This window comes from Phytoactinopolyspora limicola (genome assembly GCF_011320225.1).
In the GTDB taxonomy this organism is placed as follows: Bacteria; Actinomycetota; Actinomycetes; order Jiangellales; family Jiangellaceae; genus Phytoactinopolyspora; species Phytoactinopolyspora limicola.
This window is the reverse complement of sequence record NZ_JAAOEN010000027.1, coordinates 1-50,031: the sequence shown is the minus strand read 5'-3', so window position 1 is coordinate 50,031 and position 50,031 is coordinate 1. Positions and strand designations below refer to the sequence as shown.

Below are 50,031 nucleotides of genomic sequence, written 5' to 3'. Positions count from 1 at the left end.
CGGGATCCGGTCCCTATAGCGACCGGATCCCGACGACGATCACCGGGGATGGGGGCAGAAAACCGACAACGATCACGGAGGTGTGTGGTGCCTAGAGCCTGCCGGCTGCCTTGAGGTCGAGATAGGCGTCGGCGACGGCCGGTGGCAGATCGGCCGGCGGTGCGTCCACGACGTGGGCACCGGACCGGCGGAGCAGTTCGGCCACCTCGTGTCGGCCCTGCTGATCGAACTCAGCCGCGGCAGCGGCGTATACCGCGACCGCATCGCCCCGCGCGGAGGCCATCTCGGCCAGCCGAGGGTCGGCGACGGAAGCGATCAACACGGTGTGCCGGCCGGTCAACGAGCCGACGACGGGCAGGAGGCCATGTTCCACGGTGCCGGAGTCGATACCGGTGACGAGCACGACGAGCGCGTGCCGTCCGGCGCGCGCCCGGATCTCCGCCGCCAGACCGCGGTGGTCGGTCTCGAGTAACTCCGGCTCAACCCCGGCCAGCGCGTTCACCATCCTGGGCAAGACCTCCGTCGCCGCCGGGCGTTCGACCGTGGCCCGGACCCGACGGTCGTAGGCCAGCAACTCGACTCGATCGCCGGCCCGCGCGGCCAGCGTGCCAAGCAGTAGCGCCGCGTCGATCGCGGCGTCGAGCCGGGGTGCGTCGCCCACTCGGCCGGCCGAGGTCCTTCCGGTATCCAGAACGATCAGTACGTGGCGATCCCGCTCCGGCCGCCACGTCCGGACGACGACGTCGCCACGACGGGCCGTGGCACGCCAGTCGATGGAACGGGTGTCGTCACCGATGACGTACTCGCGCAACGAGTCGAACTCGGTACCGGCACCCCGGATCTGCACGGCGGACCGGCCGTCGAACTCGCGTAGTCTCGCCAGCCTGGCCGGTAGATGGCGACGCGCATGAAAGGGCGGCAGGACCCGTACCGTCCATGGGACAACGTGCGAACCCATCCGTCCGGCGAGCCCCAGTGGTCCCATGCTGCGTACGCTCACCCGGTGGGCCGGCCGGTCACCTCGCCGGGAGGGCCGCAACTCCACCTCGATGGAGCGGCGCTCACCTGGCGATACGTCGAGCGCGAACCGATCACGGGTGACACCGGCCGATGGTGGCCACGCATCCCGTAACCGCCCGCGAACTCGTCGCCGGCCACGATTCTGCACGGTCAGCGTCACCGTGACGGTCTCACCGAGCCGGGTGGTGGTGGCGCCGGCCCGGGTGAATCGCAGCGTGCGGATCGATCCGGCGAGCAACGCATCCACGACGGCCAAGGCCAGCACCACACCAGTCGCGACGAGGACACCCGCGGCCGTTGGTGCGACCACACCCACCGCCACGGCTGCGAGTGCCGCCAACAGCGCGACCGTGCCGGAGAGAACCATCAGCGCGGCACCGCGACCGTGGCCAGGATGGACTCGAGGGCGGAGTCGGCGGTAACACCTTCCATCTCCGCTTCGGGGCGCAACGCCAGCCGGTGCCGCAACGTGGGCCCAGCCAGCGCCTTGACGTCGTCGGGGGTGACGAAGTCTCGGCCGGAGAGCCACGCCCAGGCCCGCGACGTGCGCAGCAGTGCGGTCGCACCCCGCGGGGAGACGCCTAGCTGGACGGATGGTGACATGCGGGTGGCTTGGGCGATATCCACGATGTAACCGAGTACATCGGACGACACTCGAACGGTAGCGATCGCGGCCCGGCCAGCCGCGAGGTCCGCCGCAGAGGCTACCGCTCGCATCCCTGCCTCGCTCAGGTCTCGTGGGTCGAACCCGTCGGCGTGGCGGCGCAGGATGGTGATCTCGTCGTCGCGCCCTGGCACCGGCACGGTCAACTTGAGCAGGAAGCGGTCGAGTTGGGCCTCGGGTAGCGGATAGGTTCCTTCGTATTCGACCGGGTTCTGAGTGGCGGCGACGATGAAGGGGTCGGGCAGTGGCCGTGGTGTGCCGTCGACGGACACCTGCCGTTCCTCCATGGCCTCCAGCAGGGCCGATTGTGTCTTCGGTGGTGTCCGGTTGATCTCGTCGGCGAGCAACAGATTGGTGAAGACCGGACCGGCGGAGAAGGAGAACTGGGCCGAACGAGCGTCGTAGACGAGCGAGCCGGTCACGTCGCCGGGCATGAGGTCGGGGGTGAACTGTACCCGTTTGGTCTCCACCTCCAATCCGGCGGCCAGCGCCCGCACGAGCAGCGTTTTGGCCACCCCGGGCACCCCTTCCAGCAGGACATGCCCACGGCACAGCAGAGCGATGACGAGACCGCTGACGACGGAGTCCTGTCCGACGACAGCCTTCGCCACCTCTTCCCGCAGCGCGCTGAGCGCGGACCGCGCTCGTTCTGTGTCCGCCGCGGGCGGCGGGGAAGCTGCCTCGGGCGCATCGGTCACGATGTGTGTACCTCCTGTTCGAGTTCGTCGAGTGTGTCCGCGAGCCGGACGAGATCGGGGTCGTCGACTGGTGGGGCGCCGGCGAGGACATCGGCGACGGTGTCTGGCGTCCGTCCGGTGTGGGCCACGACGGCATCGATGACGGCGTCGAGCGGCACGCCGGTTGGTAGGCCGAGGCGGCCGCGCAGCCGCCGGACCGCCGCCTCGCGGAGGATGGCCGCGGCATGATCGCGAGAGCGGCTCCGTCGGTAGAGCCGGGCGCGCCCCTCGGTGGTCTCGGACGCCCGGACGGCCACCGGTAGCGGCTCGACCACAACCGGACCCAAGCGCCGAGCTCGCCACCAGGCGGCTAGCAACGCCGCGACGATGAGTTGGGCACCCACCGGTATCACCCAATCCGGTGCCAGATCCGCCGCGCTGCGTTCGGCTCCGGGTGGTGGCTGAAAACTCGGCCGATACCAGGCCAACCGCTCATGTTGGCCGAGTAGCCCCAGTGCGAGGGCGGCATTGCCGTCCTGGTCCAGGTGGCGGTTGACCACCGGTGCGTGGGAGCCGAGCAGGACCAGTTGACCGCCACCTGGGGCCGTGCCCACCACCAACGACCCGCCATAACACGATGCGCGCACATCCGGTCCGGCATAGTACGAACCGCCCACGCGCGCGTCCCCAGCTCGCTCAGCGGTGGGGAGGGTACAACCTGGGGCCAGGACCTCGTCGACGGACTCGCCAACCCTGGTGTATCCGGGGGCGAGCTCGTCGACCCGACTGGGTGCGACGAGGATCAGATCGGCGCCCGACTGTGCCAGTTCATCGAACTGTTCCCTGGCCAGTCGATCCGGCTCGGTGATCAATATCGTGCCGGTGGAAGCCGTGGCCAGCGCGTCGGTCGTGGTGCGGACGTCGTCGACGTGAACTCCTTGATCCTCGAGTAGCCGGACGACCGCTCGGGCACCGCTGGCGTTGACGCCATCCGGATCGAGAAAACCACGTCCCGAGCCTTGCAGCGCGGTGATGATGATGGAAAACAGCACCAACCCAGCTACCACGAGCATCGGGAAACGCCACCGGTACCAGCGCTGGCTGAGGGTGGGATCGGCGGAGTATGCCTCGCCGGATGCTGGCGGCGCGGCCGCCGCACGTTCACCCGCCGGGTGTGGTGTGGTGGATGGTCCTGGGGCTGGCTGGGTCATCGGGGCACTGCCGGCGTCAGGGGACGGTCGGTGTCGACGTGTGGACGGGCGGCGGCGACGGTCGCGTCCAGTTCCCGCATCGTGGCATCGTCGTTCGCGGTGCCGGGCCGCCCACCGTAGAGCACTTCGTCGAACAGGGTGGCACCGCGAGTCATCTCGGCGGTGACCGCGGGCAGCCGTTCGCCGGCGGTGCGTGCGACCTCGCCAGCCGTGCGTCCGGAACGGTCCTCGATGATCGTGCGTTCTTCCAGGGCGGCGACAACGGCACGGAAACGTTCCAGAACAGCCGTGGTCCAATCGGCTGCCGAGGCCGCCTCGTCCGCGGCGGCTCTGTGTTCGGCCGCTGTCTGGCGGTGTGCGGCGAAGATAGGATCGCGATGGGCGCGGCGGCGGGCGAGTGGCCCGGTGCGCAGAATGACAACGACGGCTATGGCCACCACCGCCATCATGATCAAAACTGCGGCCAAGCCACCGGGGATATGTTCGGCGGCGCCGCTGATCAGCCGGTTGAACTGTTCCAGCAGCCACTCCAGGACCCGCGTCGGCCATGCGGTCTCGCGCTGATAACCCGGCTGCATCAGTTCGTGCCGGGCAAGCTCGCGAGCTTCCTCCCGGTCGAGGTCGATCGGGATGCTCGCCCCAGGAAGGCGCTGACCGATCATTGTGGACCCGGCGGTATCCCTCCAGGGCCATAACCCTCCGGGCGTTCGGGGAGTTGGACGTTGGCCGCCCGGGCCAACTCGATGTCCAACGCCTCGGCGCGGATGCGCCGGTCGACGTACAGCAGAGCCGTAGCCCCCGCGCTGAACGGCGCGGTGATGGTGGCGCTGACGACACTACCGAGGGTGCTGATGACCAGTGCACCGAAGGACATACCCGTCATGGTGAACAGGTCGCCGTCGCCGAGTGTGGCCGGCAGGCTGAACGGCACGTTGATGACCTGGGCGACGATGAAGACGATGACGAGGACCAAGAGCAGGATTCCGAAGACCCGCCACCACGAGTTCCGCACCAGGTGGTTGGATCGGCGCAGGGCCTCGACGATGCCGATGGGTTGTGGCCGCTCCCTGCCCGCCGTCGTGGTCTCCAGCATCAGCGCCGGGGTGGCCAGAGCAAACCGCACATAGAGCCAGATGCCCAGAAGGCCAGCGGCCAGCATGCCGAAGACGAGCAGCGAAATAGCGCCGCCGGAGTTGCCGCCCGCGGCGAGGACGAAGGTGCCGATCATCACCGCCCAGATGGCGCCGCTCCAGACCAACGTGTAGACGATGGTCAATCCGAACAGGCGTGGCAGCCTGGGTTTGGCGTGTTGCCATGTTTCGGAGAGGTTGAGGTCTTGGCCGATGACGGCGCGGCCCACGACCACGGTGAGCATGCCCGTGAGGAAAACCGTCCCCACCCAGGTGACGAACAACAGGATCCCGATGCCGCCAAGGGTGGTGCCGAGGAAATCGAGCGCTTCGTCGGCGGTGAGCTCCCGATTGAGCTCGTCGAGAGTGGCGGCCTCACCGAGCACCACCCAGATGACGGCCATACCGACCAACTGGGTCACGATGGCCACGGCAGCGGACAGGCCGAGCATCACCCGGGGATTGCGCCGGATGGTGGTGACCGCCCCGTCGAGAATCTCGCCGACACCCAGCGGGCGCAGCGGGACCACACCTGGTTTGACATCAGGCGGACGCCAGGACCAACCCGGTGCGGATCCCCAACCGCTCGCGGAGGGATCGGAAGGCTGATCGGGGTAGCTCGATGCACCGGGGGGCGGCTGCGGGCTCGGGGGTGGCTGTGCGCCGGGAGGAGGTTGTGCGCCGGGGCGTTCCCAGCCGCTGTCACCGCCAGGCGGCCCCCAGCCGTGGGGACGGTCGGTTCCCGACATGGTTCCCTTCTTTCGAGCTTTCCGGCCGTTGATACGTGTCGAATGTGGTGTGTGTTACGGGCCATCATTGCACTTCGCGAGGCATGCACTCGCAGTCGGGCGCTGGGAGTGTCACCATATGGACTATGAAGGGACGTGTGCTCATCGTCGACGACGACACCGCGTTGGCGGAAATGCTTGGAATCGTGTTGCGCGGGGAGGGGTATGAGCACGCCATAGTCACTAGTGGCGACAACGCCATGCCGACGTTCTGGGACTTCAAGCCGGACCTCGTCCTGCTCGACGTGATGCTCCCAGGCCGGGATGGTATCGAGATCTGCAAGGAGATTCGGGCCGAGTCCGGGGTTCCGATCGTCATGCTGACGGCTAAAAGCGACACCGTGGACGTGGTGGTTGGTCTGGAGTCAGGCGCCGACGATTACGTCGTCAAGCCGTTCAAGCCGAAGGAGCTGGTGGCGAGGGTGCGGGCCCGGCTGCGCCGGACGGACGACCCCAAGCCGGAGACTCTCCAGGTAGGCGACGTCACCATCGACGTCGCCGGGCACTCGGTCAAACGCAACGGCGACCCAGTGTCCTTGACCCCGCTGGAGTTCGACCTCCTGGCCTGCCTGGCCCGTCGGCCGTGGCAGGTGTTCACTCGAGAGGAACTCCTCGAGAAGGTCTGGGGTTACCGGCATGCCACCGACACCAGGCTGGTCAATGTCCATGTTCAGCGTCTTCGGTCGAAGATCGAGAAGGATCCTGAACGGCCGGAGATCGTGGTAACTGTCCGCGGCGTCGGCTACAAGGCTGGAACAGGGTAGGGAGATGGCCAAGGCGCTCGCGCGTCCATGGCAGGCGGTGCGTCGAGCATGGCAGCGGTCCATCCAACTCCGGGTCATCACGGCGACGCTGGCTCTGTCGCTCGTCGTCGTGAGCCTGCTCGGAGTCACCCTGATGCGCCAGATCAGCGACGGCCTGTTGAACGCGAAGGCCGATTCGGCGGTGGCGGATGTGTCAGCGGGAATCGACTTCGCCCAGGGGGTCCTGGACGGCGCCGCCGACAACACCACGGGGTCCTGGAGTCCGCTGCTACGCGACATCGGTGACCGCCTCGCCAACCGCGGGGGCCAACCCGGCTCCGACGAGGCCTTGTACGAGGTCCTGTTGCTCGGCTCCGAGGACAACGCGGTGTCGCTCGCGTCGGACGGCCTCGACGTGCAGTTAGCCCGCGACGTAGTGCCACAAGAGCTGCGTGAGGCCGTCCAGAGTGCGCCCCGGATCTTCCGGACCTATGCGGCGCTGCCGCAGCCCAACGGCGCCGTCGAGGAAGACGCTGGGGTGCCAGTGTTGGTTGCCGGCGGGCAGCTAGGCACCGCCACTGGGGAAGACTACGAGCTGTATTACCTGTTCCCCCTGACCGAGCAGCAGGACGCGCTCGATCTCGTCCGTAATGCCCTGGTCACCGCTGGTTTGTTGTTGTTGCTGCTGCTTGGTGCGCTCGCCTGGCTGGTGACGAGGCAAGTGGTGACGCCGGTGCGACTCGCGGCAAGGATCGCCGAACGGTTCTCGGCCGGGCGGCTCACCGAGCGGATGGCGGTGCGCGGACGCGACGACCTTGCCCGGCTGGCCACCAGCTTCAACCACATGGCGGTGAGCCTTCAACAGCAGATCGGGCAGTTGGAGGAACTGTCACGGATGCAGCAGCAGTTCGTCTCCGATGTGTCGCACGAGCTGCGCACGCCGCTCACCACGGTCCGCATGGCGGCCGACGTGCTCCACGAGTCCCGCGACGACTTCGACCCGGTGGTGCGCCGGTCCGCGGAGCTGCTGCAAACCCAGCTCGACCGGTTCGAGATGCTGCTCAACGACCTGCTGGAGATCAGCCGGTTCGACGCCGGTGCCGCCGTGCTCAGCGCCGAACAACATGACGTGCGCGACCTCGTCCACGGCGTCGCCGACGCGGCCCAACCGCTGGCCGAACGTAAGGAGAGCCGTATCGTCCTGGACATGCCGCCCTATCCGTGTGTGGCGGAGATCGACGCCCGCCGCATCCAGCGGGTACTGCGCAACCTGGTGGTCAACGCGGTGGAGCACGGTGAGGGACGAGACGTGACAGTCCGGGTGGCTGCCGACGACGACGCGGTGGCGGTGGCGGTGCGAGACCACGGCGTCGGGCTCAAACCAGGGGAGTCGTCGTTGGTATTCCACCGTTTCTGGCGGGCCGACCGGGCGCGGGCGCGATCCACCGGCGGAACCGGCCTGGGCCTGTCTATCTCGCTCGAGGACGCCCGCCTCCATGGCGGATGGTTGCAGGCGTGGGGCGAACCCGGGGAGGGATCGCGCTTCCGGTTGACTCTTCCGCGGCGGGCGGGCACCGAGCTGACGTCGTCGCCGCTGACCCTGGTCCCGGAGGACGTCGGTAGCGCCGTGCGGACACCAGGGGTGGGCGGGCCTTACCGGCAGCTGGGCCATGATGCCGCCGCCGCCGACGACGACGCGACGCCGGCGCTGCCAGCCGGACGGACGCGCTCCGCCCCGGCCGCTGGTGCTGACGCCGCTGACGCCGACGCCGACGCTGGGTCGGCTACCCACGTCGACCCGGGCCACAACGCCGGAGCAGTGAGGTGAGCGGGGATGGGTAAGCGGGCGAACATCGCCCTTGCGCTGGGTGTGGCTGGGTTGATGGCCGGCTGCTCCGGGGTGCCCACGTCCGGACCAGTGGTGGCCGGCAACCCCGTGCGGGCGCAGGAACAGCCCGCGTTCGCCGCGTACAACCCCGGAGGACCACCCCCCGGCGCGGATCCGGCGGTGATCGTTAATGGCTTCGTGGATGCCATGAGTGCCTATCTGCCGGGGTACGAGGTCGCCAAAGAGTTCCTCACCCCTGACGCCGCGTCGTCATGGGATCCTAGTGTCGGCGTCACCGTTCACCGGGGAGTGCGGCCAACCATCGAGGTCATGGACAACGGCCAGTTGCGAATGACCATGACCGTATCTGGTGAGGTCGGCGTCGATGGCTCCTACACGGTGCAGGACGCCGGCACCACTCGTGAACTCGACCTGCCGGTGCGCAGGGTCGACGGAGAATGGCGCATCTCCGGTCCGCCGGACGGCATCATCATCTCCGAGGCCAACTTCGAGCGGGAGTTCGAGTCACACAACGTGTGTTACTTCGATCCCTCGTTCGAGGTTCTGGTCCGGGATCCGGTGTATCTGCCCAAACATGGTCAGGTGGCCACACTGCTCACCCAGACCCTGCTCGAAGGCCCGTCCGAGTGGTTGAGCCCGGCGGTACGTAGCGCCTTCCCTCAAACAGTCGCGTTGAGTGTGCCCAGTGTCCCGATCGAATCCGGCATCGCCACGGTTGACCTGACGGAGGCCGCACACGAGACCGTGGAGATGGAGCGCCAACACATGGCCGCGCAGCTCGCTTGCACGTTGGCTGGGCTGTCCGAGATCACCAAGGTGGTGATGAACGCCGACGGAGTTCCGTTGCTCGGCCAGGACGAGGCAGTCGACCCGACGGTGGACAATGAGCTCTACGAACCGGACCAGGCAAGCATCGGTGGAGCGTTGCACGCGGTGCTGGACGGCAACGTGGTGTGGCGTCCCGACGGCGTGGACCGTTTCGAACCGGTGGCCGGCCCACTGGGCGTCGCTGGTGACGTCACCGAGGTCGCGGTGAAGGCTGGCGGTGAGCGGGCGGTAGCGGTCGGAGCCGACGGCACGGAGCTGTACGCGGCGGAATTCGACCAAGACGCCCCCCGCACCACAGTCTTCAACGGCACCGGACTGACCTCGCCCGCGTGGGACCGGCATGACGTGATCTGGGCGGTGAACCAGGCCGGCGCCGGCGGTGAAGTGATCGCCGCACGGCCGGACGGTTCCCCGGTAGCGGTTCGCGGGCCGGAGCTTGACCTCCATGACGTTTCGTCGGTAGCGATTTCCACCGACGGCACCCGGATGGCGCTGATCGTCGACGGTATGGCTTACCTGGCGGTGGTGGTTCGGGACGGCGACGACCCCGCGCATTTGTCGTTGGAAGAGCCACGTCGTATCGGGCCCGAAGGAACTGCCCTCGACGTGGCGTGGGCGAGCGCCGAGCGGCTCGTCCTGCTCGTCGAACCCGACGACCAAGAACGGGAAGTCTACGCGCTGGATGTCTTCGGTGAGGTGCGGTCGGCTCGCGGTTCCATCCCCGGGGCGGTGTCGGTGGCCGCCGGCCCGATGCAGCGCATCGTGGCCGCAACTGACGAAGGCACTCTCATGGAGAACGATTCGCCTACCAGTTGGGCCGAGATCGGCAACGGGCAGGCACCGGTCTACCCGTGACCGTTGCTGTCGTGTGCCGTATGGGAGGCGTATTTGTGGAGGCAACCGCTGGTAAGGAGGTGACCACCTAGATGCCGACGGGTCAGTGGTGGAATGCGCTGATCGCCGCTGCGTCGGACCTCGCATTCGGCCGCACCTGCGCTGGGTGTGGCACCGCGCCGGGCGCGACGTTGTGTGATATCTGCCGGGCTGACCTGCTCGGGCCGGCATCGCCTCCGCGTGAGGTGCCGGGCACGACGGGTCTTCGGGTGGTCGCCGCTGCCGCGTACGCCGGAGCCGCCGGGACGATCGTCGTGCAACACAAAGAACGTGGCCGCCTGGGGTTGAGCCGGCCGCTAGGTGAAGCTCTGGCGGTCGCGGTGACGGCGCTGGCGGCGGGTGATTCCTGCCCGAACCACAAGCATCAGGCAGTGGTCATGGTCCCGGTGCCATCCCGTCCGTCGTCCACACGTGCCCGTGGACACGACCCGGTACTACGTATGACCCGCCGGGCCGCGTCCGTGCTCCGGCGATCTGGCGCCGAGGCCACGGTCGTGACCGGCCTTCGACATGTTCGTGGGGTTGCCGATCAGGCCGGGCTAGGTCGGGTGCGGCGAGAGACGAACCTGCACGGCGCGATGGCCGTCCGCGGGCTGGCGCGGCGGCTCCTGGCGGGGCACTGTGTAGTGCTCGTGGACGATGTGATGACCACTGGAGCGACCCTGCGTGAGGCCGCTCGGGCGTTGGCTGTGGCCGATTCCGCTCCGTGTGGGGCGGCTGTTGTGGCGCTCGCCGCATGACTACCAACGATGTGCACCGCCGAGGGAGGTGAGGTAACGAACATCAGAGATCGACGTGTACAACCGGTGTCGAGCGGCTAACGTTTGTGCATGGCACCCGCGGTCCATCCCTCAACTCAGCAGGAAGTCCGGGTCGCTGCCCGGTATGCGGGTGTCCTCTCGACCGCTTGACCCACATTCTGGGAGGTTCCGAGTGGATATTGTCGTCAAGGGCCGTCGTGTCGATGTGCCTGATCGTTTCCGTGATCATGTATCCGACAAGCTCTCCAAGCTGTCCAAATTCGATCACAAGGTCATCCGGGTCGACGTCGAGGTTTCGAAGGAGCGCAACCCCCGGCAGGCCGACCACTCCGACCGCGTCGAGCTGACCGTCTACTCGAAAGGACCAGTGATCCGGGCCGAAGCCGCCTCCGCGGACAAGTTCGCCGCGCTCGATCTCGCACTCGACAAACTCACCGCCCGTATGCGCAAGGCAGCTGATCGTCGCCGGGTACACCGGGGCAATCGCGCACCGATCTCCGTCGCTGCGGCCACAGCGCCGCTCAGCCCACCCGCCGACCTGGGCACACCGCCGTCCGCGGTCCCAGCGCAGTCCACCGCGGAGCGCGGTCCAGCGGAGCAGGACACGCCGGATACCGATCCGCGGCCGTTAGATGAACCCCGCCCGGCCGCCATGACCGCGGACGACGACGTATACATCGAGCGCAACGGGCCGATGGTGGTCAGGGAGAAGACCCACAAGGGTGTTCCGATGACACGCGATCAAGCCCTCTACGAGATGGAGCTGGTCGGACACGACTTCTATCTGTTCGTCGACTCCGACTCCAAGATGCCGAGTGTTGTGTACCGGCGGCACGGATATGACTACGGCGTGATCCATCTCGACGTGTAGCAGTCCCCGAATGTGCGGCTGGGCCGTGCCGCCGACGGACGTTGTTGGTGGCGGCGGACGTTGTCGGTGGAGATTGGTAACGTCCGCCGCATGGTTCAACGTGACAAGCTGACCCAGGCGGCGGCCAGGCGGATCGCGCTGGCCGCGCAGGGGTTCGCGGATCCGCGGCCGGCCCGGCCGGATCGGCGTATCCTGCGCCGAGTGCTCAACCGGGTGGGCCTGTTCCAGATCGACTCGGTTAATGTGCTGTCGCGCTCGCATTACCTGCCGTTGTTCTCTCGCGTCGGGCCGTATCCGCGGACGCTGCTGGACGATGCTGCCAGCCGGTCCCCCCGCATGTTGTTCGAATATTGGGCCCATGAGGCATCGCTGATCCCGGTGCAGTACCAACCGTTGCTCCGGCATCGAATGGCGCAAGCCAGCGAGGGGGCGTGGGGTCATATGCGGCGCCTGGCCCAGGAGCAGCCCGAGTTCGTGGCGTGGGTGCTTGACGAGGTGAAACGGTTGGGCCCGGTCACGGCCACGCAGGTGGAGGACGATGCCCCGCGCCGGCGTGACCATTGGGGGTGGAACTGGTCGGACACCAAAACCGCGTTGGAGTACCTGTTCTGGGCTGGCGACATCACCGCGGCGGGCCGCAACGGCTCGTTCGCGCGACTCTACGACCTCCCAGAACGTGTCTTGCCGCCTGAAGTGATCGGTGCACCTACCCCGGCGGAGCCAGATGCGTACCGTGAGCTGATCCGGATCGCCGCCCGTGCTCACGGCGTCGGCAGCGAGCAGTGTTTACGAGACTATTTCCGCCTTCCCGTAGCACCGAGCCGGGCCGCCATAGCGGAGCTGGTAGAGGACGGCGAGCTCCTGCCGGTCGAAGTCGACGGCTGGAGCCGGCCGGCATACCTGTTCCGTGAGGCCCGTACTCCTCGGCGAGTGCGCGCACGTGCCCTGCTGAGCCCGTTCGATTCCCTGATCTGGGAGCGTGCGCGCACTGAAGCTCTGTTCGGGTTTCGGTACCGGCTCGAGATCTACGTCCCCAAGGCCAAACGGGTGCACGGCTACTATGTGCTGCCCTTCCTGCTCGGTGACCGCCTGGTCGCTCGGGTCGATCTCAAAGCAGACCGGCAGGCCGGCGTGCTCCGAGTGCAAGCAGCCTGGGCAGAGCTAGCCGCCCCGGACGAAACCGCCGAAGAACTCGCTGCTGAACTCGTCGTGATGAGCGAATGGATGGGCCTCGGCGACGTCGAGGTGGTCGGTGTCGGAGACCTCGCCCCCGAGTTGGACGTCGCACTTCGGAGACAGAGCTGACGCGCCCCGGGCTCCTTCTGCACCTGATCTCCGTTTTGGCGCCTGATCGTTTCTACCGAGGTGATCAGATGTGCGAACGACGTGTTGACGGCGCGCGACGGCGCAGTTGGTGCATCTGATCGCATCTCAAGGTCTGGATGCTTGGCGATCAGATGCACTACTGAACGATTTCTGTCGAGTTGTGCATCTGATCGGGTGACGGGCATGGTGGCTCGCGCCCGCGACGGCAACAGACGTTCCGGCGTCTGCCCCACCTCGAGCCGGCGCCCCCGGTCGGGATCGGCGTACCGTACGGATATCTGGCGATCAGATGCGCTAACGAACGTCAACGGCTCGATCGTGCATCTGATCGTTTTGTGCCCGTATCGTGAGATGGTCCCAGACGATGTTGCGACACGTTGACCAGCGACGTCGCCATCACATCCGCATCTGATCGTCGCCACAAAAACGATCAGGCGCCAAAACGGAGATCAGGTGCACAACGGGGTTAGGGGAGGTCGTCGGGGAGTAGGTCGTAGCGATGGCCGTCGACGGTGGTGCCACCGGACAACCGTTGCTCTCCGCGCTCGACGCCTATGTACCGGAAACCGGCCCGTTCGATCACCTTGCGTGAACCCTCGTTGCCTTCGGCGTGCTGGATCATCAGTCGTCGCAGCCCAAGGCCGCCGTCCTCGACCGGGATGAACGCGTGCCGCACCACCATCTGGAGGCCTTCGGTCGCGATGCCCAGGCGGCGTGCCTTCGGGTGCACGAGATAACCAATGGTCGCCTGATCGTTGTGTGGCCCCAGTAGCCGCAGCGCGAACGTGGCGACACTTGGTCCTCCGGCCGGAAGAGTGGTGGCCCAGTGCACCGCGCTGCCGGTGGCGGCGTCTTCTCGGGTCCGGTGGATGAACCGCGAAGCGTCGTCTGAGGTATAGGGGTTGGGTAGGTTGCTGGCCCAGTACTGGGTTGTCGGATCGCTGCATGCCTCGGTGACGTTGTCTACGTCGGTGTCCTCGAACGGGCGTAGCGACAACCGTTCACCGTGGATCGTCGGGACGTCGAGCCACGGGCTGGCCGGCGCCATCGGTTCACCGGGGCGGAGGGTCGCCACCCACGCGTCGCGTCGCTGGCCTCGCTGCGGCTCGCCGCCGCGCACCATACCCTCGTAGCGAAACCCGGTAGCCCACGCGACGCGGCGTGACGGCCAGTTGCCCACGTAGGCCCACCACATCATGTGGGTGACGCCGAGGTCGGCGCGGGAGAACACATGCTCGGCCACCAGCCGCACCGCGTGTGCCATCATGCCCTGTCCACGGGCTGCCGGATCGAGCCAGAATCCGATCTCGGCCTTGCCGTCACCGGAGAGGTCAACACCGATCATGCCATCGACGCGGCCGGTGCTCGGCTCGCGGATGGCCCAGGTCAGCGCGGTGCCGCGGGACCAGCCGTCAGCGATGAACACTGTGACGAAGGTGAGTGCGTCGGCCAGCGTGTACGGGACTGGAACAGTGGTCCATTCCTGGATGAGGGGATCTTGGCACAGCTGTGCGATGCGCTCGACGTCGTCCGGCCCCGGAGGGGAGAGAAGGACGCGATCGCTGGTGAGCGTGGACGGTTCCATGACGGTATCGTGCCCAGGTGTTGTACCCAGTCGGCAACCGGATATCGTGGGCGGTCCGGAGCCGGGACGGACGGTGCGGGCCAGGAAACCTAGGGTGCTGCTGAGTCGTTATCTTTGGTGGGAATTGCCGCGTACCATGGGGACGTCGGGGCCGCTCACCCGCCGGCCTTGACCGCCTCGCAGAACTGTGCCTAGGAGTTGACCCTCGTGCCCATTCTTCTCGACAAGATTCTTCGTGCCGGGGAAGGCAAGGTCCTTAAGCGTCTCGAGGCGATCGTCAAGCAGGTCAACAGCATCGAGTCCGACTTCGTCGACCTGAGCGACGACGAACTACGCGGCATGACCGACGAGTTCCGTAAGCGGCTCGAGGACGGCGAGACCCTGGACGACCTCCTGCCGGAGGCGTTCGCCACGGTGCGTGAGGCCGCCAAACGCACGTTGGGGCAGCGGCACTACGACGTCCAGATCATGGGCGGCGCGGCCATGCACATGGGCAACATCGCCGAGATGAAGACCGGTGAGGGTAAGACGCTGGTCGCCACGCTGCCGTGTTACCTCAACGCACTCGCCGGCAAGGGTGTCCATGTCGTCACCGTCAACGACTACCTGGTCCGCCGCGACGCGGAATGGATGGGCCGCGTTCACCGGTTCCTCGGCCTCGACGTTGGCATCATCGTTAATGGATTGAACTCGACCCAGCGCCGCGCCGCCTACGCCGCTGACATCACCTACGGCACGAACAACGAGGTCGGCTTCGATTACCTGCGCGACAACATGGCGCAGCGCCAAGAAGACATGGTCCAGCGCGGGCATTTCTTCGCGATCGTCGACGAGGTGGACTCGATTCTCATCGACGAAGCCCGAACCCCCCTCATCATCTCCGGTCCGGCCGACCAGCCCACCAAGTGGTACGGCGAGTTCTCCAAGCTGGTCCAGCGGCTGAACCGCGACACCGACTATGAGGTCGACGAGAAGAAACGCACGATCGGCGTCCTCGAACCCGGCATCGAGAAGGTCGAGGACTGGCTCGGTATCGAGAACCTCTACGAGAGCGCCAACACCCCGCTCATTCAGTTCCTGAACAACTCCATCAAGGCCAAGGAGTTGTACCGGCGGGACAAAGAGTATGTCGTGGTCGATGGGCAGGTGCTGATCGTCGACGAGCACACCGGCCGGGTTCTGTCCGGGCGCCGGTACAACGAAGGTATGCACCAGGCCATCGAGGCCAAAGAAGGCGTAGAGATCAAGCAGGAGTATCAGACGCTGGCGTCGGTGACGCTGCAGAACTACTTCCGCCTTTACGACAAGCTCGCCGGCATGACCGGTACTGCCATGACGGAGGCCAGCGAGTTCGACAAGATCTACAAACTCGGCGTCGTGCCGATTCCGCCGAACCGCCCGTTGGCGCGCCTGGACAACGACGATCAGATCTATCGGACCGAGGACGCGAAGTTCAACGCGGTGGTCGAAGACATCGCCGAGCGCCACAAGAAGGGTCAACCGGTGCTGGTGGGCACCACCAGCGTCGAGAAGTCTGAACGGCTGGCCCAGATGTTGCGCAAGCGTGGGGTGCCCCATGAAATCCTCAACGCGAAGCAGCACGACCGTGAGGCCGCCATCGTCGCCCAGGCGGGCCGGCGGGGGGCGGTGACCGTCGCCACCAACATGGCGGGTCGTGGTACCGACATCATGCTCGGCGGAAACCACGAGTTCATGGCCGCCGCCGAACTGCGGCAACGCGGCCTCGACCCGGTTGAGAATCCAGAGGAGTACAGCGCTGCCGAGCCGGCGGTGCTGGAGAAGTACGAGGCACAGGTAGCCGCTGAGCGGGACGAGGTCCGCGCGTCGGGAGGCCTGTACGTGCTGGGCACCGAGCGGCATGAGTCCCGGCGTATCGACAACCAGTTGCGCGGTCGGTCCGGCCGTCAGGGCGACCCTGGAGAGTCGCGGTTCTACCTGTCGCTTCAGGACGACCTCATGCGGCTGTTCAAGGCCGACTGGGTCGAGATGATCATGCGCACGCTCAACCAGCCCGACGACGAACCCATCGAGCACAAGCGGGTCAGCAGTGCGGTTAAGAGTGCCCAGTCGCAGCGTGAGGCACAGAGCTTCGAGATGCGCAAGGACGTGCTGAAGTACGACGATGTCCTCAACCGCCAGCGGCAGGTCATCTACGAAGAACGACGTCGCGTGCTCGAGGGTGAAGACCTGCACGACCAGGTGCTCGGCATGATCGATGACGCGGTGGGTGGCTACGTGCGTGGCGCCACGAGTGAGGGTTTCCCGGAGACGTGGGACCTCGACCAGCTGTGGACCGCTCTGAAGACCTTGTATCCGGTGTCGGTCGAACCCGAGCAGATCGTCGAGGATGCCGGTGGCCGGGAACGGCTTTCTCCGGATGTCATCGGCGAACGTCTTGTCGGCGACGCCAGGGCCGCCTATGCCACCCGCGAAGAGACACTGGGCTCCGAGGTGATGCGTGAACTCGAACGCCGGGTTCTGCTCACGGTCATCGACCGCAAGTGGCGTGAGCACCTCTACGAGATGGATTACCTGCGTGAGGGCATCGGCCTGCGCGCCTTCGCTCAGAAGCAGCCGCTGGTCGAATACCAGCGGGAAGGTTTCGACCTGTTCGCGGCGATGATGGACGGCATCAAGGAGGAATCGGTCGGGCTGCTGTTCAACCTGGAGGTCCAGGTCAAGCCGAAGGATGGCGATCAGCCATCCGACGAGGCCGGCGCTCCCGTCGTCGAGGCCGCGGGGCTCACCCCGGTGCGCCGTCCGGCGCAGTTGCAGTACACGGCGCCCACTGTCGACGGCGACGCCGACGTGCAGCGGCGGGTGGAACGCTCGGGCTCGGCAGGCTCCGCGGTGGCGTCTGGCCCCGGCGGTGCGCGGGGCGCTCACGCTTCGGCGTCGGACAACGGGGGCGGCGAGTACGACACCGTCTCGCGGAACGCGCCATGCCCGTGCGGGTCTGGGAAGAAGTTCAAACGCTGCCACGGTGACCCCAAGACGCGGGCGGCGATGAACTGATGCCGCTGCGGGGCTGCGTTCCACGGCGAGCCCGACACTAGCGTCGGGCACCCGGAAATCCGGGTGTCTGACTGGGTGCCTGGGCCGATCACCTTACGGATCTGAACGATCAGCGGAATGTGGCTCCTCGGCAAACCGGTTCCGAGGAGTCGCAAGTCCGTTTATGGTCGTGTCATGGCGCCTGTGCGATGTCGAGGTAGCAAGCGTCCCCGCCGTGGCGCGTTGCCCAGGTTAGCCGGGACGCTTATGGCCACCTTCCTGGCGGCAGTCTTGCTGGTGCCCGCGGGGTCGGCCGAGGCTGTCTCCCCCAAGCCGGGTGAAGGTGTGGAGAAGACGCTCGTCCGGCTGTTCCGGAACGATCACTCGGTGTATTCGGTGCCCACCGGCGTCATCGCACTCGGCGATTCGTATTCGTCTGGGCTCGGCGCCGGCGACTACGACGACGATTGCGACCGGACGTCGCGGGCGTGGGCCATGAGCATCTTCGCCGACACGGTTCCACCCGCGAACCGCGCGGTGCTGGCCTGCTCGGGTGCCGACATCGACGACGTCTACCGCCAGCTCGACCAGTTGGTTGACCTCGGCGGCGGCAACGGCCGGTTGATCACTTTGACGGTTGGTGGCAACGACATCGGTTTCGCCAACGAGCTGTCCAGGTGTTTCATCCCGCTCGTTGGCTGTGCTGATCGGGAATCGGTGCTGATGGACCGGATCGATGCGCTGGTTGACCCGTTGACGGAGCTGTACCGGGACGTGCAGGCACTCGCACCGACGGACATGCTCATCGTCGGCGGTTATCCGCTCCTGGTGCCCGACCCCGACGTCCGTAGCCAGTGCCGGGCGTTGACTCCGCTGCTGAGCACCGCGGAGCGGCAGATGATCCGGCGCCTTGGCCTTGCGCTGAACGATGCTATAGGCGAAGCGGCGAGCGCTGCTGGGGTGCGTTCGGCCGGTTCCCACCTCGTCTCCGTCTTCGATGGCCATGAAGCGTGCGACAACGCACCGGACGACTGGATCTACGGGTTGAGGCTCAGCCGCGGCGCCGAGCAGGCGGCGGACGACGATCCCGAGGTCCGGTGGGATCTGTTCGTCTCGTTCGTTCGTGAGTCTTTCCATCCCACTCTCGCCGGCCAGGGTGGCTACGCCGAGGCATTCACCCGGGCCTGGGGCGAACCCTCCTCCCCATGATCGTTGGCTTTTGACGACCGGATCCGGGAGTCAAAAGCCCAGGATCATGGGGAGGGGGGGGGGGGGCGGGCGCCCAACCCCCCCCCCCCTTTTTCTTTTTTTTTTCACTCCTTTTTCGGTTATAAAAACCCCAACGATCATGGGGAGGAGGAGGGGGAGCGGGCGCTAGACCAGCTCGAGGGCCGTGCACACCCATTGATCACCGGCCGCATCGAGCCGCAGCGCCAGAGCCCGGACCCGACTGCCGACCTGGAGCACGACGCTGGCCTCTACGACTTGTGGATTCACCGTGCATACGCGGATGGTGCGGACCGACGGTGCCGGCCCCGGTACGGTTCGTCGTTGCGCCGCGACCCGTCGTGTCAGGGCGAACTGGACGTCGTCGCTCACCCACTGGCTCAGCTGGTGGAGTGGTCGTCGACCGTAGAGGACTTCCGCGAGGGCCTGTGCGATGCGGGAGCACCAGCGGCGCGGTTCGGCCAGGCCCGTGCCGCGCCGCGACGGTGTGGGGCCGGGCACGAGCGACGGTGTGGTGCGGCTGGCCGGTGCCGCGCGGGTCAGTGATTGGCGGGGCCGCACCGACAGGGGAAGCGACTCTTGGGCGGTCCGTATCGTTCCGACGGGACGGAGCCGGGGGTGGGTGGCGGGGACGGTGCCGGCTTCATCGTCGTACGGAGGCTCGGTGGACGGCGGCTGGAGCCGGCGCGGGGCGCTACCGGCTGTGCGGGTGAGCAAGGTGAGGGCTCCCTCGTGACTTCGGGCGGTAGGTGCAGGTGGCAGGCCGGCTACAGCGGCGGAGGTGGGCGCAGCAGCTGACCGGGATGGATCAGGTCGGGATCCGGTCCGATGGTGGTGGTGTTGGCGGCGAACCAGCGGGGCCACTCGACCGCGATCTCAGCGTCGCTGGCGTCCGGTCCCAGATGTTCGGCCGCGATACTCCACAGTGATCCGCCAGGTTCGACGGTCACGTCGGGGATGGCCGGCTTGGCCTGTTCTTCGACCGGGGGAGGCGCGGTCGGTGTGGGGATCGGCGTGCCGTCGGACGGGCCCTCGGGAACACCGACGTCGGGTACAACGACGTCGGGCCGACCGACGTCGGGCAAAGAACCTGAGATGCAGTGCGACGTGACATCGATGCCGGTGCTCGCGGCGAGCGCGGTCGGGCTCGTGGCGAATGGCACCGCTATGACGGTGAGACCGAGCATGCCCCGGGCCATCCGAGAAGCGGCTGCTGGCACGATCCGTCCGAGGACCACCCGTCCCGGAATATCCGATCGGGATCGAGCGCCACCGCCCACGGCGACGACGGCGACGAGCAGGAGCCAGCCCATCAAGGCCCAGGCGAAGAGAGTAGCCACGGCGGCCACGAGATGGTCGAACGTGGCAGTGCCGGCCAGCACTGCCGCCGTCGACGTGCCGGTTGCCCACCACAACCCACCGAGCGCCAGCATGTACGCGGTGAGGGTGCCGATAGCGCGGGTGAGTCGGATGGGAAGCCGCCGAGACCGGTGGACTGGTTGGGGTTTGGAGGGCTGTACACCATGAATCATGCCTGTTAAGCCTCGTCTAACCTTCGTTTGCTTAGTTTTGCTTCTGTTTTCTTATGGAAACCTGTTCTCGACTCTTCGTCAAGGGAAACCTTGACAATCGCCACGTGGGTACGTCCCGTGCGGCTACGGTCTGTGCGTGCGTTGGAAACGGCTCTTCTGCGATGTGGAAGCTCAACTCGCCGAAGTTGATCGGCTCGAACTCGAGGACGAGGTTGCGGAGCGTGTCCGCGACGAGCGGAGGAACGTTCATCTGGTCGACCGGCTCCGGTCGTGCGAGGGGGCACTTCTCGACGTCCGGACCGTTGGTGCTGGGCAGATACGCGGACAGCTGAGGCAGGTGGGCGCCGACTGGATGTTGCTGGGCGAGGAGGCAGGCGCCGAGCTGCTGATTCCTATGGCCGCGACCCTGTCGGTCTGTGGTGTCGGGTCGCGGGTGGTGGTGCCGACCGGAGGTGCGGGCGTGTTGTGGCGTGCAAGCGTGCGGTACGCACTCTCGGTCATCTCCCGGGACCGTTCCGCCGTGCGCGTGACGTTGACCGACGGCAGTATGGTGAACGGAACGATCGACGCCGTGGCGGCCGACCACGTGGACATGGCCCCAGCCGTGGATGGCGAGGCGCGGTGGGGACGAGGTCGAACTGTGTCGGTGAGTGTTCCATTGGGCGGTTTGGCTGTTGTCCGTCGGACGTCTTAGCTGGTCGTTCAGCCTCCCCGCCAGCTCGGTGCGGGCGGGCCGACCATGGGTGGGTGCCGTCAACGACGGCGGGGTGTGGCACCGGTTGATGAGATCTCGGCGAGTTGATCGAAGTTCCTGCGCCCGGCCGGCCCCGCGATTACGCTGGCCGGCGTGATGATCGACACCGCTACTCCGGCGAGCCGCCAGACCGGCCCGGAGATGTCCGCACCGCAGGCTGCTCGGCTGCGTCGAGCTCGCTGGCGCAGCCCCCAATTGATCGTCGGTGCGCTGCTTGTGCTTCTTCCCGTCGTGATCGGAACTCGGGTCGTCGCCGGGGCGAACGCCACGGTGCCCGTGCTTGCCGCAGCGGCCGACCTGAGCGCTGGTCAGCAGCTAACTCCGGAGTTGGTCGAGGTTCGGCAGGTAGCCGTCGACTCGGTGCCCGACCTCTATGTGGGGCCCGAGCTCAGTGAGGGGCACGTGGTGATGCGTGACGTCGGTGCAGGTGAGCTCCTGCCCGTCGGTGCGGTGGCCGACGCCGAGGAACTCGCTGACGCGGATGTGTTGCGTTACGTGACGCTTGCGGTGCCCACGACGGAGGCGCCGGCCGGGCTGCGCGCCGGTGACGTCGTCGACGTGTGGGTCGCGCTCAGTGATCGCGACGAGGCCGACCGGCTGGTCTCTGGCCTGACGGTCACAGATGTGGATTCGGGTGGAGCGCTGGGAGTCAGTGGCACCGACACCACGATCACTCTCGCCGTCCTGGCTGCTGACCGGGCCGAGCTGGACGAGCTGGTTGGCGAGCTGATCCCGGCCGGCCGGGACGGACGGGTGTATCTGTCCAGACTGCCGGGTGTGGCCTGAGATGGCGTGGTGGTGACTCGATGAGTCAGTTGCAGGTGCTGGTCGCGGCCAGCGGCACCGGTTGGGATGCCCAGCTGGTCCAGCGTCTCGAGACCGCCCCGAGCCGGATCGCCGTGGCCCGTCGCTGCGTCGATCTGGCTGACCTTCTGGCCGCCGCGGGGGCTGGGCTCGGACAGGCGGTGCTGGTACCGGCTGATCTGCGCCGGTTGGATCGAGAAGCACTCGCCGTGTTGCAACGCGGCCGGGTGGGTGTGGTCGGCGTTCTACCAGGGGCGGAAGCGGCGGCGGACCGGCTGCGCCTGACCCAGCTGGGCGTCCGGCACGTGGTGTCGGTCGACGCCGCCACCGACACCCTCACCGCGGCGATTCTGGCGGCGGTGGCCGACGCCGAAGTAGCCGAGAAGTCGCCCGGCTCAACCACCAGAGGCGCAACGGACCCGGCCACAACGGGTATCGAGGACGCCATCCGGGCCGGTGGTGGCTCCCGTGCTGGGGATGCCGACGCCAGTGCGATCGACTTCATCGAACGCGGTGGTGAACGAGGTCGGCTGATCGCGGTCTGGGGTCCCTGCGGTGCGCCCGGCCGGACCACCCTGGCTGTCAACATCGCCATGGAGTCCGCGCTCATCGGCCAATCAACCATGCTGATCGACGCCGATACATACGGAGCGTCGGTAGCGCAGGCGCTGGGACTACTTGACGAGGCGCCGGGCCTGGCCGGTGCTGCGCGGTTGGCCAATAGTGGCCAGTTGGACGTGATCTCGCTGGCTCGTTACGCCCGTCGGATCACCCCTCAGCTCCATGTGCTCACGGGTATCGTGCGGCCGTCGCGATGGACGGAGCTGCGCGCGTCAGCCCTGGACGCCGTGTGGGAGCAGACCCGTCTGGTGTCGGCCGTCACGGTGGTCGACTGTGGCTTCTGCCTGGAGGAAGACGAATCGATCAGCTTCGACTCGGCGGCGCCGCGCCGCAACGCAGCAACGTTGAGCACGCTGCGGGCGGCCGACGCCATCGTTGTTGTCGCCGCGGGGGATCCCATTGGCCTCGGCCGCTTGGTCCGGGGTCTGGATGAACTGGCAGAGGTGGCCCCCGATACAGCGGCGCACGTGGTCGTCAACCGGGTGCGATCTTCGGTGGCCGGCGCTGATGCCGAACAACAGATCGCAGCCGCGTTGAATCGTTATGCCGGACGGACGCCGTACGGGTTCGTGCCGTACGACCCTCAGGCTCTGGACGCGGCGTTGCTGTCCGGCCTGACCTTGGCGGAGACGACTCCCCGGTCGCCGGCACGGCAGGCGATCCGGGAACTGGCGGGCCGGATGCTCGGCGCAGCGGCGGCGCCATCACGACGGCTGGCTCGGCTACGCCGCTGACGACATGAGTGCACCGGTGCCCGACATCGGTGTCGTGTACCGGGTGCTCGCGATCCTGGGCGAGCTCGCTCGGGACGTGGCGGCGGCTGCCGGGCAACCCACGATCGAGCCAGGGTGCGATGGCGGGTTCTGTTCAGCTGGGCAGGCGAGGGATACTGGCTTCAGTGGCATCAACCGCTCGAAGATGAACGGAGCCTTGCACCATGTCTTCCACCTTCGCTGCCCCCGGCGGGATCACCGCGGTGACGAGTGTCCCGCCGCCGGTCAACGAGCCCAACCTCGCGTATGCACCAGGATCGCCGGAGCGCGCCGAGGTCGACACCGCGATCGCTGAGCTTCTGTCCACGAGTAAAGACCTGACGTGCACGATTGGTGGAGACCAGAAATACGGTGGTGGCGCGGAGATCCCCGTTGTCCAACCGCATGCTCGTCATCACGTACTCGGCACCATGCGTAACGCCACCCAGGATGACACCCGAGCGGCCATCGCAGCAGCCCGGGAGGCGGCTCCGGGCTGGCGCTCGTTGTCTTTCGACGATCGCGCGGCGGTGTTCCTGAAGGCTGCTGAGTTGGCGGCCGGCCCGTACCGGCGGTGGCTGAACGCCAGCACCATGCTCGGTCAGTCGAAGACGATCGTGCAGGCCGAGGTCGATGCCGCGTGTGAGCTGATCGACTTCTGGCGCTTCAATGTCGCCTTCGGCCGCCAGATTCTGGAGGAACAGCCCGTCCGGCATGCCCCTGGCGTGTGGAACCGGGTCGATCACCGGCCGTTGGAGGGGTTCGTCTACGCGATCACGCCGTTCAACTTCACGGCCATCGCGGGTAACCTGCCCACCGCTCCGGCGTTGATGGGTAACACCGTCATCTGGAAGCCCAGTCCCACTCAGCAGCTGTCCGCTCATATCACCATGCGGATGCTGGAGGAGGCAGGGCTGCCACCTGGCGTGATCAATATGCTGACCGGTGACGGCCTCGACGTGTCCGACGTGGCACTGAGCGATCCGGACCTCGCGGGTATCCATTTCACCGGTTCCACCCGTACGTTCCAGACGTTGTGGCGCACGATCGGCGAAAACATCTCCGGTTACCGCAGCTACCCGCGGATCGTGGGCGAGACCGGCGGTAAGGACTTCGTGTTGGCGCACCCCAGCGCCGATCCAGACATATTGCGGACAGCTTTGGTTCGGGGCGCCTTCGAGTACCAGGGTCAGAAGTGCTCAGCGGCCTCGCGCGCCTACGTCGCTCGCTCCGTGTGGGACCGGATGCGCGACGATTTCCTGTCGCTCACCGAGTCGCTTCCCATGGGGCCGGTCACCGATTACTCCAACTTCCTCGGCGCGGTGATCGACGATCGCGCCTTCGCCAAGCACACCGCCGCGGTCGAGCGGGCGAAAGCCGATCCTTCCGTTGAGATCGTCGCCGGTGGACAGCTGGATGATTCGGAGGGCTGGTTCGTTCGGCCGACGGTGCTGGAAAGTTCCGACCCGGAGAACGAGATCTTCACCACCGAGTACTTCGGCCCGATCCTCGGTGTTCATGTCTACGACGACGGCGATTATCACCGCGTGCTTCAGCAACTGGAGGGTGTGGCGTCGTACGCGTTGACCGGAGCGGTCATCGCCCAGGACCGGTCGGTGATCTCGGCCGCCACCGATGCCTTGCGCTTCGCCGCCGGTAACTTCTACGTCAACGACAAACCCACCGGTTCCATCGTCGGACAACAGCCGTTCGGTGGAGGCCGGGCTAGCGGAACGAATGATAAAGCCGGTTCCGTGCAGAATCTCCTGCGATGGACCAGTGCACGTGCTATTAAAGAGACGTTCGTTCCACCACGGCGGCACGAATACCCGCACATGGGTTGACGGGAACCGAGCCCAGTGTCGAGTGTCACGGATCCGTCGCCGGATCCGACGTTCAGGCGGATGCCTCGCACAATAGAGGAGGTCGATGCGGAGTCATCGAACGACGATGAAGCGGCGAGGCTTCGCCTGGGTGGCAGAGACGGTGACAAGGTCGCTCTGACACATCACACTAGGAACCTACTGACGAACACGAGGTGTCACAGCAATGGACGATCGGCTGCCTACCCGGCCTTACGTCGCACGGGCCGTGCGACTTCTCTCCCAACCCCGGCGCAGTCCGGCTGACAGCGCGCTGGTCACCGCGGTAGCGCTACGGCTGGCCGCACTCGACAGCGACAGCGAGACGGCGGAAAAGCTGGTCGCCGCCGCGGACCGGGTCATCGCCGGAGTCGCGGGTCTGGTTGGTGAGCAGGTTTCGGCGGCCGACTGGAGCGACACCGCCGACGCCCTAGCACAGTTGATCGCCGGACGGCCGTTGCAGCGTGGCCACCTCACGGCGGCCCGAGCCGCGTTGGGCTCGGCCGACAAAGTCATCGACCTCTCGGACAGGCTGCGGCGCACGGCCGATGAGCCCCTCGACCGCGACGACCTGGGCCGAGCGTTGGCCATGAGCGTCACCGGCCCGGCCGACCTCGCGCAGGCGCTGATGGAGCGGGACACCACGGAGTCGACTCCGACCACCCGGACGGTGGATACACCGGCGGCCACCCCGCGTCAGGCGGGGCGGCGTAATGGCGCGGCTGAGCGTAGTGTCCCGTTGCGTGCGGTCGACGGCGGTCTTCCTGGGCGCTAGCGGCACTCCAGCTCGCACCGGGGTTGAGCACAGACTCAACGCTCACCGGCGAGCCAAGCCTGCCCGACCTGTTCCTCGATCTTGCCGGCTTCGGTCAGGCCTTGGTGGACCGCTTCCTCGATCTTGTTGCCGAACAGAGGGATACCGGCCTTGATCGACCCTGTGATGGTCAGCACGGTGGCCGCACCATTGGCCGCGAGGGTCATGGTTCCCGCGCAGGTGACTGGCATACCGACCATTTCCAACGTGATCCGGCCAGTGCGTGAGCCGTCGGGAGCGGCCGGTTCCCAGACGTCGACCTGCTTGATGTCGATCGTTTCGCCGACGAAGCGCCGGACGAAGTCTGGGACGTCTGGTGGCATGATCCTGACCAGCTCGATGGTGACTCTGTCACCGTCTCGGTCGACCGAGATCTGATGCCGCAACGCCTTGGCCGCGAGAGTTTTCTTGGCTATGTAGGCCTCGTCGGTCAGCATGCCGAAAACGGCGTACGGGTCCGCGTCGAAGCGAAGCTCACTGTGCAGGTCCATGTTTCCCATCTTGACGCATTGGGTGGTCCTAACGGCGGGAAACCCCTCGGGAGTGAGCCTCCTAGCGTAGAGGCACGAGGAAGGGCACAGGATCGGTACCACCCCTGCCAGACGCCTAGGGTCGGGCACTAGGGTTGTTGGTGGACTGTCTACAACGAGGTGGACGGTGTGCTCCCCGGGGGTGGTAGGTCATGCGTAACCGGCTGGAAGAGGCCAAATCGGATCTGCTCGCCAAGGCGGCAGCGGTTGCTGAACGCGGTGGAGTCAGCCGCCAGCTGCCTGCCGGTGTCACCAACGGATCCGGTCCGCCGGCTGCGGAGAGCTTCTTGCGTCGCTACTACCGACACGTAGCCCCGGAAGACTTGGTCGATCGAGATCCACTGGACATTTTCAGCGCCGCCGCATCGCATCGTCGCACCGCCGAGCAGCGCCCGCAGGGATCGTCGATCGTACACGTATTCACACCGACGGTTGACGAGCATGGATGGTCCGCCGGGCACACCGTCGTCGAGGTTGTAACCGACGACATGCCGTTTCTCGTCGATTCGGTGACGATGGCGTTGCACTCGGATGACAACACCATCCACCTGATCGTGCACCCGCAGATCACGGTCCGGCGTGACGTGACGGGCAAGCTGCTGGAGATCATCGACATCGACGACAACGACGCGCGGCTCGCTGGCATGCCCGACGCCGTGGTCGAGTCATGGATGTACGTGGAGATCGACCGCTGCGACGACCCGGCGGAACAACGGCACATCGAGGACAGCCTGCGTCGGGCATTACGCGACGTACGTGACGCGGTAGAGGACTGGCCCCGGATGCGGCAGCGCTGCGAGGAGATCGCCGACGCCCTGGATACCGCGACACTGCCGGTGCCGGAGGAGGAGGTGGAGGAGGCCAGGGAGTTGTTGCGCTGGCTGGCTGACGAGCATTTCACGTTTCTCGGCTACCGGGAGTACCTGCTCGAAGAGATCGACGGCGATGACGTCCTGCGCGCCGTCACCGGCACCGGGCTCGGCATCTTGCGTGCCGATCAGGACGTGTCGGGCTCGTTCGCCAAGCTGCCGGCCGAGGTCCGAGCCAAGGCACGCGAGGCGCGATTGCTGGTGCTGACCAAGGCCAACTCCAAGGCAACGGTGCACCGCTCGGCGTACCTGGACTATATCGGCGTCAAGATGTTCGACGATGCCGGCCAGGTGGTCGGCGAGCGGCGCTTTCTGGGGCTGTTCACATCGGCGGCTTACATCGAGAGCGTCCTGCGCATTCCCGTGCTGCGCCGCCGGGTACAAGAGGTGGTCCAGCGCAGTGGATTCGCGCCGGCCAGCCATTCCGGCAAGGATCTGTTGCAGGTGCTGGAGACGTATCCGCGGGATGAGCTGTTCCAGACCTCCACGGACGAGCTGCTGCCGATTGCCCTGGCCGTCGTCAATCTGCAAGATCGCCGCCAGCTACGGATGTTCGTCCGGCGCGACGATTACGGGCGGTATCTGTCGTTCCTCGTGTACCTTCCCCGCGATCGCTACAACACCGAGGTCAGAGAACGGATTCAGCGGCTCTTGTTGTCCGCCACGGGAGGCGAATCCATCGACTTCACCGCGCGGGTCGGCGAGTCGATGCTGGCCCGGCTGCATTTCGTCGTACGTCGCCGACCGGAGCAAGAACTGCCGGAGCTCGATGCTTCGGCGCTGGAGAAACAACTCGTCGCCGCCACTCGCGCGTGGACGGACGACTTCTCCGACGCACTGGCCGAGCAGATGGGTGAGGAGTCAGCCGCACAGCTGTTGCGCCGATACAAGGACGGCTTCCCGGAGGGTTACAAAGAAGACTTCCCGGCCCGCACGGCTGCCACGGACGTTCGTCGGCTCGAAGGGCTGCCGGACATCGACGGACTGGGCCTCAACCTCTATCGCCCGGTTGGTGCGCCGGTCACGGACCGCCGGCTGAAGATCTACCGGACTGGTTCACCGATCTCGTTGACCCATGTGCTGCCGTTGCTCTCACGTATGGGCGTCGAGGTGGTCGACGAGCGGCCGTACGAGATCACCCGGCGCGAGGCGGAGACGGCAGCGTACATTTACGACTTCGGCCTGCGTTTCCAGGCGCTGCGGGACGGCGATGGCGACCAGCTCAAGGATCTCTTCCAGGATGCGTTCGCGGCGGTGTGGCGCGGAGAGGCCGAGAGCGACGGGTTCAACGCGTTGGTGCCGCTGGCGGGGTTGTCCTGGCGGGAGGCGTCGGTCCTGCGAGCCTACGCGAAGTACCTGCGGCAGGCTGGCTCGACGTTTAGCCAGAGTTACCTGGAGGAGTGCCTGGCGGCACACGTGGACATCGCTCGGATGCTCGTCGAGCTGTTCGAGATGCGCTTCGACCCGGATGCCGCCAGCGACCTCGACGAGCGTACCGCCGCGACCCAACAGGTCGCGGAGCGGATCGAAACCGCGTTGGACGAGGTCGCTAGTCTGGACCAAGATCGGATCCTGCGTTCTTTCCTGCACTTGATCCAGGCGACTCTGCGCACCAGTTTCTTCCGCACCGACCGGCCGGGGGCCCAGCGTCAACCGGCGGTGAGCTTCAAGCTCGACCCGGGTGCTATTCCCGAGCTGCCGGAGCCACGGCCGAAGTTCGAGATCTGGGTCTACTCTCCCCGGGTGGAAGGGGTACACCTTCGCTACGGCGCGGTGGCCCGGGGCGGGCTGCGTTGGTCGGACCGTCGTGAAGACTTCCGCACGGAGATCCTGGGCTTGGTCAAGGCTCAGGCGGTGAAGAACTCCGTCATCGTGCCCGTAGGCGCCAAAGGTGGGTTCGTCGGCAAACGGCTGCCGGATCCGAGTACCGACCGGGAGGCGTGGCAGGCCGAGGGGGTCGAGTGCTACCGGATGTTCATCCAGGGTCTCCTCGACATCACCGACAACCGCGCCGACGACGGTACGGTGATACCGCCGCCGCGAGTGGTGCGGCACGACGCCGATGACCCCTACTTGGTGGTGGCTGCCGACAAGGGGACGGCGACCTTCTCCGACCTCGCCAACGAGGTGTCGAAGAGTTACGGCTTCTGGCTCGGTGACGCGTTCGCCTCCGGTGGTTCGGCCGGCTATGACCACAAGGCCATGGGTATCACCGCTCGGGGAGCCTGGGAGTCGGTCAAGCGGCATTTCCGGGAGATGGGCCGCGACTGCCAGACGGAGGACTTCACGGTCGTCGGTATCGGCGATATGTCCGGAGACGTGTTCGGCAACGGCATGCTGTTGTCCGAGCACATCAGGCTGGTCGCTGCGTTCGACCATCGGCACGTCTTCCTCGACCCCAGCCCGGACGCGGCCACGTCGTACGCGGAGCGTCGTCGTCTGTTCGAGTTGCCCCGCTCCACGTGGAACGACTACTCGCGGGAGGTGATCAGCGAGGGCGGCGGAGTTTACTCACGTACGGCGAAGAAGATCCCGATCACCCGGCAGGTCGCCGAGTCTCTCGATCTTGACGCATCGGTGTCGTCGCTCACCCCGGCCGAGCTGATCCGCGCTATTCTCGCCGCCCCGGTCGACCTTCTCTGGAACGGTGGCATCGGCACGTATGTCAAGGCGAGCACCGAATCACACGCGGAGGTTGGCGACAAGGCGAACGACGCCGTGCGTATCGACGCCACGGAGCTACGCTGCCGGTGTGTAGGCGAGGGCGGCAACCTCGGTCTCACCCAGCGGGCCCGCATCGAGTACGCGCAGCGCGGCGTCGCCGAGAACGGAGCCGGCTACCGCATCAACACCGACGCGATCGACAACTCCGGCGGCGTCGACGTGTCCGACCACGAGGTCAACATCAAGATCCTTCTCGATGGTGTGGTGCGGGCCGGCGATCTCACCGAGAAGCAGCGCAACGAACTACTCACCGAGATGACCGATGAAGTCTCGGAGCTGGTGCTGGCGACCAACTACGGGCAGAACGTCGCGCTGGCGATGGGTGTCTACCACGCGCCCAACTTGGCCCACGTACATCGTGCCTACATCAGCCGTCTCGAGAGCCGTGGTGTGCTCGACCGCACGCTGGAAGCACTGCCCACCGATCGGCAGATGAACGAGCGGATGAACTCCGGGCGGGGGTTGTCCACACCGGAGATCGCGGTGTTGCTGGCCTACACGAAGAACACGATGTACACCGAGTTGCTCGAGACGCCGCTCCCGGACGACCCCTACCTCGCGGCGATCCTGCACGCGTACTTCCCCAGCGCGGTGCGCGATCGCTACGCGGAACGGATCGCCGATCACCCGCTGCGGCGGGAGATCATCACCAACACGTTGGTGAACGAGTTGGTCAACAAGGCCGGCACCACGTTCGGTTTCCGGCTTGGTATGGAGACTGGCGGGTCGTGGGAGGACCTGGCCCGTGCCTACACCGTGGCCGGTGCGGTGTTCCGGATGCCCGAGTTGTACGCGGCGGTGGCGGCTCTCGACAACCACGTGTCGGCCGAGGTGCAAACGAAAATGCGGCTGTCCGGGCGGACCATCACCGAGCGGGCTACCAGATGGCTCGTGGTGAACCGCCGGCCACCGATCGACATCGCCTGGCAGATAGGGTTCTTCGAGGCGCCTATCGCACGCCTACTCGAGGTGTTGCCCGACGTTCTGGTCGGCCGGGAGCTAGACCTCTACTCCGCCCGCCGCGACGACCTCGTCAAGGTCGGCGTGCCACAGGATCTCGCGGTGCGGGTGGCGGTTTTGCCGCCAGCGTATTCGGGTCTTGGCATGGTGGAGAATTCGCTGGCCACCGGGACGGACTTGATCGAGGTGGCCCGGGTCCATTTCACTCTCGGCGAGCACCTCGGGCTTGGCCGGCTATTGGAGCGGATCATCTCGTTGCCGCGTAATGATCGTTGGCAGACTATGGCTCGCGCAGCGCTGCGCGACGATCTGCATGCGGCGCAGACGGCGCTCACCGCGCAGGTGCTGCAGCACACCGAGGAGGACTCCGGTGCCGAGGAACGGGTGCAAGCGTGGTCGGACAGTGACGAGGCGGTCGTCGCCCGGGCGCGGCGGACACTGGCCGAGGTGATCGAGGGGGAGACGTTCGACCTCGCGCGGCTGTCGGTTGGCCTGCGGGTGGTGCGTTCGCTGATCCGTTCCTCGCCGAGTTGACGGTTGGCGCGAGGAGCGTCGTTCGGTGCATCCCGCTATCCGGGCGGCTCGTCCTCGCGCGCCGTTGATCTATCCTTCAGCTCCGGCCACGATCAGGACGGTGCCGACACCGGCAGCAGGCCAATCGCCCGCGCGATCTTGACGGCTAGGTGTCGGTCGGAGGCTCCAACCTTGCGGTAGATCGCGCGGGTCGTGGTCTTCAAGGTATTGGGTGAGATATATAGGTTCCGGGCGATGTTGGCCAACGTATCCGGACCAGCTAGGGCGGCGAGGATCTGCGCTTCCCGTTCGGACAGCGTGGGAACTCCGTTCAGATTGGCCGATCGGAGGGCTTCGACCTCCACGCCCAGTCCGGCCGCCGGACTGGACTCGGGTACCGCCAAGTCTCCGGACACGAGGGCGTCGCGTAGCCACGGCGAGAGCAGAACCGGTCGCCGGGCGCCGGTGCGTTCGAGGATCGCGAGCAGCCGACCGAACGGCGCACGGGGGTCGTGGTTGCGGCGCAACGCGCATTCCGTCGCCGCCGCGTGCAGGTCGGCCCGCACAGTGAGTGGCACGTCGGCGAGGTCATGGACGCCGGCTAACTCGTCGGCCGCGTGGTCGACGTCGGCGAGTGCGAGGTACACCCGGTGCCGGGTCAGGGCGAGCTGCGCCGCATGGCCGGGCGGCGGGGTGACGTCGTCGAGTTCGGCCAGCGCCGCCTTGGGTTCACCATGAACCAGGCGGACCTGGGCGCGTGAGATCGCCGTGAAGAACCGATTGAGGGGCAGCTGGTTGGTGCGGTAGTCGGGCCCGCACAGCAGGAAGGCGCGCTCGCCCATGGTCGGGTCGTCGAGCAGGATACCGAGTGTCGACCACGCCAGGGCCAGCCGAGCGGCGGGTGGCTCGGCGTCGGCTTCGAGGCGGCTCTGTGCCGTGTGGAGCAAAGTGGTCGCGGCATGTCCCCGGCCGTGCTCGATCTCCAGCAGAGCCTGGGTCAGGTAGAGGTGATCGGTGAACTGCCGGTCCAACCAGCCGCGGCTCTGCAGCAACGCCACCGTCGAGTCCGCTAGCTCGGCCGCGGCATCGACCTCGCCGCGGAGGAACGCCGTGTACCCCAGCAATGTGGTGATGTTGGCAAGATGCCAGTCCGCACCGTTGGTGTGGGCTTGCGTCCGGGCCACACGTAGCGCCGCGTCGGCGGCGGGCAGATCTCCTTCAGCGAGGCGTGTCGTGCCCCGCTGATGATTGAAGTACGCCAGCCTGGTGACGTATTCACGCCGTTGTTCGTCGGTGGCGGCGTCGATGTAGGCCTGTCCGGCATGCTCGATCTCGCGGGCCCGTTCGAGGTCGCCGTCGATGCGGGCGGCCAGAATTCGCATCGAGTGTAGGGAGAGCAGGCTGGCGTTGAGTGAACTGCGGTCCACCTTGGCGTCGGCTTGGTCGAGACGCAACATGAACGTGGCGACGTCCGGTGGTTGGCGCAGCGCCTCCACTGCGGCGATCAGCAGCAACGCGGGATGGCTGGCGAGGTCGTCGTCGGCGAGTTGGTTGACCGACGACATCAGGTCCCCGTAGTGGCCACTGCCGAGTTGGATACGTCCCGGAGCACGGAGGAGCTCCGAGACGACCCGTTCGGACGCCTCGACCAGATAAGGCAGAGTCTCTGACGTTCGGTCCTGTTCGACGAGGGCGCGGACGGCTCGGTCGACGAGGCTTACTCGCTGGTCAGGGTGTTTGCTGTTCAGCTCGGTGAGCAGGTTCTGGCGTAGGGGTTTCGGCATGCGCCAGTAGCCGGTGCTGGCAGCGGGAACCACCCAACCGGAGCTTGCCCAGCGTTCGATGGTCTGGCGTGCTGCCAGGTCGGATTCGGGCAACTGTTCAGCCAGGACAGTCGCGAGTACCGGGGCGTCGAACTGCGGGAGGGCGGCGGCGACGATGAGCATCGCACGTTCGTTGTCGGGGACGGTGGCGAGCACTTCTTCGCGGATGAACCGACTGATGAGGTCTTGTAGGTGCCGCTGCAGCACTGGCTTCCCGACGCGATGTGAACGTAGTGCGGCGTCCACCATCGCTGGCCAACCGTCGGTGGCCAGGTGAACGTCGGCAGCGTCCTGCGGGGTGAGTTCGATCCGGTATCGGGTGGCGAGGGCGGTGACCTCGTCGGGTGTGAACAGAAGATCGTCGATGGAGATGATGCGTGCCCCGCCATCGAGCTGCATACCCCCGGTGACGACGTCGAGCGGCGTCCGGGTAGCGACGACGAATGTGGTCGGTGACCGGCGGCTGGCCTCTACCACTGCTGCCCCATCGAGCTCGGACAGGGGCCCGGGACGGTCGATCAGCGTGAGTGTCATCGCACCATCGAGGTCGGCCGACCGCCCGAGATAGGTGGGCAGGTGGTCGTCCGGCCCCGGCTGGACGACACGGACACGCCAGGCTCTGCGAGCCACCTGTTCCAGCAGAACGGACTTGCCGATCCCGGCCGGGCCTTGGATCACGGTCAGTGGGGCAGCGGACGCACCGAGAATCAACTCGACGAGCCGCCGACGTTCCAACGACGTTCGCGCCAACCTGTTTGGTGCCGGTGGTCCTCCAGACCCGCCCGTACCCACGTGTCCTCCCTGGCCAACTGCTTGTGGTCCCTGACCTGGTCGAAGTCTGTGCGATACCGACGAGGAGGGGACGTCTCAGCAGCCCTACACCCATGATCAGCGTACCGTGGAGGTGGTTTCACGCCGCAGGCGACCCTCACCGGCGGGTCACACGCCGATACGGATTGACCGTCTTGCGAAACTCGTAGCCGGGCGACACCCCGCGACACTAGGCGGCGGGGAGGAAATGGCGGGCGAAGTCGACATCCGCCTCGTCGAAGTCGATGGCGGTCCACTCGCCTGCTCCACCGAGGCGTAACTCCATCCGCCGCAGCAGGCTCTCGCCGTCGATCCAGTAGCGCACGGTAGCGTCGCTGCCGTCTCCAGCCGTGCTCGACGTAGCGGCATCGTAGGGTTCGTCGGACGTTGGGCCGAACAAGACGTCCACCGGCGTGCCATCCACGGTGTCGGAATGGGACCACCGCGCATCGGTCTGTTGAAGCAACACGGGGTTGTCCGGGCGATCGTGACCCGCCAAGAGGATGGTGGCCAGCGCGGCGTGGAGCCGGGACGCGTCAGGGGCGAGTTCCGACGACGTCCAGGCGGTAGCGTCGCCATTGGTGTTCGGCGGGGGAAGTGGTGGACGATCAGCGCCGTCGACCGGATCATGCGAGCTGATGCCGATCTTGGTCCAGGCGACGAGTGTGGGTGGCTCGCCGTCTAAGCCCTCCCAGACGTGGGCGTAACCAAGCGCGGCGGCGAAGTCGACCCATCCGTCCACCCGGTACGTCTGGCCGGAGTCACGTAGCTCGAACTGGACCGACCGGACCCCGGCGGTGTAGTTGGAGAAGCGCATCATGGCCAGGCGTTGGGCTTCGTCGGTGGTGAGTGGTCGAACATCGGCGGCCTCGGTGGTGGTGGGAGCCGGCGCCGAGCCGTCGGGCTCCTCGTCCGAACCGCCGCAGCCGGCGGCCACTAAGGCGATGCCGACGGCCACGGAGGTGGCCACCAATGGGCGACGGCCCCGGCGCCTCACGGGGTCCCCGCGCGGTCGGACAGCAGGGTGGTGTCCGGAACCGCGAAGTCGGCGGGATCCGGCAGCTCGACCGTTGCCGGTAGGGGGTCCGGGATCGCCTCGACGTCGGCCAGGTTCGGTTGATCCGGGGGTGCGGGCACGTCGAGGAAACTGATACCGGGCGGTGTGATCACCTCGGGAACCGCACCAGGGTCCGGCGATGCCGGGCCAGCACCACCCGGGCAGGGGCCGTCGAGCAATGTGGTTGGCGACGACGTTGCCGCCCCGTCAGTCTCGAAACATGTACCGGCGGTGGGGGCGCGGGTGGCTGATGTGTCGGCGACGTCGACGCCGTTGTCGCCGAACACGTTTTCGCGGAACTGGTTGTCCAGCGCCGGAATGTCTTCGGCGTTGCTGAGGACGACGCCAGCACTCGGGTGGCCGGCGATGTGGTTGGCGACGATGTCGTTGCGTTGTCCACCGCTGATGGCAACACCCAACCCGAATCCGCCGTGGGCATGTGCAGGTGAGTCGGCGCTCGTATTGTCCATGATGAGGTTGCCGACAACGAGGTTCTCGCGCTGCGGCGTAAACGCCTCCTGGTAGCTGGACAGGAGGGTCAGGCCGATCCGGTTGCCGGAGAAGCGGTTGCCGGCGACCATCACCGAATCGGAGGCGTTGGCGTTCTCGAACCCGACAGCGTTGCGTTCGGCGACGTTGGCGGTGACGAGGATGTCGCATTCCTCGCACTGGCCGACGTAGAAACCCGAGTCGGCGGAGCCGGAGGCGTATGAGTCGGTGATGGTGCCGTGCCGGGCGTTGAACGCATAGATGCCGTACAGGCCGTTGTTGTAGGCGGTGACGTGGTTGATGGCGAACCGCTCTACCGGCGGGAATTGTTCTGGGTTGAGTTCGGTATATCCGGGGCCGCCGTGCGCCAGCGGACCGTTCTCGTCGTGCATCCCGGTAACCAAGACGCCGTAGAACAGCGTGGAGTGCACCGTCAGATTCTCGATCCGGACGCCGTCGGCGGAGACGAACACCCCGAACGAGCGGGAGCCCTCGCCGTCGATGATGGTGCCGTTGCGGTCCTCGCCGCGAAGGGTGACGTCCGACTTGTTGATGGTCACCTCCTCCGGATACGTCCCCGGGGCGACGAGCACCAGTCCGCCGTTGTTTACCTGCTCGACCGCGGCGCCGATGGTGGGTGCATCGTCCGGCACCCGTACCAGGTCGGCACCGGCTGCCGGTGTGGTGCTCGGTGCCGTTGTGCTCGGATCATCGTCGTCGCTTCCAGCCGATCCGCATGCCGCCATGAGCAGCGCCGTCGCCGCAGCGATCACCACACCTAGCCGACCTAGCTGCGCTAGCGGGTCGGCCGCTCCGCTCTTCCCCATGGTCGCCGAGTGTATGCACAACTCCGCCCGCTACGTCGTCCCTGCACATGTTGCTGTCGCTGTCTTCAAACCTTTGAAAATGAGATCTACATCACATCGCGTGCTGATCTGTGTGTTGATGACTCTTCTGGCTTGAGGCACGGATGTATCTACCGCCACGCGGAGTACACCGTATGGCTCATTGGGGGGCGGCTTAAGTCGCGGATCAACAGAAGGGCTATTCAGTGAGACCACAAGGTCAAAGAGGCTCGGGCTGGGGTGGTGACCGTCGTCGGGCTCCCAAGCGTGAGAGCGCGACGCGAAAGGGGGCAGCCGGGCTATGCGCTGTTGCCCTCGCCGGTTCAGTGCTGGTAGGCACTGTTTCGGCGCCGGCCGCCACGGCTGCGGAGGGCGACGAGATCTCGGGCACGATCTGGCAAGATTACGACTCCAACGGCATGTTCGACTCGTACGAGTCCGGGCTGGCCGGAGTCGAGGTCTACGCCTATGACGGCGACGGAAACGTCGCGGGCCCGGTGACCACCGGCGCGGACGGCACATACACGTTGCCGGTGACCAGTGACGCTGAACAATGGCGGGTCGAAGCCAATGTGCCGGATGCACCGGAGTGGGCCGAGTGGCGCGACACTGTGGTGGGCCGCGGTGACGGCACCGCAAACGGCACTACGGTTCAGTTCGTCGACGTCAGCGGTGGCGACGTGGATGGCGTGGATTTCTCCTTTCACGTGCCCACCGCGTTCGTCGATGCCAACCCGCAGGTGTATATCCCGATCGTCCATTACGCCACCAGCGATGGTCCGAACGCCGACGCTGCCGCCTCCGGCGTTATCTGGTGGGATGCCGAGAGCCCTAACCAGACCACACCGGTACCGCAGACTGGTCGAGTTCAGTTCAGCGAGATCGGAGCGACGAACGGCTCGGCGATGACCCGGGCGGACGAGGTTGGTGGGGTTCCCACTGTCTTCACCGCGGCATACATGCGGCGTCACTCGGCCTTCGGGCCCGCGGGGATCGGCGGTATCTACCGGGTGACGCCGGACGGCGCCGACTGGTCGGCACCGACGGCCTCGGCTGAGGTATACGTGGACCTGGCCGACCACGGTATTGATCTCGGTGGTCCGGACCCAGATGCCCCGGCCGGAGACCCCAACGGGTTCCGGCCGAGCGTCGAGCCCGAGAATCCCGCCTACGAGTGGCTCCGGGACGCACAGGCGTGGAACAAGGTTGGCCGGGCCGGGATCGGCGAGATCGCCATGAGCCCGGATGAGCGCTACCTGTTCGCCGTCAACCTCCACAACCGCTCGCTGATCCGGATAGACACTGGCAGTGACCCGAGCGTCGCGCCCGTCGCGGTGGACGAGTTCTTCTTCGACGACGTCTTCACCGGCGACATCCGGCCTTACGGTGTCGGCGCCGACGCGCTGACCGGAACCATGTACATCAGTGCTACCGACACGGCCGAAACCAGCCGGCAGGTCAGTGACCTCCATGGTTACGTCTACAGCTTCGACGCGGATGCTCCGGGCTCGTTGACGCAGGTTCTGGACTTCCCCCTCGACTTCGCGCGAAGCGGCTTCAGGCCAACGTTCGAGCCGTGGGCGACGCAGAGCACGCACTACCACCAGCCTGGTGGAAACGGCACCGCTGCGCGCCTCAACCAGCCCGTGGTGGCCGGGGTCAAGGTGCTGCACGGCGATCTCATCATCCCCATCCGGGACCTCACCGGTGACGTTATGGGGGCGACGACGTTCCTGTCGGGTGACCCGGATGACGGCGACAACCGCACCACGTCGGTCCGGTCCGAAGGTGATGTCTTCATCGCCGCACCCAACGGTGATGGGACCTTCACCCTGGAGAACAACGGTGTACACAAGGGGGTCACCGGACAGGGCGCCCAGCTCGGCCACATGGGTCCCGGCGGCCTGCGCTACTTCAACACCGGCTTCGGTGTGGCTAACCAGGACAACGAGTCGACGGGTTCGATCGTGATCAACCCGAGCCGCGACGACGGCGTCATGACGACCGGGGTTCACGTCGTTCACGGCGGCCTCCAGGAAGGTACGTACCGGCTCTATCAGGAGACCGGTGCTGCCTACTCGGGCAACGGTGCGATGATCCGCCGGACCGTCGGCAACGTGGTCACCGCGAAGGGCAACGGTCTGGGCTCGGCTTCGGTGCTCGCATCGGCGGCACCGATCGAGATCGGCAACTACGTCTGGTACGACGTCAACAACGACGGTATCCAGGATCCGGACGAGGACCCGGTGCAAGGCGCCACGGTCAACCTCTACGAGGTCGACGGAGACGGCAACCGGACACTGGTGAACACCACGCTGACCGACGAGAAGGGCGAGTACTACTTCTCCTCGTTCGACGAGGACTACCAGTTGCGCACGAACACCGACTACGAGGTCGGCATCGACAACCCGGACGACTACGCCGAGGGCGGTCCGCTGTACCGGTGGTACCCGACCGTGCCACACACCGGTGACGAGGACAGTGTGAACCCGGAGGAGAACGACTCGAACGGGATCGTTCCCGAAGGTTCCACCGATCCGTTCCCGTTCGCGTTGGTCACTACCGGCGGGCCGGGCGAGAACGACCACACGATCGACTTCGGGTACTCGCAGATCAGCTACGAGTTCGACAAACGGATGGTGGAAGGCCCGATCCAGTCGCCGGACAAGGACGGCACCTGGACCATCACGTACGAACTGGTCGCCGAGAACACCGGGATGATCGACGGTTCGTACCTGCTCACCGATGACCTGACCGGCTACGGCGAAGGCATCGAGATCGTCGGCACCGAGGTGGTCTCCGGACCGCCGGAGGCCGACGGGCTGCTGAACGCGGACTGGGACGGCGTCGACGACCAGCGGGTGGTCACCGACTACGTCGCCATCGACGCACAGTCGACCGAGGACAACGGCACCGAGCATGTCTATACGTTGACCGTGACAGTCGCCTTGAACGCGGACCCGGAAACGGGTGAGGCGCTGGTCGACCTGGACCAGCTGTCCTGTGTGCCGGATGCCGGACCGGGTACTGAGAACACGACCGGACTGTTCAACGTCGCCACCATGTCGCCGGAGAACTATGACGACCTGGTGGACGCCGAGTGCAGCGAACTGCCGCTGGTCACCCTCGACAAGACCGTCGAGGTCGAGCCGTACGTCGTCGACCGGGAGAACCTGCCCGGCGTCTGGGAGATCGTCTACGGTCTGACCGTCACCAACGAGACCGACGTGCCGACGGAGTACGACCTGGAAGACCGGCTGCGCTTCGGCAGCGGTATCGACATCATCGACGGTTCCGTCGTCGCCGAGAACACGGATCCGGGCGACATCACCACCCGCGGTGAGTTCGACGGTCTGGCCGACACGCTCATCGTCGAAGATGTGCCGATCGACGGTGGCGAATCCCATCAGTACACCGTGGCGGTGCGGTTCACGATCGACCTGCCGCATCCGCCGGAAGGTCCCGACCCGTCCGACTGCACACTCGTCGATGGTGAAGAAGACGGCACCGGCCTGTACAACGACGCCAACTCGTCGTTCAACGGCTACCCCGACTTCGACGACGAGTGCCGTGAGGTCGGCCAGCCGTCTCACGAGAAGTCGCTGATCTCGGCCACCCCGATCGGCAATGGCCGGTGGGAGGTTGTCTACGGCATCGAGGTGTTCAACAAGGGGGTCGCGGCCACCTGGTACGACCTCGACGACGAGCTGCGCTTCACCGATCAGGTGGACATCGTCTCCGCCGACGTCACGTCAGCTCCGGACGGGGTGGTTCTGTACGACCCGGCCTGGGATGGTGAGGATCAGCTGCGGATCGCCGAAGAGGTGCCGCTGCTGGGCACCGCCGACGACGGCTACGCACCACACGAGTACGTGCTGACCGTCATCGCCGATGTGCCGTTGTCATTCGAGTTGGACGAGGACGGTAACGACCCGACCAGCTGCTCCGCGGCGGTTGGTGATCCGTCGGTGAACACCGCGTTCAACAACGGCTCGACGCTGACCGACGAAGCTGGCCTGGTCGAGGAGGACGACGCTTGCGCTGAGCTGCCGTCGTTCACCATCGACAAGACCATCAGCGACGGACCGGTGAGCAACGGTGACGGCACCTGGACCATCACCTACGACATCGTCGCGACGAACGACGGCTCGGCCGACGGCGAATACACCGTCACCGATCAGCTTCGTTACGGCGACGGCATCGTGGTGGAAGAGTCCGAGGTGATCACCGCGCCGGACGTGGCCGACGTGCTGGACACGTGGACCGGTCGCGGGCCCGAGGGCGACCCGGTCAACGTCATCGCCGTGGACGTGCCGCTGGAGGCTGGTGGAGAACACCTCTATCAGGTGGAGGTGGTCTTCTCTCTCGACCAGGACACCCTGACCGAGGAGTCGATGACCTGCCCGCCGCCGGGTTCGGGTGAGTACGGCGGCCTGGCCAACAGCACCGGCCTGGAGCACAACGACCTCACCGACACCGACGAGGTGTGTGTGTCGCTCGGCCAGCCGGACCTGGAGAAGAACCTGGTCTCGGCACAGCCGATCGGCGACGGCCAGTGGGAGGTGCACTACGACATCGTGGTGCGCAACCTGCTGCCGGGTGCGACCGTCTACGACCTCGAGGATGAACTGCTCTACGGCGAGGGTGTCGAGGTGGCCGAGGCCGCCGTCGTCTCCGCGCCGGACGGTGTCGCGGTCCGCGACGACTGGGACGGTGTCGACCAGCTGGTCATCGCCGAGGACGTCGCCCTGGCCGGCATGAACGACGACGGCTACGCGCCGCACGTATATACGGTGCGGGTCGTGGCCGACGTGCCGCCGTCGTTCGCGGTCGACGAGGACGGCAACTCGCAGGCGCTGTGCCAGGACGAGAAGGGCGGCAACTTCGAGAACGGCGGTCTGAACAACGTCGCCACCCTGTACACGGAAGGCGGCGACGAACTCGTCGACACCGACTGTGCTGACCTGCCGTCGATCGAGCTGGACAAAACCGTCGTCGACGGGCCGGAGCGGATCAACAGCGACCGGCACGTGATCACCTACGAGCTCGAGGTGACCAACGACGGCGGTGCCGGCGGGGAGTACGTGCTGTACGACCAGTTCCGGTTCGGTGAGGGCATCGAGATCCTCGACGTGCGGGCGTCCAACACCGCACCTGGTGACATCGAGGTGCTCGACTCGTTCACCGGACAAGGCAACGAGCCGGACGCAGCGGAGAACGCCTTGACCGAGGAGGTGTCCATTGCGGCCGGTGCGACCCACACGTACGAAGTGGGTGTGCTGTTCACGCTGGACGGCGACACGCTCACGGTGGAGTCCGCGCAGTGTGTGGACGAGCCTGGCGACGGCACCCGATCGGGTCTGCTCAATGTGGGTCTGCTTGACCACAACGGGCACGAGCTCGACGCCGACGCCTGCGAGCCGGTCGACCCGCCGGACGACCCGAGCGATCCGGACCCGGACCCGGATCCGGACCCGGACGACCGGGATCCGCGGGACCCAGGTGACGACCTGGCCGACACCGGTGCTGGCTTCTCGTTGTGGCTGCTTGTGGCCGGTCTTGTCCTCGTGGCTGGTGGTCTGACGGTGGCTGGCACAACGCGTCGTCGTACCAAACTGGCTGCGGCGGATCGGAGCGTTGACTAACATCAACCTTCGGTTCTTCAGCTAGCTGACGTGGGGTGTGTCCTGGTCATGAGCCGGGGCACACCCCACTTTCCGTGGCGTCGACCGGAAGAGGGGTGGGATGGTGTCTAGACCGTCGCGACGGCGGTTGCTCACCGGGCTGGCTATCGGAGCCGGGGGGATGACCGCCGGCGGGCTGATCGGTGGCAGCGTGGCAGGTCGTGGTGTCGAACCGGCGGTTGCTGCTCAGCCGGCCCCAGCCGGCGGTTCGCCGGTTCCGGCGACGGGTGACCATCAGGCTGGTATTGCGACGCCGGCCGATCCGCAGCCCTATTCGCTGACGGTTGTCGCGGATGTGGCGTCGCCGGATGTATCGACGTTTGCGCCAGTGGGGGACCGGCTGCTGGAGTTCCTTGCCGACGCGTCCTACGACACCGGCGACTTAACCGTGGCCGTCGGGGTGGGGCCCCGTGTGGTGGCTGGTATCGACGGTGAACTGCCAGGGGCCGAGCCATTGCCCGAGTTCGTGTCCGACGCTGAGCTGGCCACGGATCGGGTCGGCGGCGACGTCTTGATGATCGCCAGCGCCAGTGACCCGGCCGTCTTGCCGCCAGCCGTGGATGCGTTGCTCGATGCCCTCCCGGGCAGTACGCAGCGGTGGCGGCAGTTTGGGTTCCGTGGCCCGGGCCGAGATGGCATCGTCCGTAACCCGTTCGGCTTCCATGACGGCATCATCGTGCCTAGGGGCGCCGATGAGCTGGCCGAACACGTGTGGTTGCGGGACGACCCGAGGGTCGCGGGTGGCACCGTCGCGGTGGTGCGGCGGTTGCGGACCGACGTGGCGGCGTTCAATCGGTTGGCGGTGGATGAGCAGGAGGCCATGGTCGGTCGGCACAAGGCCGATGGGGCCCCGATGTCCGGTGGTTCCTTGCGGGATGAGGTCAGCCTGACCGCGAAGACCGCCGATGGCCAGTACCTCACCCCTCTTGGCTCGCACTCCCGCTCCGCCCATCCCGCGCTGACGGGCAGCGCGTTGATGCTGCGCCGCGGCTACGCGTACGCCGAGGGAGACGAGGTGGGGTTGATGTTCGTCTGTTTCCAGCGTGATCTGCGCACGTTCGTCGTCACCCAGCAGCGCCTCGACGAGCAGGACCGGATGATGGAGTACGTCACGGCTACCGCCAGCGGCACCTTCCTTATGCTGCCCGGCTTCGACCGGGACCGCCCGCTGGGTTCCACCCTTCTCACCCCCGCGTAGCTGCTTGCGTCCTGCAAGGTGAGCGCCACTGCCCACACTCTGCAGGACGTTGGCGTGCGGCCGCGACTGTTGCGTCCTGCAAGGTGAGCGCCACTGCCCACACCTTGCAGGACGCAGTGAGCGTTAGGTGGTGCTGCGCCGCCGAGCCGGTAGCAGGTTGCGAGTGGCCAGCAGGAGGTAGCCGATCGTGTTCAAACCGACGGCCAGGGCGACGAGGGCCCAGAAGCCCGGAGTGCCAGTGTCGGCCAGTGCTGTGGCGCCTCCAACACCTACGACAGCGGCGGATGCGTTCAGTGGGTTGCCTTGGTACATGGTTGTTTACTGCTTCCTTCAGGTTGTGGTTGTTGGTGTTGCGTGTGTTGGCGGCGTGTTCGACTACCGAGTTGCGGCTGCGCCGACGTGATGCCAGGTGGCGGGTCGGCGCAAAGCAATGTCGAACGCTGATCGCATGAGCACCCCTTGAAGGAACAGGTCATAGACCCACTCCACGATCAGCGGTGCCGCCAGTAGGCGCGCCCTTGCGCCTCGGTGCCAGACGGTGACGACCCGCTCGGCGACGAAAATCAGTCCGAGGGGCGTCCAGATCGGGTGGAACCCGAACTGTCCGCTGGCGACGATGTAGGTGGTGTAAATGAGGTAGAGCCACAAAGCGAGGACGCCGAACGCCATCCCGGCCTGCTGTGCGACGTAGGGCAGGGTGACCCGAGTCATGCCGTAGGTGCGCAGATTCTCGAGTGCTCCGCGTTGCCACCGCAGCCGCTGCCGCCACAGGTCGCGCCAGGTGGGCATGACCTCGGTGACCACGATGCACTCGGGAGGGGATACACAGCGAAGGCCCATGCTCTTGATGGCCAGGGTGATCTCATTGTCTTCGGTGAGTGCGGAGGTGTCGTAGACCTGACCTCGTTCGGTTGTGAGCCGCCGTAGCACGTCTACCCGGTGAAGGGTCGCGGTGCCGGTCAGGACGAGTGCGTCACCGCCGCGCCGGGCGATCTGTCGCTGGTACCGGGCATACTCGTTGCGCTGGAGTTCACCCAGTAGCCCGGCGCCTGGTTCGCCGAGGAAGATTCCGCCGACGGCGCCAATGCCGTCGTCGCTGCGCAAGGTGGTCAGGGCTACCTCAACGAACCGCGGCGCCAACGTTGAGTCGGCGTCCATGACCAGAACGAGGTCCCGTTCGTGCAGGTCCGGCAGGAGTGTAGCCAGGACCTGGTTGAGTGCGCCGGCCTTCTTCTGCGTATTGCCGACGGTTTCGATGACCTCCGCACCTTTGGTTTGGGCGACGGAGGTGGTCATGTCGCTGCAGTTGTCGGCCACTACGACGACTCGGTCCGGCGTCCGGGTCTGCCGTTGCAACGACTCCAATGCTGAGCCCACCCGGTCTTCCTCGTTGTGTGCCGGAATCAGTACGACCACCCGGACCCTCCGATGTGCGCCGGGCACTCGCATCGTGCTCAAGCCGATCTCCCCCCAAGGTCGCGCGTCGCTAAAACGCCGGAATCTCACTGTGGGTGATATTCCATGACTTAAAAGACACAATTCAGGATAAATTGGTCAAACGCCTTATATAACGTGTGGAGTGGCGCCGAATGATGCCAGTAGATGCGTGACGTGGCTCACGGAAGAATTCGGCGCAGAATGCTGGCGTGGTTCTGCTTCTGTTTAGCCGACCTGGGCCGTGGGCTGGGAGGACGTCCTTTATCCCCAACTTCCGTCACCGATCGATCTGCCCAGCGGCCCTATTGGGGGTGATCTTTTATCGGGAAATACAAGGAAATACGTAGTCGATTGCCCGATGTGCGGCCTCGTGCCCCTTCGGCACCCCCTCGCGGCTGCGTCACTTCATTGCGTCGGCCCCGAAATCCTGCGATGTCCTGATGCCTCCGCCGACATCTGCCGGCCTGCATGGCGACGCGACCTGGCTTTCGATCATCGTGGGGCGGTGGCGCGAATCCGGCAACGATCACCGGAGGTGAATTGGCGGCTGCCCATGTGAGGCGCGCCACACCTCGGCGGGTATCGCCAGGTTGAGCTGGGTATATGCCGGCCCCAGGGCGGGCGGTCAGAGAATTCGCCGGAATGGCGTGCTGATCTGAGGTCAAGGGGCTCTTATCCAGGTGTGTGGGCAGGCGGTCGAATGATCGGCTTTCGATCCGTTCGTCCCGCACTGCAACGGGGGATAGGTGCTCCGCTCCCCCTGGCCCCCCAATTCTCGGGGAGTGGAGCGCCGGCCGCCTTAGAATGCGCGGGCTTAGCGTCGTACCCCAAATCCGGCCCGATCTGGGTCGACGGTACGAAATTCTCGAGTGCCAGATGGCCTGCGCCTGCTGGGCCGAAGGCATGGCGGCACACCGCCCGGGGTGGTCGATATGACGCAGGACACATTTTCCTGCTGTGCGTGCGAGCGTTCCGGCGAGGCGACTCTTAGGCCAAAGAGGGTGGCTCCAACCCGCCAACGCACGGTCGAACGATCCGCCGGGCGGACGCAGGCAGGTACGGGGCACCTCGGGGGGTAATGCGCTGGGTCTCGTGGATCCAGGGCACTGCAGTTTCCGAGGTAAGGAGACCACCAGTCATGACGACGCCAACGAGGGGGCGGCGCAGGCCGCGGCGGGGGAGACTTCGCGACGTCCTGGCCTTCATCGGCCGCCGAACTCGACACAACCATTCGACTACTACGAACGCCGAGTCCTATGCGCCGGCACGCCGCGTCGCGGCATTAGCTGTGTTGACGGCACTACTAGTGGCTGGCCTGCCAACCGCTGGTGTTATGGCCACCACGGCACTCGACCAGGAGGGCGCCGAGTCCGAGGCGACCCAGCTGCTGGGTGAAGCCGACGCCTCGACTCAAGAGGACACCGCCGAGCAGGACACATCGGACGACGTGGCCGTCGACGACGCGGTGAACGATGACGCGGTGAACGATGACGCGGACACCCACGACGAAGCTGCCGATGAGGACACGTCGGGCGAGAAGGCAGCTACAGAGAACTCGCGTGATGGCCCCGGTCCGGCCGATGGGGCTGCCGACCGCGTCCAGCAGGACGCAACCGACGAGTCCGTCGAGGATGAAGGTGACGACTCCGGCCCCGTGGCGCCGATGTCATCGAGCCCTGGGACCAGCGGCGTCCTGACAACGACGTTCTTCGCCTACGTGGCGGCCGGGGAGACGCTTGATGTCGCCTTTACCAAGGCGCCGGGCGGAATCGTCGGTGGTGCGACGGTGGAGCTCGAGGGGCCAGGATTCCCGGCGGAGACGTGCGAGATTCCAGCTGACGGTGCGACCCCGTGTGAATGGCAGGGAGCGTCCGGCGAGCCCGGCATCTGGCGGATCCACATCGACTCACACGTGGTCAACTCCGCGTTCTTCTGGGAAATCAACGTGATGTCCGGCGCGACCGCCGTTGATGGTCGCGTCTGGAGCGAGCACTACCGGATGCGGCAAGGTGCCACGTCGACGCACGACCTCGACCTGGATCTCTGGTTCCAGACCGACACCGGGTACCTCTACGAAGCGACCTACCACGGCTACAACGGTGTGAACTCGGACATCTACGCCGACGCCACGGGTGTTGCGTATGCAGACACATGTGCCTCGGCCTATGAGAGCTGGACGTCCGACGGGCCACACAGTGACCCCAATCTGTGGGTCCCGTCGGCTGGTGACTGCGGTGATCTCTACAAGATCTTCTTCGAGCAGCCTGCCGCGGACCTGCCGGAGACGGCGACCCGCTGGGACGGTGCGACGGACTGGATTGTGCCGCCGACGACTACGCCGCTCATCACCGATGTGACGTTCAGCCAGGATGGCCCGGGATCGCGTGCTGGAGAGATCGAGTACGCGGTCGACAATTTCACCGGGCAGCTTTCGGTGGAGATCGACACCAACGGTGATGGCACCTACGACCTCGTGCTGCCGGGCTTCGCCGAAGACGGCGGCGGGAGTGTGACGTGGGACGGCTTGGACGGCAGCGGCATTCAGGTCTCGCCGTTCCAGGAGTTGCCGGTCCGGGTCTCCATCGAGCGAACCGGTGAGATCCACTTCGCCAACTGGGACGTCGAGATCCGCGACGGGATCGAGGTGACCCGCCTCAACGGCCCGGGCGCCGGCGATCAGACGTTGTACTGGAACGACACCAACTTAAGAGTCCAGGACCGCGCCTGTGTGACCCCGCAACTTGACGGCCGCGCGGGTGTGAACAGTTCGGGTGGTGTGCACGGCTGGCCCTGCCGCGACAACGCCAACGACGGTATCGGCGGTAGCTGGGGTGACCAGCGCTGGATCGACGACTGGACCTATGTGCCGGTCGACGTTGCCGAGGAGATCGTGGTGCCGGCCGACGTGCAGGAGCCGTGGGTCTGCTCGCCGGACGGTCTGCTGTTCCAGTATCCGGGTGCGGAACCGCCCACCCAGGTGCAGTTCGTCGACCTGTTGACCGGCGACGTCGATGTGGCCGAGGTGGTGATCGAGGGCCGCAGCGTCAACGCGGCCGCGTACAACGTCGTCGACGATTTCGTTTACGGCTGGGACAACGAACTCGTTGGTGATGGGCCGGATCGGACCGGCGTCGTCCGGATCGGCGCGGACGGGTCGTCGGCCACTCTTGGTGTGCCGGACCACCCCGAGCTCAACGCGGAGGACTCTTTCCCGGTTGGTGATGTCGACAATAACGGCCACTACTGGGTGAGTAATGCCGTCGGCTCGGCTGCCCACGCCCGCTGGTACCAGATCGACCTGAACCCGGGCGATACCTTCATGGAGGTCCTCAACTGGGGCACCGTGCAGGGCGGGGAGATGTCGGGGATCTGGAGCAACAGTGGTGACTGGGCCTGGGTGCCTGGCGGAGGTGACAACCTCTGGCGGGTCTTGCGCAACACGGAAACAAGCAATTGGCGGCTGTGGCGTTTCGACATGGCGACCGGTCTGCACCACGACGCTGGCCCGCTTTCTCAGCTCAACGCTGAAGGGGTCACCACGTTCGGTGCGGCTTTCGCGGATGAGGAGTTCCTGTACGTCTCCAGCAACATCAGCGGCAACATCTACCGCATCGACATCCAGGACGTCACGGCCTCGCTGTTCGTGGAGGACGGGCCGCCGTCGGGTAACAACGACGGCGCGCGGTGCGCGATCGCCCCGATCTACACCGACTACGGTGATGCCCCGGACAGCTACCGGACGTTGCTGGACTCGGATGGACCGCGGCATGGTCTGCGGGACTACGACCCGGACACCAACACCACGTCGCTGATGCTCGGTGAAAACGTCAGCCATGAAACCGACGGCCAGCCGTCGGACGAGGCGGACCTGGACACCTTCGACGACGGCGTGGCCGACGGGATCGTGCTGGTGCCCGGCGAGCCGGTCACCGTGGATGTGGTGGTCACCAACAACACCGATGAGCCGGCCACCCTGGCCGGTTGGGTCGACCTGGGCGGTACCGGGACGTTCGATGCCGGTGACCGGTCGGACGTCGTGACGGTTGCGGCCAACACGTCGGACACGTTTACCTTGACGTTCGGCGAAGCCACCACCGAGAGCGACACCTACGCCCGCTTCCGGCTGTACGGCGGGGAGGTCGACGACCCGTCACCGGTGGGTGCGGCCCGGTCCGGTGAGGTCGAAGACTACCTCGTGCAGTTCGTCGCCCTCGACGTGGAGAAGACGTCGGACGCGACGGCGGACTCGCGCCCCGGTGACACCGTCACTTACACGGTGACGCTCACCAACTCGGGCACGTCGGACTACTCGGCGGATAACCCGGCCCGAGTGCGTGACGATCTGTCGGGGGTGCTGGATGACGCCGCGTTCGACGAGGGGTCGCTCAGTGCGGACCGGCCGGGCACGCTGGAATTCGATGACCCGATCGTCAGCTGGGAAGGTGCGCTGGACGCCGGTGACACGGTGACCATCACCTACCAGGTGACGCTCACCGGCGACGGAGACGGCGTGGTGCGTAACGTCGCCTTCGTGCCGGACTGCGACCCGGCCGATCCGGACTGCGAGCCGGTGACTCCGGAGTGCGACCCGCCGGACGAGAACGGCCGTGACCCGCAGACCGGGCTACCGTGTGCGGAGAACGAGTTCGAGCTACCGCGCCTGGAGATCGAGAAGACAGCTGACCAGGCCGACCTGCCTGCGGTTGGCGAGACGGTGACCTACACCGTCACCGCGACCAACGTCGGGCCGGGTCACTACACGGCGGATGCCCCCGCGGTGGTCACCGACGACCTGTCCGATGTGCTGGACGACGCCACGTTCGACGAGGGGTCGCTCAACGCGAATCAGCCAGGAACACTCGAGTTCGACGATCCCATCGTCAGCTGGGAAGGTGCGCTGGACGCCGGCGCGTCGGTGACGATCACCTACACCGTCACCTACACCGGTGAAGGTGATCACGTGCTGCTCAACCTGGCCTGTGTGCCGGAAGAGCAGACCGCGCCGGACACCGAGCCGTGTGACTCGGTCCGGATCCCGGCAGCCTTCGTCGTCGAGTCGAAGTCGGTTGAGGCGTCGGAGGACCCGGTTCAGGCCGGGACCGTGCTGACGTACACGTTGACCTTCGAAAACGTCGGCCAGGCGCCAGGCACGGTCGACACCGTCGATGATCTGACGCATGTGCTGGACGACGGTGACGTGACGGCGGGTCCGGATGTGTCTGATCCGGCGTTGTCGTTGGAGGGGCTGGATGCGAACCGGTTCCACATCACCGGGACGCTGGACGCGGGTCAGACCGTGACGGTTACCTATGAGGTGACGTTGCGCCCGGATGGTGAGCGTGGGGACAACCGTGCGCTCAACTT

Annotated in this window: 31 protein-coding genes; 17 read left to right on the top strand and 14 right to left on the bottom strand. The window is 66.3% G+C overall.

What is annotated here, in order from left to right:
* Positions 1 to 91: 91 nt before the first annotated feature.
* From G8760_RS28660 to G8760_RS28640, 5 genes are read right to left on the bottom strand one after another with little or no spacing between them, the layout of a single operon-like run.
* Complete coding sequence (locus G8760_RS28660; RefSeq protein ID WP_166356231.1) at positions 92 to 1,387, bottom strand: DUF58 domain-containing protein; 1,296 nt, start codon at positions 1,385 to 1,387, stop codon at positions 92 to 94.
* Positions 1,387 to 2,385, bottom strand: a complete 999-nt coding sequence (locus G8760_RS28655; protein WP_425502412.1) for an AAA family ATPase — start codon at positions 2,383 to 2,385, stop codon at positions 1,387 to 1,389. Before G8760_RS28655 ends, G8760_RS28660 begins: the two co-directional genes overlap by 1 nt.
* Positions 2,379 to 3,572 carry a DUF4350 domain-containing protein gene (locus tag G8760_RS28650; protein ID WP_166356229.1) on the bottom strand — a complete coding sequence of 398 codons (1,194 nt, stop codon included), beginning with the start codon at positions 3,570 to 3,572 and terminating at the stop codon, positions 2,379 to 2,381. The genes G8760_RS28655 and G8760_RS28650 overlap by 7 nt, the downstream gene beginning before the upstream one ends.
* Positions 3,569 to 4,234 (bottom strand): DUF4129 domain-containing protein, encoded by a 666-nt coding sequence (locus G8760_RS28645; protein WP_166356228.1) that lies wholly within the window; start codon positions 4,232 to 4,234, stop codon positions 3,569 to 3,571. Before G8760_RS28645 ends, G8760_RS28650 begins: the two co-directional genes overlap by 4 nt.
* Positions 4,231 to 5,232, bottom strand: a complete 1,002-nt coding sequence (locus G8760_RS28640) for a DUF7847 domain-containing protein (protein ID WP_166356227.1) — start codon at positions 5,230 to 5,232, stop codon at positions 4,231 to 4,233. Before G8760_RS28640 ends, G8760_RS28645 begins: the two co-directional genes overlap by 4 nt.
* 344 nt (positions 5,233 to 5,576) lie before the next feature.
* On the opposite strand from G8760_RS28640, the gene mtrA reads away from it, so the two are divergent.
* The 6 genes from mtrA to G8760_RS28610 all read left to right on the top strand — a co-directional run bounded on the left by mtrA (position 5,577) and on the right by G8760_RS28610 (position 12,741).
* Positions 5,577 to 6,254: an MtrAB system response regulator MtrA gene (gene mtrA / locus G8760_RS28635; protein WP_166356226.1), complete on the top strand. Its 678-nt coding sequence runs from the start codon at positions 5,577 to 5,579 to the stop codon at positions 6,252 to 6,254.
* Between the two features lie 4 nt (positions 6,255 to 6,258).
* On the top strand, positions 6,259 to 8,061 hold the full coding sequence (gene mtrB / locus G8760_RS28630; protein WP_166356225.1) for an MtrAB system histidine kinase MtrB: 1,803 nt from the start codon (positions 6,259 to 6,261) through the stop codon (positions 8,059 to 8,061).
* 6 nt (positions 8,062 to 8,067) lie between these two features.
* Positions 8,068 to 9,765 carry an LpqB family beta-propeller domain-containing protein gene (locus tag G8760_RS28625; RefSeq protein WP_166356224.1) on the top strand — a complete coding sequence of 566 codons (1,698 nt, stop codon included), beginning with the start codon at positions 8,068 to 8,070 and terminating at the stop codon, positions 9,763 to 9,765.
* A 71-nt stretch (positions 9,766 to 9,836) separates the two neighbouring features.
* The gene (locus G8760_RS28620) at positions 9,837 to 10,544 is read left to right on the top strand and encodes a ComF family protein (protein ID WP_166356223.1); all 708 of its coding nucleotides are present in this window, start codon (positions 9,837 to 9,839) and stop codon (positions 10,542 to 10,544) included.
* A gap of 193 nt (positions 10,545 to 10,737) precedes the next feature.
* Positions 10,738 to 11,436 (top strand): ribosome hibernation-promoting factor, HPF/YfiA family, encoded by a 699-nt coding sequence (gene hpf, locus G8760_RS28615; protein ID WP_166356222.1) that lies wholly within the window; start codon positions 10,738 to 10,740, stop codon positions 11,434 to 11,436.
* Between the two features lie 90 nt (positions 11,437 to 11,526).
* Positions 11,527 to 12,741 carry a winged helix-turn-helix domain-containing protein gene (locus G8760_RS28610; RefSeq protein WP_166356221.1) on the top strand — a complete coding sequence of 405 codons (1,215 nt, stop codon included), beginning with the start codon at positions 11,527 to 11,529 and terminating at the stop codon, positions 12,739 to 12,741.
* Positions 12,742 to 13,228: 487 nt separating this feature from the next.
* Here the strand turns inward: G8760_RS28610 and G8760_RS28605 are convergent, their stop codons facing one another.
* Entirely contained in the window at positions 13,229 to 14,347 is a 1,119-nt protein-coding gene (locus tag G8760_RS28605; RefSeq protein ID WP_166356220.1) for a GNAT family N-acetyltransferase, read from the bottom strand.
* 207 nt (positions 14,348 to 14,554) lie between these two features.
* Here G8760_RS28605 and secA point away from each other — a divergent pair, with 207 nt between their 5' ends.
* Together secA and G8760_RS28595 are read left to right on the top strand one after the other, a co-directional pair.
* Positions 14,555 to 17,383, top strand: coding sequence for a preprotein translocase subunit SecA (gene secA, locus G8760_RS28600; protein ID WP_166356219.1), 2,829 nt, complete (start codon positions 14,555 to 14,557; stop codon positions 17,381 to 17,383).
* A gap of 246 nt (positions 17,384 to 17,629) precedes the next feature.
* Positions 17,630 to 18,571: an SGNH/GDSL hydrolase family protein gene (locus G8760_RS28595; protein ID WP_166356218.1), complete on the top strand. Its 942-nt coding sequence runs from the start codon at positions 17,630 to 17,632 to the stop codon at positions 18,569 to 18,571.
* A 165-nt stretch (positions 18,572 to 18,736) separates the two neighbouring features.
* Here the strand turns inward: G8760_RS28595 and G8760_RS28590 are convergent, their stop codons facing one another.
* Together G8760_RS28590 and G8760_RS28585 are read right to left on the bottom strand one after the other, a co-directional pair.
* Positions 18,737 to 19,306 (bottom strand): Rv3235 family protein, encoded by a 570-nt coding sequence (locus G8760_RS28590; protein ID WP_166356217.1) that lies wholly within the window; start codon positions 19,304 to 19,306, stop codon positions 18,737 to 18,739.
* Positions 19,307 to 19,356: 50 nt separating this feature from the next.
* A complete protein-coding gene (locus G8760_RS28585) occupies positions 19,357 to 20,121 on the bottom strand; it encodes a LysM peptidoglycan-binding domain-containing protein (protein WP_166356216.1) in 765 nt (254 codons plus the stop codon).
* Between the two features lie 136 nt (positions 20,122 to 20,257).
* On the opposite strand from G8760_RS28585, the gene G8760_RS28580 reads away from it, so the two are divergent.
* The 5 genes from G8760_RS28580 to G8760_RS28560 all read left to right on the top strand — a co-directional run bounded on the left by G8760_RS28580 (position 20,258) and on the right by G8760_RS28560 (position 25,689).
* Entirely contained in the window at positions 20,258 to 20,815 is a 558-nt protein-coding gene (locus G8760_RS28580) for a hypothetical protein (RefSeq protein ID WP_166356215.1), read from the top strand.
* Positions 20,816 to 20,971: 156 nt separating this feature from the next.
* Complete coding sequence (locus G8760_RS28575; RefSeq protein WP_246222720.1) at positions 20,972 to 21,661, top strand: SAF domain-containing protein; 690 nt, start codon at positions 20,972 to 20,974, stop codon at positions 21,659 to 21,661.
* A gap of 20 nt (positions 21,662 to 21,681) precedes the next feature.
* A complete protein-coding gene (locus G8760_RS28570; RefSeq protein WP_166356213.1) occupies positions 21,682 to 23,034 on the top strand; it encodes a CpaE/TadZ family protein in 1,353 nt (450 codons plus the stop codon).
* A gap of 233 nt (positions 23,035 to 23,267) precedes the next feature.
* Positions 23,268 to 24,896, top strand: a complete 1,629-nt coding sequence (pruA, locus tag G8760_RS28565) for an L-glutamate gamma-semialdehyde dehydrogenase (protein ID WP_166356234.1) — start codon at positions 23,268 to 23,270, stop codon at positions 24,894 to 24,896.
* A 205-nt stretch (positions 24,897 to 25,101) separates the two neighbouring features.
* Positions 25,102 to 25,689 carry a hypothetical protein gene (locus G8760_RS28560; RefSeq protein WP_166356212.1) on the top strand — a complete coding sequence of 196 codons (588 nt, stop codon included), beginning with the start codon at positions 25,102 to 25,104 and terminating at the stop codon, positions 25,687 to 25,689.
* A 35-nt stretch (positions 25,690 to 25,724) separates the two neighbouring features.
* Here the strand turns inward: G8760_RS28560 and G8760_RS28555 are convergent, their stop codons facing one another.
* Positions 25,725 to 26,219, bottom strand: coding sequence for a DUF2505 domain-containing protein (locus tag G8760_RS28555; protein WP_166356211.1), 495 nt, complete (start codon positions 26,217 to 26,219; stop codon positions 25,725 to 25,727).
* Positions 26,220 to 26,410: 191 nt separating this feature from the next.
* On the opposite strand from G8760_RS28555, the gene G8760_RS28550 reads away from it, so the two are divergent.
* Complete coding sequence (locus tag G8760_RS28550) at positions 26,411 to 31,345, top strand: NAD-glutamate dehydrogenase (protein ID WP_166356210.1); 4,935 nt, start codon at positions 26,411 to 26,413, stop codon at positions 31,343 to 31,345.
* 92 nt (positions 31,346 to 31,437) lie between these two features.
* On the opposite strand, the gene G8760_RS28545 is transcribed toward G8760_RS28550, so the two are convergent.
* The 3 genes from G8760_RS28545 to G8760_RS28535 all read right to left on the bottom strand — a co-directional run bounded on the left by G8760_RS28545 (position 31,438) and on the right by G8760_RS28535 (position 36,330).
* Positions 31,438 to 33,939 carry a LuxR C-terminal-related transcriptional regulator gene (locus G8760_RS28545; RefSeq protein WP_166356209.1) on the bottom strand — a complete coding sequence of 834 codons (2,502 nt, stop codon included), beginning with the start codon at positions 33,937 to 33,939 and terminating at the stop codon, positions 31,438 to 31,440.
* Positions 33,940 to 34,147: 208 nt separating this feature from the next.
* Positions 34,148 to 34,927, bottom strand: a complete 780-nt coding sequence (locus G8760_RS28540) for a hypothetical protein (RefSeq protein ID WP_166356208.1) — start codon at positions 34,925 to 34,927, stop codon at positions 34,148 to 34,150.
* Between the two features lie 23 nt (positions 34,928 to 34,950).
* Positions 34,951 to 36,330 (bottom strand): right-handed parallel beta-helix repeat-containing protein, encoded by a 1,380-nt coding sequence (locus tag G8760_RS28535; protein ID WP_166356207.1) that lies wholly within the window; start codon positions 36,328 to 36,330, stop codon positions 34,951 to 34,953.
* A gap of 344 nt (positions 36,331 to 36,674) precedes the next feature.
* On the opposite strand from G8760_RS28535, the gene G8760_RS28530 reads away from it, so the two are divergent.
* Together G8760_RS28530 and G8760_RS28525 are read left to right on the top strand one after the other, a co-directional pair.
* Positions 36,675 to 41,993, top strand: coding sequence for an SdrD B-like domain-containing protein (locus G8760_RS28530; RefSeq protein WP_166356206.1), 5,319 nt, complete (start codon positions 36,675 to 36,677; stop codon positions 41,991 to 41,993).
* A gap of 103 nt (positions 41,994 to 42,096) precedes the next feature.
* Positions 42,097 to 43,230, top strand: coding sequence for a Dyp-type peroxidase (locus G8760_RS28525; protein ID WP_207782836.1), 1,134 nt, complete (start codon positions 42,097 to 42,099; stop codon positions 43,228 to 43,230).
* A gap of 123 nt (positions 43,231 to 43,353) precedes the next feature.
* On the opposite strand, the gene G8760_RS28520 is transcribed toward G8760_RS28525, so the two are convergent.
* Both G8760_RS28520 and G8760_RS28515 read right to left on the bottom strand, forming a co-directional pair.
* A complete protein-coding gene (locus G8760_RS28520) occupies positions 43,354 to 43,542 on the bottom strand; it encodes a hypothetical protein (RefSeq protein ID WP_166356205.1) in 189 nt (62 codons plus the stop codon).
* 63 nt (positions 43,543 to 43,605) lie between these two features.
* Positions 43,606 to 44,679, bottom strand: a complete 1,074-nt coding sequence (locus G8760_RS28515) for a glycosyltransferase family 2 protein (RefSeq protein WP_166356232.1) — start codon at positions 44,677 to 44,679, stop codon at positions 43,606 to 43,608.
* A 1,126-nt stretch (positions 44,680 to 45,805) separates the two neighbouring features.
* Between G8760_RS28515 and G8760_RS28510 the strand changes: the two genes are divergently transcribed.
* A partial coding sequence (locus G8760_RS28510; RefSeq protein WP_166356204.1) for a DUF7927 domain-containing protein occupies positions 45,806 to 50,031 on the top strand: 4,226 nt, incomplete at its 3' end.

Bases quoted from the DNA above. Each gene is read 5' to 3' on its own strand.
- G8760_RS28660 (WP_166356231.1), bottom strand. From the start codon at position 1,387: ATGGTTCTCTCCGGCACGGTCGCGCTGTTGGCGGCACTCGCAGCCGTG.
- G8760_RS28650 (WP_166356229.1), bottom strand. From the start codon at position 3,572: ATGACCCAGCCAGCCCCAGGACCATCCACCACACCACACCCGGCGGGT.
- G8760_RS28645 (WP_166356228.1), bottom strand. From the start codon at position 4,234: ATGATCGGTCAGCGCCTTCCTGGGGCGAGCATCCCGATCGACCTCGAC.
- mtrA (WP_166356226.1), top strand. From the start codon at position 5,577: ATGAAGGGACGTGTGCTCATCGTCGACGACGACACCGCGTTGGCGGAA.
- mtrB (WP_166356225.1), top strand. From the start codon at position 6,259: ATGGCCAAGGCGCTCGCGCGTCCATGGCAGGCGGTGCGTCGAGCATGG.
- G8760_RS28625 (WP_166356224.1), top strand. From the start codon at position 8,068: ATGGGTAAGCGGGCGAACATCGCCCTTGCGCTGGGTGTGGCTGGGTTG.
- G8760_RS28620 (WP_166356223.1), top strand. From the start codon at position 9,837: ATGCCGACGGGTCAGTGGTGGAATGCGCTGATCGCCGCTGCGTCGGAC.
- G8760_RS28610 (WP_166356221.1), top strand. From the start codon at position 11,527: ATGGTTCAACGTGACAAGCTGACCCAGGCGGCGGCCAGGCGGATCGCG.
- G8760_RS28605 (WP_166356220.1), bottom strand. From the start codon at position 14,347: ATGGAACCGTCCACGCTCACCAGCGATCGCGTCCTTCTCTCCCCTCCG.
- G8760_RS28595 (WP_166356218.1), top strand. From the start codon at position 17,630: ATGGCCACCTTCCTGGCGGCAGTCTTGCTGGTGCCCGCGGGGTCGGCC.
- G8760_RS28585 (WP_166356216.1), bottom strand. From the start codon at position 20,121: ATGATTCATGGTGTACAGCCCTCCAAACCCCAACCAGTCCACCGGTCT.
- G8760_RS28575 (WP_246222720.1), top strand. From the start codon at position 20,972: ATGATCGACACCGCTACTCCGGCGAGCCGCCAGACCGGCCCGGAGATG.
- G8760_RS28570 (WP_166356213.1), top strand. From the start codon at position 21,682: ATGAGTCAGTTGCAGGTGCTGGTCGCGGCCAGCGGCACCGGTTGGGAT.
- G8760_RS28560 (WP_166356212.1), top strand. From the start codon at position 25,102: ATGGACGATCGGCTGCCTACCCGGCCTTACGTCGCACGGGCCGTGCGA.
- G8760_RS28555 (WP_166356211.1), bottom strand. From the start codon at position 26,219: ATGGACCTGCACAGTGAGCTTCGCTTCGACGCGGACCCGTACGCCGTT.
- G8760_RS28550 (WP_166356210.1), top strand. From the start codon at position 26,411: ATGCGTAACCGGCTGGAAGAGGCCAAATCGGATCTGCTCGCCAAGGCG.
- G8760_RS28535 (WP_166356207.1), bottom strand. From the start codon at position 36,330: ATGGGGAAGAGCGGAGCGGCCGACCCGCTAGCGCAGCTAGGTCGGCTA.
- G8760_RS28520 (WP_166356205.1), bottom strand. From the start codon at position 43,542: ATGTACCAAGGCAACCCACTGAACGCATCCGCCGCTGTCGTAGGTGTT.
- G8760_RS28515 (WP_166356232.1), bottom strand. From the start codon at position 44,679: ATGCGAGTGCCCGGCGCACATCGGAGGGTCCGGGTGGTCGTACTGATT.